Raw genomic sequence first — 57,671 nt, 5'->3', positions numbered from 1 at the left:
TCGATCGCCTACGGCAATCCACTGGTGGATGTTCTGGTCGCCGTGCTGCCGTGCGCGTGGGTGTACGCCGACTACGGCCAGCGCCTCGCCCGCGAGTTCGCCGACACGCTGGAGGGCAACCCGTACAAGAGCTGGGTCGACATGTACAAGACCGACTCATTCTGGGAGGGCTCCGCGTGGCTGATCGAGCACATCGAGCGCTTCGCCGCGGAGTTGAGCGAGGAGCGCAAGGCCGAGCTGGTCGACATTTTCGTCACCGGCGTGGAGAACGAGTACATGTTCTGGGCCAGCGCCTACGACATGCAGTACACGTGGAAGCCCGAATGGCCCGCCCACGACGCGCTTGAGGCCTGATTCGGAGTTGATGCCGGCCTATCTCCGTTTGCTGTGGTACTTTTCCGGGCATGCGGACATCTATCTTCGTTGAGTGCGGTATCTCTTTGCGAATCTATGAATCAGTAATGGCGGAATGCCGGCGTTGATACTCGTGATGACGCCGAGAGCCTACCACACTCAACGCAGATAGATGTCGGAACATCCGGGAAACTGCCACACTCGACAGAGATAGCTCGCTGGGAATCAGAAAAACATCGCCATTAGTCACCTATATATCCCCGCTCCGCTCGCCGGATGCGGGGATTTTCTGAAGGTCCGTATTGATACGTATTTATGATACGTATCATATAATGTATGACGAAGGGGGATCATTATGGCAATGACTACGCGGCATGCCGCAACGACGGTTCGCGACAACGAGAAGAACGGCGAAGTCCACGACGGCACGGCCTACTGCAACATGGTTCGCAACAGCAATAATGGGACGCAAGGCGACATGTCCTGCGGCAACGGGACTTGCGATAGCAAGAAGCGCAACAACGGCTGGCTGCTCCCCGACCCGTTCATGGGTCCGGACGGCGAACGCATCACTTCGCCCGACCAGTGGCCGGCGCAGCGCGCGTATCTGGCGGACATGCTGCAGCATCGGCTGTACGGCACCATGCCGCCGGCACCTGCCGAGCTGCAGTCCGAAACCGTGACCGCGAACCTGATGTGGAACGGCGAGGGCATCTATGAGCTGATGCAGCTCACCATTCCCGCAACAGCTACACCCGGCGGCGTGGCGATACGGTTCACCGTGCGCGTGTGCCGTCCGAACCGCTCGGGCCAATCAGCGCCGGCGATCGCGTTGGTGATGCCGAACTACACGTCGCCGGACCGGTTCTGCGGATTCTGCATTGGCGAGGAGATGTTGCATACGGCGGTGTCGCGCGGATACGCGATCGTCGGATTCGAGATCGACGAGGCCGCGCCGGACGATGCCGCCAAGTTCTTTGACAGCCCGTGCATCCGCGCGTATCCGGGATACACGTGGCGCGCGCTGGCCGTGTGGGCGTGGATGCAGAGCCGTGTGATCGACTGGCTGGAAACCTGCGATTGGGCCGATTGGAATCGAATCGTCGCCACCGGCCACTCCCGGTTCGGCAAAACCGCGTTGTGCTGCGGCCTGACCGACACCCGCGTCGCGGTGACCGCGCCCGCCGGCTCGGGCTGCGGCGGCATGGGATCGCTGCGATTGCAGGGCAACCGGTTTGGCGAGGGCATCGGTCATTTCGAGCGCATCGGGCGCATGGCGAACTGGTTCCCGCATTGGATACTGCCCGAGGCGGGCGCGTACGGCACGCCCGACGGCGAACGGCCGTACCGGGAGAACGAGCTGCCGTTCGACGCGAACATCCTCGCCGCATGCACCGCCCCGCGCGGGCTGATCGTGGTCGAAGGACTTGACGACGGCGTCGCGAACCAGTTCGGCACGCAAGTGTCTTGGTTGGCGGCGAGTGAAGTGTACCGTTTCCTCGGCGCGCCGGAGCGTTGCGGCATCCACTACCGCGAGGGCGGGCACGCGTACACGCCGGAGGACTGGAACGTGGTGATGGACTTCTGCGACGCGACGCTGCGCGGCAGGAACGTCAACGCGACCTACAAGATCCGCAAGGACGACGACGCTCCGGTCGGCTACGACTGGTCGATGCCGTGCCAATGACGGATGACGACTGACAATGACTGACGATGACTGACGACCGGCCGATTCGTGCTCGCCGGACCATGTTCCCGACATGGCGTTGCGGCCCTGTCGCGTCATCGGAACGGCTATCCCGGCTACGCCAGCACCCCGAGCGCGACCAACGCCGCAATATAGAGGAGCACCGCCGCGCAGAACGCCCAGTCGCGCGCCCGCACGCGCAGCTCGCGCCAGTGCGTGCGGCGGATGCCTTCCTCGTAGCAGCGCGCGTCGAGCGCGAGGCTGAGATTGTCCGCGTGCCGGATCGCGCCGGCGAACATGGGCACGCACAGTGCGGTCATCGCGCGCAGTCGTGCGGGCAGTGGGCCGGTTTCGATCGTGCCGCCGCGCGCCGCCTGCGCGTCCGCGATCGCCTTCGCCTCGGAGCCGAGCGTGGGCAGGAACCGCAGTGCGAGGCTCATTACGAGCGCCAGTTCCTGTGTGTGCAGGCCGAATCGGTTGAGCGGGGCGAGCAGCGAGCCGAATCCGTCGGTCAGTTCGGTCGGCGTGGTCGTTTCCAGCAGAATCGCGCCGAGGATGATCACAAGCGCGAAGCGCAGCGCGTACAGCACGGCGATCGTCACGCCGTCGTCGGTGATCGGAATCGGGCCGAGTCGGGCGAGCACGTCGCCCGAACGCACGAAGAACACGTTGAGCAGTCCCATGACGACGAACATCGCCAAAAACATGTGCACGGAACGCAGCAGCCGCAACGGTCCGACGCCGGACGCCGCGACGATTCCAGCGACCACGACCGCGCCCAAAGCCAACTGCGCCGGCGTGCCGATCGCGAACGCGGTGAACATCATCGCCAGAAACGCGACCATCTTCACGCGCGGATCCAGCCGCGCGATCAGCGACCGCTCGTCACGGGTCGCATCGCCGGCGGAACCGAGAACGGAACCGTGATTGGAACCGTGAACCGGTGCGGTGTCGGTGTGATCGGAGGAAGTCGTCGCAATGATCGCGGATGCAGTGTTTCCGTCGATGTGCGTATCGTCGGCGGAACCGACCGGACAATGTGCCGAGACGGATACTGTTTCGCCGGATTTGGTTTCTGTGGTTTCCGCGGAAAACGCAGGACAGTGATGGTCAATCGCAGCGGTTGCGGTAGCGTTTGCCGTTTCCGCGGAGATCGTGCCGACGCCCAGCGTTACCGTGCGATCGGCGACCGCACGCGCTTCCGCGAACGAATGCGTGATGATGAGCACGGTCACGCCTTGCGCATTGAGCGCGCGAATCAGCTCGTGAATACGCGCGGTTGCATCGGCGTCCAGACTGGCCGTCGGCTCGTCCATGACGAGCACGTGCGGCCGGCATGCGATCACGCCGGCGATCGCCACGAGCCGTTGCTGTCCGCCCGACAGGCTGAACGGCGAACGGTCGGCCAGATGGTCGATGTGCAGCAGGTGCAATGCGTCCGTCACCCGTTTCGCCACTTCCGATTCGGCAAGTCGCTGGTTGCGCGGGCCGTACGCCACGTCGTCGGCCACCGTGTCCGCGAACAGCTGACGTTCGGGATGCTGCATGACGAACCCAACCACACTGCGCAACCGTTCGCGCTGACGGCGGTTCAACGTGCGCACGCGAGATGTGCGATGACGACGTTCGCCGGATGTCGTGTCGGCCGCGGCCACCTGCGTGTCGGCGGCGTCGCCGATCGCGCGGTCGAACGCGACCGGCACTCCCGCGACGCTGATCGACCCGGCGGTCGGCTTTTCGAGCGCGCACAGGAGCCGAGCAAGCGTCGACTTGCCCGCGCCGTTCTCGCCCATGATCGCCACGGTTTCGCCCGCATTGACGGTAAGCGACAGGTCATCGATCGCCGGCTTGTCCGTGCCCGGATACCGGTACGAAACGTGGCTGACCGCGATCGCCGGCGAGGAAGACGCGGCGTGCGACGATATGCCCGATGCGGTGAGCGGCTGGAATGCGGGAGCGTCGGCATCGGCGGAATATCCCACTTCGTTCCGACGGTCATCGACAATATGTCCATGCTCGAGCCGGACCACACGCCCGGCGCGCGCCGCCTCGTCCGTGTGATGCGTGACGTGTACGATCGTGGTGCCTCGCGCGTGCAGCTCGTCGAGAATGCGCAGCACGTCGGCTCGCGCGGCCGGATCAAGCATCGCGGTCGGCTCGTCGAGCACCAGCATGGCCGGGTTCATCGCGAGCATGCCGGCGATCGCGACGCGCTGCTGCTGGCCGCCGCTCATGCGCGTCGGATCGTCTCGGCGATGCGCGGCCATGTCCACCGCGTCCAGCGAACCGGCGATGCGCTCGCCGATCGTCGCGCGCGCCAGTCCGAGGTTCTCCGGACCGAACGCGACGTCGTCCTCGGTGATCGTGGTGACGATCTGGTCCTCCGGATTCTGGAACACCGCGCCGATGCCGCGTCGGGCGGCTCGATATGCCGCCGGATTTGCGCCGATGAGCGGTTTGTCGCCGTTGTCCGCACCCGCATGTGACATACCGGCGTTGGCGGTGCCGGCGGTGTTTGCGGTGTTGCCGTTGCCGGTGACTTCCGCCGTCGAGGCTGTCTCCGCCGCGAGAGCAAACACATGATGCCCGAGCAGCGTGATGTCGCCCGCGTCCGGTGCGGTAAGCCCGGCGATCAGGCGTGCGAGCGTGGACTTGCCGGACCCGTTCGCACCGGTCAGGCACACGTATTCGCCGGCGCGCACGGTCAGGCTGATTCCGTCCAGCGCCCAGCTTGCGCCACCGTCGTAGCTGAAGCGGATGCCGGTGAGCGCGGCCGCGGTTGCTGTGGTGTTCATGGTGTTCCTTGCGCGAAAAACGGCCCTCCGACAGGGGAGGGCCGGTATTGGTCGATGTGGCCGGTTGATGACGACGGGGATCTGGTACTTTGTTGGACTTAACGCACTGGGTTTCGACTACCCCTCAGTCACTTCGTGACAGCTCCCCTGACAAGGGGAGCCGAGAGAAAGGAATGCAGCAGTTTAAGCCCAGCAAGATATCGGTTGAAACCTACTTGTCGAGCAGCGTGGTGATCGGCTTGTAGATGGCGAACGTGACCACGCCGTGAATCGCGAACTTGAGCAGGTTGAACGGCAGCAGGGCCGGCACGATGAGCGCGGCGACCTGCGCGACGGTCATGTGCGCGTAGATCGGCGTGACGATCAGGTTGCCGACGATCGCGATGACGAGCGCGCACACGGCGCCGGCGATCAGGCCGATGAGCGCGTTCTTGCGCGTGCGGTTCGCGCGGTAGATGAACGCGGCCGGCAGGGAGAGGGAGAGCGCGACGAGCACGGCCATGAGCGTGCCCCACGGGTCCATGAACAGGTGCGGCACGAAGCCGAGCACGCTCACGATCGCGGCTGCGGCCGGGCCGAACGCGAAGCCGGCGATGAGCACGACGATGCCGGACGGATCGTACTTGAGCCACTGGATGCCCGGAATGATGGGGAATTCGATGAAGCTGGTGGCCATGGCGAGCGCGACGAATAGCGCGTACATGGCGATGCGGCGCGTGGACCAGCGGCCCGAATCGGCCACGCCGGTGGAGTGCGCGGTGTCGGGGCGCGACGAGGTTGCGCTGACGGTGCTGGCGGAATTGGTGGTATGCGAAGAGACACTCATGTTGAGCTCCGTTTCTTCCATCCGGACTGTAACCGTTGGCCCCGGATTCCCACCGGATCAGCCGCTTGCGCGGGTCGCGGGCTTGCGCGTGGGGCCGTTATGAGGTCGGCCGCGCGTTTACCGCCAGTAAGGATTTTCACCTTCCCTGAAACTTACGTCCCCAACGTATACCCTCACCCGCGGATTTCGCGTCCGCCGTACGCTAATCCTGTCCGTATGGTGGAGGGGCCCTTACCGCTTCATCTGTGAAGCGGCAAGAAACAATTTGCGGAATACCTGCATAAAGCCGCAGGGACTCGCGGAAATTGGCGGGCATTGTCCTGGATCACCGTTCGTTGCCCAATCTTCGCACGGCTTCCTTATATACGGTGTTATCGTCGCGAATGGACACGATAACAACGATCATGGCGTGTTCGGTTCGTTCGAGGCGGTACACGGCACGCAGGCCGTCGCCTTTGAGTTTGACTTTGAGATATCCCGTGAGATTGCCGTCGCGTTTATGCCCGAGTGGTTTGCCGTATCCGCCTTCGGTGAAGGGCAGCGGGTTTTCCGCCACCTTGTTGAGCATGGCGTATACGTGGCTTTTTGCCGGTTCTTTCAGCCGCGCCACGTCCTTTTGCGCGGCCTTGGTGAACGTGATCTCCCATGCCATTTATTCGAACTCCGGTTCAAAGCCGTCATCCACGGGCTTGTAGTCTTTGCCGAATACCTCGCTCATGTTGAGCCGTTCGCCGTTGTCGTTCTTCATGCGGTCGACCGCTTCGAGATAGAGGGCGAAATCTTCTTCCGCCTCTGTGTAGCGCTTGTAGTCATCGGGGGTGATGACTACCGCCGCCGGCTTGTTGTTGCGCATGATCACAACCGGATTGTCGTCCGTCACGCGTGCCAAGGTGCGGCTGACGCCGCCATGGCTCAACTCTGATACCGATACCAGATTGTCTATGGAAATGGTTCCGGCCATGATGGTTGCCTCTTTCATGTTCTATTATGTGATCATAAATAATATGATTACTATTATGATCATATTTATGATGAGACATGCCGATAGCGTTTACGTTTGTGCCGCGTGCGCGTTGTGACGTTGGATGATGCACAATGCGTACATACGAAGATTCGTTGTTTTTGCTGGAATGGTCGGCAGTGTTGGTAGGATGACAACCATTGCAGTGAGGCTGGTCGCGCGATTGGTCGGGTCGGCGGACTGCAACGATAGAGTCGTGGAGCGTCGTGAAAGTCAGGGAGGCAAGTTGGCGGACTCGCAGGATGTTGCGCGGGATGCGTCGGGACGTCGTCTCCGGTTTACCGACGAGCAGCGGGCGTATCTGGAGTCGCTGCCCGCGGTGGTGAGCGTGAGCGGTAACCGCATTGCGTTCCATCAGTGGTTCCGTGAGGATTTTCTGCGTCGCGTGGATGCCGGCGAGGGGCCGGTGGCGATTTTCCGAGCCGCCGGCTTGGATCCGTCGATTGTCGGATACAAGCGGATCGAACGCTGCACGTCGCGTTGGCGGCACGAGCGTGAGAAAGCCGTGCAGGATGGTGTTGTTGACGAAGGGCTGGTACAGGCGCCGTCGGGTTCCGTGTCCGATGCGCCGGTGTCGGTGCCGGGTTCGGCGGCGAATCTGCTGCCGTTGGACGTGTGCAATCGGATGCTGGTGCAGCAGGCGAATTATATCGATCGTCTGGAGGCGGAGAACGCCGATCTGAAACGTCAGATTCAGGAACTGCAGGTGATGCTGGTCTCGAAGGTTACGGTGTCGTAGCCTCGGCGTGTCGCATTGTTGGACTGTTCGGGGGTACAACGGGGTTTGCTGTGAACGTTAACTGGCAAAGGTGCCTAGTTTCTCATTTGTGCTTGATTTCATTGTGATTTTGCCATTTTTTGACGTAATGTCAATCGTTATATGCGTGTCGAATTTGACGGTTTGCCTTGATGCTGTTACCCAACATTCGAATACAATTTGTCCATATTTGTCACGGGGGGGGGGTTAAGTTGTTGACAGATTTCGCAGTGAGGAGAACCGTTCGCAAGAACGAAAGGTGAGAAATGCGATTTGGTTTGAACAGGAGCAAGGACAGGAACGAACTCGGCGCAAAGCCGCGATATTCCCGTACCTCCAGCCGTATCAAAGCCATCGCTTCCGTTGTCGCCGCGGCCCTGTCCCTCACTTGCGCCATTCCCTCGCACGCGCAGAACGTCAACGTCGAATCCGTGCTGAATTCGACAGTAAATTCGACACTTGATTCGACAGTCGGCTCCAATGTCACTGTCATCTCCAACGGCAAAGTCGTCACCGACAACACCATCGTCTCCGCCGCGAACGAAATCGCCAAGGGGGTCAAAGAGGGTACGACCGCCAATTCCGGCAACGTGTCCAACGGTACGTCCGGCACTTCCGGCACGACGTTCAAGCAGCACTCCACATTCCAGTCCGATTCCGCGTTCTCCAACGATTCGTCCGCGCTGAACGGCACCGCCGGCACGGCGGGGGAGGGGAGCGCCCAGTCCGGCACGACCAACGATTCCGCCGCAACGACCGGCAACGGCAGCGGTGCGACGGCGGATGCGTCCGGTAAGTCCGACGCGACGAACGACAAGACCGGCAGCGCCGATACGTCCGTGTCCGATACGACCGACGGCAAGAAGGATACGGCCGACGCCGATTCCGCGACGGACGCCGACAAGTCCGACAAGACCGACGCCGACGCGACCGATAAGAAAGATTCGGACGACACCGACGGCAAGTCCGATGACGCCGTCGACGACAAGAACGCCGACGATGCCACCGCGGACGATGCCTCTTCCGACGCTTCCGCCGATTCCTCCACTGACACCCAAGCCGCCGCCTCCTCCACCCTCGGCGGCCGCGACTTCGCGGGCCAGGTCACCAAGGAAATCAACGGCAAAACCTACATCCTCATCGGCAACGAACAGCAGCTGAGAGCGATCGGCACTAAGACGAAGGTGATGCGTCCGATCTGGAAGATTGAGACGGAACAGTGCCAAAAGACCGGTGAAACAGAGGTGGCTCACCTTCCCATCTACGGTTGGGTGTCGATCAATACGAAGACCCAGATCTATTCGGGAGACGCCGATCTTGATCCGGATGCGACATTGAGGAATCAAGTTGCTGACAATGATCATGATTCGTCGTTGATCGCATGCACGGGTCTGAATACGGGTGAGTATAAGTACAAATACGTCACGCTCGGTGAAGATGGTAGCGAGGTTTCCGCGTCGAAAGCGGATACCGGTTTGACGTATTCTTCCACGGAGAATTACATCATCTTCCGCGACATCAATCTGAACTCCAACGCCGTCGATACGGTCAACACCAACTGGGCTCCGTTGCGGTTCCTTGGCGTGATGATCGGCGCGGTGAGCCCTGATACCGCCACCGCAGGCTCCTTGTGGAGCACGCTCGGTACCGACGGCGTGAGTGTGAATGATACGGCGTTGCGCCCAGTGATCTCGCATGTGACGGTCGAGCAGACTGGTCCGAAGCTGAACGTCAACGAGCAGCAGGGCATTGGTTTCTTCTCGTCCCTTACGTCGGATACAAATTTGTCCGGCAGCAATCTGGGCAGTTCCGGCACGGTGTCGGTGACGAATATCAAGCTGAGCGATGTGTCGGTGACGAATAACGCCTCCGAGGCGTATGTTCCGGAAACGTTACTCGATCTGCTGACCAAGACCGTTGGTACGCTGCTGGACGCGCTGCTGGCACTGCTGAAATTGTTGACGGTCGGCATCGTCAACATCGATCTGAATCTCAAGGACCTGCTGTCCCTGCATAAGGACAATCCCTCGAATTTGGCGACCGGTGCATTCGCCGGGCGCATCTATGGCGACGTAAAAGTCACGAACTGCGCCGTCGAGGATGTTACGGTCTCCAGCGTCAGCAATATGACCGGCGGCTTCGCCGGATATGTCGAAGGTGCCACCCGATATGACGTTGTCTCGAAGATCGTGGGCGCGCTTACTGACCTGCTTGACAAGATTCTCAGTGTTATTCCTTTTCTGGGCCTTGGCGATCTGGTCACATGGCTGCTCAACGGCACGCTTGGCCTGAACGCGCTGATTCCGGTCGGCTACTACAACCCGGTCATCTCGAACAGCACGGTCACGAACTTCAAGGAAGGCACGGTCCTCGGCAGCGCCGACAAGCCGCAGGCCGGTGGTTTCGTCGGCGCGCAAATCGGCACGATCATCGAAAATTCTTCCGTGACCAGCGAGAACGCATTCACCGTGCTCGCCTCGGATTACGCGGGCGGATTCGCAGGCGTGTCCCGCAACGGCAACGTCGGCGGCCTGCTCAACTCGCTCGGTGTTGATCTCATGTCCGCACTGCGCCCGCAAAGTCTGATCGAAAACAGCACGCTCAAGGCCGACGGCGGTGTAACCGTGACTGCTGCGAACTATGCAGGTGGATTCTCCGGTGCGATGGCCAATTCCTATGCGGTCAACGATGCGATGACCGGCAAAACGACCGTCACAGCCACCACGTCGTATGCCGGAGGGTTCACCGGCTGTGCATCCGTGGGCTGGGGACTGGAACTCGGCAGCGGTGACGCCACGAACGGTTCTCTGTTGAAGCAGCTCGTCAAGGCCGTTACTGAACTGTTGGGCGATGGCAGCGGCGCAAGCGCTGGCGAGCTCCTGTCTGTCGCCGGAGTGAAGCCGTCGGATATTCTAGGCCTGTCGATGAACGGTACGATCACCGTCGAATCGCAGGGTGATTACGCGGGCGGTATCGCCGGCCTCGGTTCGGGCGTCACGATCGGCGACTCCAGCGAAACCAACCTCAACAAGCTGTCGTATTGGAAATACAACACGACTCTGCACCCGCGTCGTGCATATCCGGCCGTCAACCGCGCGACCTCGGTTGATGGACTTACCAAGGTGAGCGCCGCGAAATCGTATGCGGGTGGCATCGCCGGCAGTATGCAGCCGGTTATGGTGGCCGGTCTGCTCAACAACGTGTTGAAGATCGGCGACGTGAGCACGCTGAAAAAACTCGACGAGTTTGCCACGTTCCTTGTTGAAAACGTTGAAGTCACCGGCCCTGCCGACGGCTTGACCGTCACCGCGGGCGACTACTACGCGGGCGGCGCGATCGGCTGCGCCACCGGCGGCGACGTGACGAACGTGAACGTCACGAATCTTGCCGATCTGTCCGCCACAGGCGAAGTCGGTGGATTCATTGGTTTTTCTGGCCCTGGTTCCGCGGTCGGCGCCACCGGATTGAACGTGCTCGGCCTGATCAAACTCTCCGGTCTGTTGTCTGTCGCGCAATATTCCTCGGTTGAGGTGATCAAGTCGAACGTGACCGGCATTACCAGCGGATTCACGGTCAAGGCGACTGGTGTGACCGACGGCGAGAAGAACCGCTTCGCGGCCGGTGGCTTTTACGGTCAGGCGAACAGCACCAAAACGCGTGAAAGCCACGTGAAGAGCCTCAAGTCGGTTACCGCTGACAAAACCAAGTCGGACGGTATGGCCGGCGGCTTCGCCGGATATTCAACCACCGGCGGCCTCGCCGACGTGGCTGATGATGCGGCTAACTCCAGCGTCATGCAGGAATGGATCAAGGGCGGTCTGCTCTCCGTCGACGACCTACTCGGCGCAGTGCCGTACCTGATTCCGAACTATAAGGACACGACCGTGTCCTATGTCAACGGTGGTTACGTCGAGGGTGATATTGCAGGCGGTTTCGCCGGCAACTTCCAGTCCGGAAAAGTCAACCAGTTCAGCGACAAGGAGCTGAACGACGACGTGACGCTCGCCGACGTGCAGAATACTGTCACTGCGGAGGGTTATGCGGCGGTTGTCAACATCGATCATGTGACCGGTGGCGCCTACGCCGGCGGTTTCGGTGGCAAGGTCGTCTCCGGTGCGCTCGCTTCCGCGGGCAACGGCGGCATCAGCCTGCTCGGCAAGCTCGGCACAGTCAACATTGGCGACCTGCTGCAGGTCGTGCAGGGCTACGTGCCGCTTGTCTCCTACGCTTCCGTACATTCGGACGCGTCTACGGTCGAGACCACCAGTGGCAAAGAACCGACCGACCCGAAGAACCCCGGATTGGTTGTCTCCACCGATCGCATCGATTCGACAGACTCCACATCCGGTTCCGCTGGCGGATACATCGGCTATGGTTCCGGCGTACAGGTTTCGCATTCTAATGTGACCCAGCTGCGTTACACCAAGGTCACTGAGCCGAAGAAACTCGAAGACGCCGATGGCAGCACTTATTTCGACACGAAGAAAAGTTCCTACGCAGTAACGGCCAAGCGCTACGCGGGCGGCTACATCGGCTTTATGGATATCGGCTCTGCCGCATCCGTTGGCAAGGGTATCCAGTTGCTCGGCAAGGGTGTCACGCTTACTGACGTGACCAGCGTGCTTTCCGTCGTCGTCTCCACCATCGAACACTCCGATGTCACTGGTGCTGCCGCCGGCTACGCGGTGATCGCCAGTGATACCAGCGAAAAGAACACGGAACTCGGTAGCGGCATCCCCACCGCGGGTAGCGCTGATAATCCTCTTGGCGAGGCCGGCGGCTTCGCTGGACGCATCATGGGCGGGCACATTCAGGACTCGAACGCGCACAACTTCGCCTATATCATCGGTCAGCTCACTGCCGGCGGCTATGCAGGCGGTATCGCGCCCGGTGACGTAGCCAACGTGCTCGGCAACGAGGATTCCACGTTCACGGTGTTAAAGGGACTGGTTGGCGCCGGCGGCACGTTCGCATCCCTGCTGCAGGATTTCGTGCCGACGATCCGCAACTCGTCCACCGACGCCGTGCCCTGCGGCGGTGCTGTCCGCGCCCAGGCGGCCTCCGACAAGAACGCCTTGCGAGGCATGGCCGGCGGCTATGTGGGCCATGATGAGGGCGGCCATATCTGGGGTAACAACAACGCGCCTTGGAAGAACGAGAAAGACGCCGACAACCATTACACGGGAGAGAAGCGCACCGCGTTCGCCGCGCGCATCCGCAGCGTCTACGGAGCCGAATTCGCCGGTGGCTTCACCGGTTTCATGGAACCCGCCGACACCGCGAAAACCGGCAGCCTGAGTCTGCTGTTTGGTCTGATCGAGGTCGGCAATCTGCTCGGCGCGCTCGGCGTTGCCTACCCGACCGATGAGAACACGCATGTCACCGGCCCGCTGCGCAACCTCGACTATGACACATGGCAGGCATGGGCCGAGGCCGTCGGCACGCGCGGCGGATACGGCAAGGAATTCGCCGAACTGATCAAGCACGCCGGCGAAATCAATGATCAGAAAGCGCTGAACAAGGCCATCGACACGTATATCTATGGCACGAACGTCGTGGCCGGCCGTGCCGATTACGACCAGAACGCCAACGCCTCCCAAGGCGGCGTGGCGGGCGGCTACGTTGGTCTGATGCGCGCCGGCACCGTCACCAACGGGCAGGCGCAGGACACCAAGCAGGTCAAGGCCATGCGCGCCGCCGGCGGATTCGCCGGATCGATGGAATCCGGCGGAGCCGTGGAATTCGGCACGGTCAACGTGCTGGGCATCATCAAGGCGAATCTCAGCAAGCTCGTCAGCGCGCTGAATGTATTCGTACCGGTGATCAAGAGTTCGTCCGTCGTCGGCTACCGCCGCGGAATGACCGTCGAGGCCACTGGTACTGATTTGACGCATACGAACGGTTTCGCCGGCGGCTACGTCGGCTACGCGTCCGGCGCGCAGATCTGGGGTGATGCGACATTCTCCGACGCCGACAAGTCCGACGACCGCTGGACCATCGGTTCCACGCACGAGGGCTATAAGGCCACCGGCTGCAACGTGAGTAACCTGCGCCGCGTCAAGGGCACGAACGCAATCGGCGGCTACGCGGGCCTGATCACCGCAGCCGGTGTGGCCGAAGTGAACACGAACGCGTCCGAAGGTATCCTGCAGAAGCTGCTGGATCTGGTCATCTCCACGCCGAACGATCTGGCTCAGGTGGTTCAGGCCACCGTGTCCACCGTGCGCGGAGCCAGTGTTTCCTCTGTGAAGGACGAACAGTCCGCGGCCGCATGGGGCTTCACTGTCGAGGGTGCATACAGCGTCACCACTAAGAACGCCGACGGCACGACCACCACCTCCACCAAGTATGCTCGCGCGGCTGGCGGCTTCGCCGGATCGATGAAGGCCGTTGTGGCCGGCACCAAGAAGGGCGGCACGTCTGCAACTGATACGTTGACGGTCGACGGCCTGCGTGGTGTGGAAGGCGGTCAGTATGCCGGCGGTTTCTTTGGCCAGGCCGATACCACCGCCGTCGCATCTGTGGCCGGTACAAACGGTTCCAACGGTTCTGACCAGAGTACGAATCTGTTGCTTGGCTTGATCAAGGCTGGCAATATCAGCGCGCTTGAAGCGTTCCGCCCGTACGTCTACCACGCGAACGTGACCGGCGTTGCGGACGGCATTCAGATCAGGGCGCATGATTCGAGCACGCAGGGCATTCTCGACTCGAAGCGTTTCACCGGTGCTGCCGGTGGCTTCGGCGGCGGACTCATTAACGGTACCGTCGACTACGGCACGGTCACGAACCTCAACAGCGTGAGCGGCGTCAACTATGCCGGTGGCTTTATCGGCTATCTCGGCAAGGCCGGTACGGTCAATGCCGATAACATCGAAGTGAAAAAATTGCTTGGCGCGACGGCCGGCGTGCTCGACATCTGGGGTTCGCACGTCGATGATTCGTCTGTCACAGGCATCGCCGACGGATTTACCGTCGCTGTATCGCATGATGGTGCTGACTATCAGGCCGGTACCGACGCGGCGACTGGACGTGAAGTGGCCGGTGGTTTCGCCGGCTACGCCGACCTGGCGCGCATCAGCCGTTCCACTGTCACAGGACTCAAAAAGGTCTCCAGCGGCGAACTCGCCGGTGGCTTCGTCGGTGAAACGACGATGGCGTATCTGGTCGATGCCGAGATCAGCTCCGTGCTGCTTGACTTCATCCTCAAGGTCGTCAACGCGCTGTTGAAGCTGCTGTACCTCAACAAGGCTCAGGACCTCGGCGTCATCGATCTGGGCAAATGGTTCCCGGCGCTGGGCAAGGTCATCGATCTCAAAGTCCTTGCCGAAGGCGAACTGCTGTACGTCAACCTGTTCGGCTTGAAGATCGGCGTCGCATTGTCCAGAGCCGACGCGGAGAACCAGCAGCAGGCCGATGTGGCGATCATCACCATCGGCGACTCGACCATCAAACTGCCGTGCACGGAAGGCAACGGTGTCGATGAGGATCAGTTGCGCTCGAACCTGACCGTCGAACTCATCAAGGCCAACCGTACAAAGGTCACGTATTCCTCGGTGCAGGGCATCGCGGATGGCTACGACGTGTTCGGCGGGGGAGCGACGCAGGATTCGGATGGCGACGCGAATCTCGCGACCGGTTACGCGGGCGGATTCATCGCGTTCAACCATGAAGGTCTGCTCGAGCATGATGACATGACGTATGCCGATACGATCCGCGGCACCGAAGGACTGGTCGGACCGTTCACCGGTAAAACCAAGCTGAAGTCCGTCTACGACTTCAACAGCGTGCAGAAGATCGAAGGCACCGGCAACACGTACCACATCTACCGTGACGTGCCGGAGGCATGGTCGTATGCGCTGACCGCTGACAAACAGCAGTTCACATACGGGTCGCATATGGACAATGCGAAGAAGGCCGATGGTACCGCAAGTGATACGGCAGGCGTACTCAAGCTCGACCTCAACCGGTATGACGTGGCGCACATGACCGAAAAGACGGTCATCAAGGAGTTCGCCGACTACAAGGATGCGCTGGTGTCTAACAATGTGGGCGGCGTGAACGATCCTGACGAGAACGGCACGAACAAGTCCAAGTTCATGAACGTGTATGTGTCGGCGGCGGAGGCGGTGCTCATGCTGAACGTGGAGGTCACGGACAATACGAGCGGGTTGACGCCGGAACCGGACGACGGTCAGGATCCGTGCGGTTTGGACGGATGCCAGTCGATCGATCTGACGCTGCGCAAGGTGTGGGACGACAACGGCGGCCGGGCGGCTGAACGACCCAAGTCGATCACTCTGCGCATCACCGCGACCTACACGGACGCGAACGGCAAGATCGTGACGCCGGCCAACATCCACTGCCCGAAGGACGACTGCGTGACCGGCAGCAACCCGAAGGACAACCCGGCTTCCTATGTCGAGCAGGGCAACCCGTGGAACGTGACGCTGAGCGCGGACGACGCTTCCGCCGCGAACGGCAACACGTGGCGCAAGGTCGTCAAGAACCTGCCCATCGCGGTTCAGGACGATGGCGGCAAGATTCACCCGTACACGTACACCGTGCAGGAGATCGCCGTCACGTATCAGGGCAAGGACCCGGTGCGCGACTACGACAAGACGCCGACCGACGCGGGATACCACGTGACCGTTACGTACGACACCAAGGAGTACGTGGCGACCGTGACGAACGCGCCGTGGAAAATGCCCGACACGGGTGACCACGGAGCCCTATGGCTCGCCGTGTTCGCCGTGACGCTGCTCGGACTCGGCACCGCATGGTACGTGCGTGACGGTTCGCGTTCGAGAAAGCGGGGACGTCATGTCATGTAGATCGCGTAATGCCGCCGCGTGCGGTCCGTAATCGCGTGCGATGGACGTGTTCGGCAAGGATGACGACGAGCACGACGAACGCCCGATACGGCACGATAACAGATTTTCCGTCGCTTCGGCGGCGGGCAACAGGAATGTCCAAACTGTGGCAAACCGGTTCGACCGGAATGCCAAAGGCAATCAAGGAGAAAGGATACAGTGATGAAGTCACTGATCAAGAAACTCGCAGCGGTGCTCATCGCCGTTGCGACCACGCTCGGCCTCGCCGGGCTCGGCGCCCTCACCGCAACCGCGGACGATGCGGTCGTCACCACGAATGGCACCATCACCGTGAACACCGTGCAGGGTTTTGCGACCAACGATCAGGGCAATCCGAAGCCGCTGACGTACTACACGATGTTCACTGCGGACGTTACGGCTCAGAACGGTGCTACCAACGCCAGCGTGACCTACACGCTGACCGACGAATGGAAGTCGTTCTTCACCAGCACCGATGACACGGCCGCCGGCACGAAGTTCACTGAGACCGACACCGACGACAGCAAGGCGCTGTCCCAGAAGGCTGTGGAATACATTCAGGGTCTGAGCGACACCGCTCTTGCGGACTTTGCTCGGAAGGCCACGACTTGGGCTGAAGCGAACATCACCGGCGATGCGGTGAAGACCGTCATTCCCACGAAGGACTCTAAGACCGTGGACATCACTGGTCTCGACTACGGCTACTACCTGATCGCCCCGGATAAGGCTCAGGTGACCGTTGACGGCACCTACAACCCGCTGCTCGTGGATCTTACCGACATCACCAACCACGTGTCCATTCAGCTCAAGCACGAGTTCCCGACCATCGACAAGACCGTCGATTCCAAGCCGGCCGAGGACAAGAACGTCGGCGACACCGTGTCCTACACGCTGAAGTCTACTGTCGCCTCCAACATGGCGGACTACACCGAAGGCTACATCTTCACGTTCCACGATACCTTGTCCAAGGGCCTCGACCTCGTGCAGCCTAACGGTGTCTTCACACCAACGGTTACGATCATCGGCGCGGGTGCGAACGATGCTGAAGGTAAGCCGACTGATGTCGTTCTGAAGAATACTGATTTCAAGGTGCGCGTCAAGGAAAATAAAGACGACAAGAACGTCAAGACCTCCACGGAGATCACCGTTGAACTGACCGATCTTAAGAACAAGCACCCGGAAGCCGCCGGCAAGGAGATCACCGTCACGTACTCCGCCAAGATCAACGCCAACGCTACCACCGGTACTGCCGGCAACGCCAACTCCGCACAGATCGAGTACAGTAACGATCCGTCCAGCAACCAGACCGGTACCTCCGTGCCGACCGAAGTCAAGGTGCACACCTTCGAGTTCACCATCGACAAGTACAAGTTCACCAGCGACAACGTCTACAACGAGTCCTCCGAGCGACTCGGCGGCGCCAAGTTCAAGGTGTACAAGTCTGACGATAAGCCGACCATCACTGGCGCGAACGCTGCCACTGCGTTGCAGTTCACCGTTACTCCTGGTAGTGGCAGCAAGGCTGTGACCGCTAAGTACGATAAGACGGTGACGACCGGTACTCAGGCTGAGCTCGTCACCCCTGCTTACGGTCGTATCGTGGTCTCCGGTCTGGAATCCGGTACCTACTGGCTTGAGGAAACTGAGGCTCCGCAGGGCTACAACAAACTCACAGATCTGATTAAGGTTGTTATCTCTGCCACCTATGACACTGCGAATGGAAAGATTGATGGCGCTCTTGCTGCTAATGGCAAGACCTACACCGGCAAGCTGGTTTCGTGGAGCGTTGACCGCTACATGGCCGACGAGAACGGTAACTACAAGACTGATGCGACCGGCACCAGCACCGGCGAGCACCCGGTTGTCCCGGTCGCCAACAAGAACGGCCTGACCCTCCCGTCCACCGGTGGCTGGGGTACCATGCTGTTCACCGTTATTGGTGTGCTGGTTGTGGCGTTCGGCACGGTTTGGTATGTGAAGTCGGGTCGTAAGGATTCGGGTAAGTAAGTGCCGCATCTCGGTTCTCCTTGCTGGGGGAGCTGTTGAATGAAGTGAGACTGAGGGATAGCTAGAGGCTTTGGGACGTTCCATAGCTTCTGACGCTCCCCCAGTCACGCTTCGCGTGACAGCCCCCTCAGCCGAGGGGGCCGAGGCTACCGCCAGCTTCTGTAGGCGCTGTTTGGGTGTGAAGGGCTAACGACTGTTGTAATTAAGGAGAGGCATGAAGGGGAGAGTGCGGCGGATTGTGCCGTTGGTGGTGATCGCGGTGGGACTGCTGGTGCTGTTCTATCCGACGATCAGCAACTTTCTCATCATGAAAAACGCCTCCCGCGTCGTCGGCAACTACGATGCGCAAGTCAACTCGCTGACCGACGAACAGTATCAGCAGATGATCGACGCGGCCCACGAATACAACAAGCGTCTCGCCGAACAGAACGCTGGCGCGACCGACGCACTGTCCGGCGCCGTCAACACGCCGTCCAACGACAAGGAATACAACAGTCTCCTCAACCTCAACGGCGACGGCATGATGGGCTACCTGACCGTCCCGCGGCTCAAGGAAACCATGCCGATCTACCACGGCACGAGCGAAGAAGTCCTCCAATCCGGCATCGGACACCTCGAACAAACATCGCTGCCGGTCGGCGGCGCCACCACGCACGCCGCCCTCTCCGGGCATCGCGGCCTGCCCACGGCCAAACTCTTCACGGACTTGAACCTGATGAAAACAGGCGACAAGTTCTACATCAAAATTTTGAAAGACACGTACGCGTACCAGGTCGACAAGATCACCACCGTCCTGCCCACCGACACGAAGGAACTCGTGATCGAAAAAGGCAAGGACCAGGTCACGCTCATCACCTGCACGCCGTACGCCGTCAACACGCACCGACTGCTCGTGCGCGCGCACCGCATCCCGTACACGCCCGCCGAACACAAGGACGCGCAGCCCACATTCCACGTGGACATCCCGCTCCAATACGCGCTCCCGTCGATCGCGCTCATCCTTTTCCTGATCGGCTGGCGCATCTGGCGGAACCGCGACGAGAAACGGCGCCGCGTCGACACGGCCGAACAGGTCGTCAACAGCGTCCTCGGCGTGCGCGGCGGCGCGACATCAGCAACCAATGATTCCGATGGATCATCGCAGCAGTCAGCAGCATCATCGGTGAATACAACGCGGAAAGGAACGGCACGGCATGGCAAACATTCGTAGTAGTCGAACCATTGTCGCTTTCATGACAATGATCATTGTCTTTGCCGGACTCTTCGCGTCAACTGCAGTCAGCGCGGCGGCGAACGTGACCGGCAGTCTGACCGTGAGCGCGGTGTGGAACCGGGACACGAGCAACGCCGTGCCGCTGGCCGGAGACACGTACTCCATCGTGCGCGTCGCCTCCGCGGATCTCGACGACAACGGGACCATCAAGGCGTTCCACACGCTGAAGACGTTCGCCGACTTCGACTACAACTGGGGGCACATGGACCCGTCCGTGTACAACGCGGCGGCCAAGAAACTCGCTGACTACGCGACCGCGCACAAGCTGTACGAACATTCCGGCGTGACCGACGCGAAAGGCACCGTCGTCTTCCGCAATCTGCCGATCGGACTGTATCTCGTCGTGCGCACCGGCATCGCCACGGCGAACCAGCAGTACACGTGCGATCCGTTCCTCGTGGCTGTGCCCGGCAACGGGGACGACGGCAACGGGCAGCTCGACGTGACCGTCGAACCGAAATTCTCCGACAACGGGGGCGGAACCCCGGGCGAGCCGGGGGAACCGGGGGAGCCCGGTGAACCCGGAAAACCGGGGGAGCCGAACAATCCCGGCGACAACCCGGGCGGCGACAATCCGGGAAACAAGCCGGGCGAAACGCCGGGCAACACCCCCGGTGGCACCGGCACGAGCACCAATACCAACACCGGAACCGGCACCACCGGCAAGCCCGCCGACACCGGTGCCGCCGTGAGTGCCGCGGCCGTCGCCGCCATCGCCTTCGCCGTGGCCGGCATCATCATCCGCGACTTGCGCCGCGACCGCGAACCAGCCCAAACCGACGAATAATCGCCTAAGGCGGTGTGTTTACCGCGGTATGCAGGTTTCGCCGACACCGCCTGAACGATCCCCTGCGTCAGGGACGAAGTGTGGTCAGCGGGGCTACTATGACATTATCGGGTCTCGTATAGCTGTAGGCACCCGTGCCGGTGAGCACCATGAGGAATGAAGGTCGTTCCATGCGGCCGGTATCGATGCGATCGGCCAATTTCAGCAGATTTGTCGCACCTTCATCGATCAGGCGATCGCCGCCAAGCTTGACTTCAATCAAGCCGTAACGGCCGTCACGCAAATGAACCACCGCATCGCATTCCAATCCGGTCTTGTCACGGTAATGGAACACCTGACCGTCCAGCGCGTCCGCATATACGCGCAAATCGCGCACGCACATACCCTCAAACAGCAGTCCGAACGTCTCCAGATCACGCAAAATTCCTCGGGGATTCACACCGAGAGCCGCCGTGGCGATGGAGGGATCGACAAAATGTCGCGTATCCGTCGCGCGTATGGCGGTTTTTGAGCGCAGATTCGGATTCCACGCCGGCATGTCTTCGATGACGAAGATTTTTTCAAGCGCACGAAGGTACGACTGGATGGTTTTCACGCTGGGGCCGGATTCGTTGCCCGCCACGTCGGCTGCGATCTGCGCCGCGGATGTCTGCGACGATTCCATGCGGGCGTATGAGCGCAACAGTCGACGGGTCAGATGCGGATCGCGTTCCACATCATCCACGCGGGAAATATCGGCTTCCACCACCGCATCGACATAGTCGATCGCCTGCTGGAGCGCTGCGTCATCATCTTCAAGATCAACGGCTCCCGGCCATCCGCCGCGGCACATCAGAAACGCCAGCCGCTCAATGGTCGTTCCGGCATGGGCAGGGGATAATGGCTCCCCGTCAAACAACGATCCCAATGATGTCGTGCCCGAAGACTCCTTCGACTCGTACAGGCTCATCGGACGCATGCGCAAGCGGGCGATCCTACCGGTGCCGGTATGAGTGATCCGATCAAGACTTGGCGGAACACTGGACCCGGTAAAAATAAATTGCCCTTGCAATCCTCGCTGATCGACCTCGAAACGCACGGCATCCCAGAGCTGCGGCGCTACCTGCCACTCGTCGATCAGGCGGGGAGTGGCGCCTTCCAGGAGGAATGATGGTTGCGTTTCCGCGAACAGCAGATTCTGCGAACGCGAGGACGGATCGGCCATATACAGCACGCTGTTCGACTGCCTTGCGCAGGTTGTGGTCTTTCCGCACCATTTTGGTCCTTCAACAAGCACGGCTCCCTTGGCGGCGAGCCGTTTCTTGAGGATCTGGTCATAGACGCGCGGAAGATACGGTTTTGCGTTCAGGGCTGTCATCGCGGACCTCGTTTCCTCATTTGGACCGTTTTCGTTTCCTCATTTGGACCGATTTTACTTCCTCATTTGGACCATTTTCGTTTCCTCATTTGGACCGATTTGGGTTCCTGGTTTGGACCGATTTGGGTTCCTGATTTGGACTGTTTGGCGTGTGGAGGGGATGCGACGGTAGAATCGGGGGGAAGCGTCGGAACGACGGGTCACATCAAGCATCAAAGGCGAGGGGGAGCGCATGGGCGGGCTGCTGGACGGGTTCACGGAGATTCGCCTCGCCAAGCCGCCGCGCCTGACCATACGCGACCGCAACATCAGCTTCAACGCGGACACCGGCATCCTGCTCGGTCACCCGAGCGCCGTCATCACCTACGTCAACGCGGAAACCCGGCAGATCGCGCTCAAACCGGCACGGTCCACGGATCGCAACGCGGTGCCGATCATCGACCGCCGCACATATCTCAGCCTCGCGGACGGCACCGCAGAACAGGCGATCCTGCGGTTGTTCGACCTGCCCGCATCCCGACCCGGCCACACCGTCGTCTCCTACATCGACGGACACCACTACGACGACCTCGGCATCATCATCTTCGATGCCAAATACGCGATCACGCGCGTCCGTCCCGACGCTCCCTCCCGTTCCCGCGTTGCTGCTTAATGGGCTTTTCGGGCTCTTCGTATTGTGGTGTGTATGGCGCGTATGCCTGTTGTATCGGAATCGCGCTATCGCGCGATGCTGTGCTGTCGGCGGCAGCGGCAGCTTGCCGCCGACAGCATGGTTCCAACACGTCCTGTGATGCTGGCGGCATCTCTTGTCTTCCTCGACTGAATGTGGGCATGAACCGTCCATTCGTCCGCCCGTCCACAGGATCGTGGGCATACACCGACCACGTACGGGCTCACAACCGGCTCTTCATGGCCGGCCTATGCCCACGATCGTCTGCGTATACCGGTTATGCCCACGAATCGGGTCGCATCATGTACCGGTTATGCCCACGATCGTTTTCCGACGGGATGAGCGATATTCATTCCTTTGCCAATCACCGTCGCAAACATCCCGCCCATACCCACAATCATTACGGGGCCAAGCAACAGCAAGGAAGGACCGCCCCGCGAGAAGCCGCCGCGACACCCCAAACCAAACCACACAACCCATACACACCAAAACACAAAAAGCCGTCAACCCTCGCGCACACCGCGTCGAACCGGTGATCCACTCGATTATTCGCAAACCGCAGCACCAAAAGACCCTCCAGCTCCAACTCCCGGGTGCGTTCGGCGTCTTTCACCTGTTGTTCTGGAATGTAGTGGCCGCTGCCGTCGAGTTCGACCACGAGTTTGGCTTTCGCACAATGGAAGTCGACAATATACCGGCCGACCGGTGTCTGCCGCTGCCAGCGCAAGACGTGAGTACGGAGGAATCGGTACCAGAGTTTTCTTTCCCATGGGGTCATGTTCCTGCGCAGTTGTCGGGCGAGAGGCGTGTTGGCCTGCTGGTATTCCCTCATGAGTTTCAGGATAGTGGACGTATGCTGGTATTGGAATCGCGCTTGCGCGCGATGCTGTGCTTGTTGGCGGCACTAGCGTGCCGCGACGCTCCCCCACCCGGCTTCGCCGGGAGCATTCAGCAATTAAGGACGGCCTGACGGCCGCGTTTTGCTGGCTCGCTGTCGCTCGCTCCTCGCCTAAAAACGCCTCCGGCGTTTTCTTCACGGCTCGGCCTAGCCGAGCCGAGAGCTGCCGCCAGCATTCGGGAGCGTTGCGACCGTTCGGGCGCGGCCGCGTTGGATGCCGCCGGGGAATACTGTATTGCGCGAGAGCGCAATGCTATTTTCATCGTGCTGCGCGCGTTGCTGGGATTGCGCTGTCGCGCAATCCCGCGACAATACAGCATCGGAACGTACGAACAGTGCGGACGATACCGATACCACAGAGCCACGCCTCACCGGACACACCCATATACACCAAAATACGAAGAGTCCCAAAAGGTGAAGAGCCACATATAGCGGCATCACCCGTGCCTGTGTCGCGACGGTTCGACCAAGACTGCCAATCCGAATATCCTTGCGGTCGACGGTCGGCGGGCGGCGGCTGTGCCTACAATGGTGGGCATGAGTGAAAAGCATGCCGCGAAGAAGACCATCGAGAAACTGGCGATCGTCGTCGTCACGTACAAGCGCCAGCAACTGCTGGCCAAACTGTTCGACTCGATCGAACGGCTCACCGTCGCGCCGTGGCGCATCGTCATCGTCGACAACGAGCATTCCGACGAGACGCACGGCATGGTCGACGACTTCGCCGCACGCATCACCAAGCAATGGGGCGCCACCGTCGCCGACGCCAGCGGCAACGAGCAGCGCGTCGTCTACGCGCCGCAAACCGCGAACCTCGGCGGCGCGGGCGGCTTCTCCGCCGGCGTGAAAAAGGCGTACGAACTCGGTGCCGAATGGTTCTGGGTCATGGACGACGACGTGGCCGTCGAACCCGAAGGCATCGAAAAGCTCGCCAAATGGACCGCCCGTCACGACGTCATCCAAGGCAGCCGCTACGACTACGACGGCGGCCCGTTCTACTGGCAGTACGATTTCATCGTCCCGCTCGGCATTCCGAACCCGATCGCGCCGGCCGCGTTCGGCCGCGCCGGATACCGCGTCATGGACACGCTGTGCTTCGAAGGCGGCCTGTTCCGCCGCCGCGTCGTCGAGAAAATCGGCTTCCCCGACCCGCGCTTCTTCATCTACTGGGACGACACGATCTACGGCTACCTCGCCAGCAAGGTCACCAATCCGATCGTCGTGCCCGACGTCGTGCTGCGCCGCACGCGCGAAATCGGCAACTGGGACATCGCGGGCCTGCGCCAGCTCAACTCCACATCCGACATGAACCGCTATCACATCATGCGCAACCGCGGCTACATGGCCCGCTACTTCATGGTGCACGGCGACTTCCGCCCGTTCCTGTTCGCGCTCGGCACGGTGGCGACCGCCGCGAAGGAAGTGATTCGACTGGTGATGGTCGATCGCGAGCACGTGCGCACCGGCTTGGTGCAGATCGCGAAGGGCTGGTGGGATTCGCGCAAGCTCATGCATGATCCGAACTGGAAGCCGATGCCGGCGCTCAAATAAGTCCGGACCATCGAATACGCCAAGTAGACAATGGAATAAGCGCAAGTAAGCGGCTCGCCGGATTCATTGCAATGGGTCCGACTACCCCTCAGTCACTTCGTGACAGCTCCCCTGACAAGGGGAGCCAAGAAGGGGGTACAGTGCTTGGCACAGTTTGTTCCGCAAAATTTCACGCCATTACGCAACGCCAAGGAAGGGGCAATTATGGCAGAACACACGCAGCTCATCGACGCGATCAACATCCGCACGTCGGTGCGCGCCTACGACAAGGATCCGATCGACGAGGACACAGCCCGCCAGTTGAGCATGACGCTCGACGCGGTCAACATGCTCGGCGGGCTCAACATGCAGCTCATCCTCAACCAGCCGGCCGTGTTCGCGGCCGCCAACGAGTCCGGGCACCTGACCAACGCGGCGAACCTCATCGCCGTCGTCGGCCCGAAGGACGATCCCGAGGCGCGCGAACGCGCCGGATTCTACGGCGAGCGCGCCGTGCTCGCCGCCACGCTGCGCGGGCTCGGCACCCTGTGGGTCGGCGGCAGCTGGGATCGCGAGGAGGCGGCCAAGCACTGCCGCATCACCAAGTCCGAGGAACTGTATCTGGGCATCGTGATCGGACATCCGGAGCATCATCTCACGTACACGTCCACCAGCTATGCGGATCTGGTCGAACGCCAGCGCACGCATCGGCCGACCAAGTCGTACGAGCAGTTCACCGCCGGCATGACCGACGAGGAGCGCGCCGCCGCGCCCGACTGGTTCCGCGCGGGCGTCGAGGCGGCCATGAAGGCGCCGAGCGGCATGAACCGCCAGCCGATCACCTTTACGTACAACGCCGCCGACGGTACGGCCGCGGCGCACATCGATCCGGCGTCCGACAACGGCGAAACGTTCAACGACCTCGGCATCGCCAAGCTCCACTTCCAGATCGGCGCCGGCGCCGGCGACTGGGCCTGGGGCGACGGCGGCCTGTTCCTGCACAAGTAAGGTCTCTTTCACGCGGAATCGCGCTGTGCGCGATGCAGTGCTGTCAGCGGCGCACAGCGCCGCGACGCTCCCTCAGTCTCGCTACGCTCGACAGCTCCCTCAGCCGAGGGAGCCGAGGCTCCGCCAGCTTCATATCGTTTCTACGGTTATGAAGCTAGTGACTGTAACACGCCTTGCAGGCTCCCTCGGCTGAGGGAGCTGGCCGCCGCAGGCGGACTGAGGGAGCGTCAGGCGACGCCGAAGCGTCGCCAATCAACACGGCATCGTGCGTAGTGCGATTCCGATACTGCGGGCTGTATCGGCGATCCGTATTGATTTATAGGTTCGTGACGGCGCCCACGAACAGCGGGATTCCCTCGGGTGTGGCGTACTGGTAGAGGAACGGGCGGTCGACGGTGAAGTCGACGTGCCGCCGTTCCATGGGCGCGGCCGAGGTGGCCATGCCGATGTCGGTGTAGGCCGCCGCCTTGGCGCCACGCTCGTTCACGTCGATGCGCGTGCCCTGCACCACGGAATCAATGTGCAGCGCCGCGTCCTTGACCGCGGAGCGATTGGCGTCGAGCATCTTCGCAAAATCGGCCCGCTCCGGATCGAACGCGTCCTTGACACCGATCCCGCGCAGCACGTCGATCAGCTCGTCCGATGCAAACGTATTCGTGATCGAGAACCGCGGCATCGTCACCGTCACCTGCGCGGCGTACGCCGTCGTGTCGAACCCCAGCACGTCCGGAATCGGGCCCTGCCGTTCCGTCTCGTCGGGCCAGATCGCGTTTCCGTCCGACGCGTCCGACGTGCCCGCGCGGAACGCCGTGCTCGCCATGGAACTTCCCGCCTGCGTGAGCGCGTCGAACCGGCCCTTATCCGGCAGCAGCAGCGTGAACGTGCCGCCGTCGTCGAACGTGAGCGTCGCGGTCTGCCATCCTTCGCTCTTGCTGAACACCCACGTCGTGTTCTCGAACGTGCGCGTCATCATCGGCACGGTCGTCTCTCCGTTCGTGCCGTGGAACGTGCCGTCCTTGGTATCGTTCGCATCGAACGGCTCGGCCCATCGTCCGTCCGCGTACACGGTGTCGACGATCGACAGCAGCCGGTTGTCGTCCAGCCGCACGTCCGGGTCAAGCTCGCCGCGCGTGCCCTCCTTGATCCACTCGCGCAGCCGTCGCGTCGCATCGTCGCCGAACGGCAGCGAAACCACGTTCGCGTCGAACGCGTCGCGCACACTCGACGAGAATTCGTCGGACAGCGTGAGCGTATCGTCCGCCCACACCGCATTGCGCACGAGCATTTCGGACGCCGCGCCTTCGCGTCGGCCGTTGATCGACGAGATCAGCGAACGATAGTCGCCGGCGCTCAATGAATGCGTTTGCAGCACGCGGTCCAGCTGCGCGCGCGTCTCGCCGTCCGCGCCCTGCGCCGCCATCGCCAACGCCATCCACAGCGAGGCGGGGGAGAAGTTCACGTTGCCGTGCCTGAGCCCGGCGGCGAGAAAGTAGCTGGAATACTGTTCGGCGAAATAGCTTGCGCCGTTTGCCGCCGACGTGCTCGGCTTGTCGGCGAGCGGACGGGCCGCGACGATCGTGGCGCGAATGCCGTCCATCGCGGCCGTCGCCGTATACGCCGCGCATGTTGCGGCGACGGCGAATGCGATCGTGAGCAGTGCCGCGGTCAGCCGGCGCATGGCCGCTGACCGATGATCGCGGCGTGCGGTGCGAACGTTGCCGCGCATGTCGTCGGTATGAGTCGTATTCGGCGTGGTCATGACCGTTCCTTTCCCTGAGAAGCCATACGATTGCGGAAATTGCGAAGAGCGCGGGCGATGAGCCGTGCGGACAGCACCGCGATGTAGCCGAGATAGCCGGCGACGAGATACATCACCAGAAACTGCGGCACCATGTCGACCAGCGCGGTCCAGTCGATGAACCAGCCGCCGCCGATCGGCGTGCACACGCCGTTGATTGGGCATTCGTCCTGATACGGCGCGGACAATACGAACACCGCCACGGCGCCGATCAGCGCGCCGATTGCGGGGAAGAACAGCGACCGCAGCCAATCGAGCCGTACGTCGGCGGACCGTCGTGCACGGCGTCGTCCAGCCGGCATCACCGCGTCGCGACTCGCGTATGCGCCGCACGTTACCAGCAGCACCGGAGGTACGGCGAAATTGATCGTCAGCGCGCCGACCATCACCCATTCGCCGCGAATGAGCGTGAACGCGAGGATCAGACCATACATGACTACCAGCGTCAGCCAGCAGCCGAACCGCACCGCGTCACGCCGCGCCCATGCGAGCATCCGGCCGCTCGCGCTTGTCGGCGGCGGGGCGAGAAACAGCCTGCGCAACCCGTAGCGGCCGATCGCATAGCCGGAGAACGCCACGACTGCATACGCAAGCAGCAGCACCGCACTGCCGTACAACGTTTGCACCAGCAGTTCGCCGCCGTGCGCGCGCATCAACGTCAGCCAATCAGGCCACCGGCGGTATTCGACGTAGCCGACCATGCGCAAGTGCGACCAACCGAAGCCGAGCGGGCCCATCAGGGCACTTGCCAGCGGAAACGAGAGTGAACCGGAACGGATCGAGCCGAGAATCAAATTCGCCAACGCCAGTCCGGCCGGCCAGAGGATCGCCATCATCGGCAGCCAGATGAAGCCGTCGGGAACCTGCCGGTCGCCGAGTTCCGGCAGAAACGCGGCATAACGGTAATAGTATGCGGTCAGCCACAGCAGCCCGCCCAGCGCGATGACGCCGATCCAATGCGCGCGGTTCCACGAGCATTGCTGCGCGAACCATTGCGTGAAACCATGCGTGAAACGCGCCGTGCGCGGGTCTCTGGTGGCGGGATCGATATGTACCGAGGTCATGAGGGCCTCCTTTCCGGCCGCCGGATGACTACGGTCGGCCGTCCAAGCCGGTGCGGGGAAGCGGTCGCGGTCGTCGGACCGGACGCCGCGGCGCCACTACCGCCACGCGCACCGGCGTGTTGCGGTAATTCCAGTATGGAACACGCGCGATCGGTGGAATGATGGATGTCATAGCCCGCATGACGCGGCGCGACGACGCGGCCGCGCGGGTGTGCATGATGGACGAAGGGGAGGTGCATATGGACGAGGCTGGTGCAAACGCGCGTATTCGCATTGGCATCGTCGACAACGATCCGTACGCGGTCGCCGTGCTGTCGACGATGATCGCGCGCATGGACGCACGGTTCGACGTGGCCTGGACGTGCGAGCTCGGCGCGGTCGCGATCAGCCGGTGTCTCAGCAGAACGCAACGGCCGGACGTGCTCGTCACCGACATGTCGATGAACGACGTGCCCGGCACCGAGGTCTGCCGGGCGATCCGCGTCAAGCGAGCCGACGTGGGCGTCGTCGGCGTGACATCGTATGCGGTCGCGTCGTTCCATGACGAGGCCGTGCGCTGCGGCATGCAGGCGCTCGTCGGCAAAACCGACCTCGCCGGCATGGCCGCGGCGATCCGGCGCGCGGCCCGCGGACTGGCAACGAACAACGATTCCGAGCCGCAGCCGTTGTTCCTTGACGCGGCCGAAGCGCACACGCTGCTCGAAGACGCGTCATACGACACTGGCGGCGGCCGCGGCGCGCTCTCGCCCAAGGAGCGCGACGTGCTGCGCCTCTACGCGGACGGACTGACCACGCGCGAGATCGCGGACCGGCTCGGCGTCGGCACGCCCACCGTCGCCACGTTCGAACGGCGTGCGCTCGCCAAGCTCGGCGCTCGCAGCCGCGCCCATGCGATCTCGATCTGCGTGCGGCGGCATGTTTTCTGATGATGCGGACGATACGAACGCTACTGACGACACGAACGATGCTGACGATACGGAAAGCGGGGTGACGGAATGATGACGGCATGGTGCAGGCGGCTGGCCGACGCCGACCGGCGTGTGACCAACGCATGGCTGCTGATCGCGGTGCTGATCGTAGCGTTAGCGTGCACGATGGAAACGCTGGTCGCGCTGACGTTTGACGGCATGGCGATTGTGAGTGCGGCGTGCGCGTTCGTGTTCGCCGCGGCCGTGATCGGCATGGCGTTCCGGCCGGTCAGCGGCGGGCTCGCGGTCGTCTTGCTGTGGACAGTGCTGTGCTTTGCTCCGGTGACCATGCCGTCCGCCGCGCTGGTTGCGGTACTCATCGCGGTCGCCGTGTTCGGATACGTCAACCGGCGGGCGGCGGTGGCGATCGCGGTTATCGCGCTGGCGGCGTGGCTGTTCACGGCCGGCGGCGTGGCCGTGCCGCAGTGGGGGAGCGGGAGCGGTGGTAGCCGCAGCGCGAACAGCCTCACGGACAGCGGCGGTTCCTCCGATTCCAGCACCGCCGATTCATCCGATGCCGATGCTGACGGTTCCGCCGATTCCGGCAACGACGATGCTCCGACCAACGATTCGATCGGTGGCGCGAACGGTGGCGCGAGTGACGAGTCGGCCGGCGGCGAGTCGTCTGGCTCCGGCAGTGACCGCCACGTGCTGCTCGGCACGGTCGCCATGTCCGGCGTGGCACCGGTCATCATCCTGTTCGCCGGATTCCTGCTCGGCGGCATGGCCGCACGCTGGAACCACGAACGTCACGCGGCACAAATGGAGCTTGCGTACCGCCGCCAACGCGCCCGCGCCGCGCAGGACATCCACGACTACGTGTCGAACGATCTCGCTTATCTCATCCTGCGATTCGACAAGGATATCGCGGACGGCAAGTCGCCCAGCATCGAGGAGCTGCACGAACTGCGCGACGTCGCCTCCGGCGCGCTCGACCGCACGCATCAGGTCATCGGCGTCATCGAAGGACGCGACGGCGACGATCCGCACGCATCGACGGCGACGGACGACGTGCGGTCGGGCGATATTGGCGACATTGCAACGGAACCGTCGACGTCGACGACATCACCATCAGCAGCATCACCATCATCGATCGGCGGCCGGAACTCCGGACGTCAGCGGTCGACTTTTGCTGGTCCAAGTCCAGCGTCGTCGCATCCGTCCGTCATCAATCCGAGCATTGACCGTGCCGACTGTCCGCTCGCCGCGCAACTGCGCGCGATCGCGCGAGCCGGCGATCATCGGCTCGCCGAACTCGGCTTCGACGGGCAGACGATCGTCTCCAACGCGAACGACACGGCGCAACCGGACGATCTGTTCGCCGGACTGCTTGAGGAACTCTACGGCAACATCGCCAAACACGCCGACCCGGCCGGCGGCTACGTGCTCACGATCGGCATCGGCCGCGACGCCGTGCAGATCGCGCTCGTGGACACGGCGCTGGACCGCGATTCGTCGTCCGAAGCGGGTCTGTCGCTCGGCACTGGGCTCAACCGGTATCGGTCACGGGTCGTCACGCGCGGCGGCATGCTCGACATCGATGCGCAGACCGGCGAGTGGACGCTGTCCGTAGTGATTCCATTGCGGTAGATGGTGTATCCGTGGGTTGCACCCCGCCGGTATCTTGGGTTATACACGCCGGCTAGTGGCTCAGCGTGTATAACCCAAGGTTTGCCCCACCACCAGTGGCAGAAAGGGCTCGCTGACGCACCCGTCAGCGAGCCCTTTCTGCCACGAGGAACCGGCGATCAGCCGACGGAGCGCTGCGAGGTCTCCGCGCCGAAGAAGCCGACGATGAGCATCGAGAAGATCGCGATCACGCTGATCGACACGAAGATCGACGTCGCGCCGAGCGCGGTGAGCATCCAGCCCACCACCATAGGCATCAGCACGTTGAGCAGCTTGGCGATCGCGTTTGCAAGGCCCACGCAGCGGAAGCGGACCTTGGTGGCGAACAGTTCAGGTGCATACACGGCCACGACCGATGCCATGAGCGTGTAGAGGCACATCATGAGCAGGAAGCCGACGATGATCGCGCCGGCGGTCGAAGTCTGGAACGCGTACGCCATGCCGAACACGCCGGTGAACAGGAACGCGGGCACGATCGTGCGCTTGCGGCCGATGCGGTCGATGAGCAGCGAGCCGATCAGGCAGCCGACCGGGGCGCCGAGCATCATGAGCGTGGACGTGGTCAGCGACGAGGACAGGTTGATGCCGCGCTTGACGAGGATCGTCGGCACCCACGAGGTGAACGCGTACGAGCACACGTTGGTCGCGCCCACGGCCACGATCGCCACGAGCAGGCAGATGCCCAGCGAACGGCCGCCCGCGTTGCGGCTCTGCGCGGCCGCGTCGGCGGCGGTGGCCGCGGCGTTGGCGGCGGCCGGTTCGGAACCGTTGGCCTCCATTTCCTTCACGATCTTGTCCGCTTCGTCATAGCGGCCGTGCACGGCGAGCCAACGCGGGGATTCGGGGATGTCGCGGCGCAGCCACCAGATCACGGCGGCCACCACGCCGATGCCGACGAACAGCGGGCGCCAGGTGAAATGCGGGATGATGGCCGCGCACAGCAGCATGGCGATCGGCACGCCGCAGTTGGCGACGAGCGAGACGATCGCGCACCAGTGGCCGCGGCGGTTCATCGGGGCGAACTCGTTGACCATGGCGAATCCGGTCACGATCTCGGCGCCAAGGCCGAGGCCCGCGCCCAAGCGGCACAGGGAGAGCACGGCCATGTTCGGGGCGAACGCGCCGAGGAACGTGAAGCCGCCGAACAGCAGCAGGTTGATCTGGTAGGCGACGCGGCGGCCCTTGAGATCGCCGACGAAGCCGGCCAGCAGGGAGCCGATGAGCAGGCCGAGGAAGCCGGCCGACATGAACGTCGAATTCTGCTTGACGGTGGACCAGCCGGTGGCCAGCGCGCTGGACGCGACGGCGGAACCGATGTACACGTCAATGCTGTCCATGAGCATGCCGGCCGCGACGAGCGCGACGATGCGATGGAACATCGGGGTTTCGTGGGCGCGGTCCACGCGCGAGATGATGTCTTGGATGTGCGCCTGATCGGCGGCGCCGGTCTCGCCGGCCTGAGCGCTTGCGGCGGCGGCCGTGGCGGGGATCTGCTGGGAAGCAGCAGTCATGATTGCAAACCTCTTATATGTCGACTCTTGGCTGCGACTGCGCTCCCATTGTGTGGTCGCGCGACGTTGCCTTGAATCCGTTCGCCGGCCATTGTGTGGCTGGGAAAACCTGACAGATACCTTAGGTTTGTCTCTTGGAAATATGTGATGGCGGTCACATAGTGGACGTCTGGAGAGTGTGCTGGTGTGTGCCGGCGTGTGCCGGTTCCCGGGATTGTTGCTGCGAATCCCGGGAACCCAAAAACCGGCAGACGTCACTTATCGCCCAGAATCTTGTCGACCAGCGCCGGCTTCTCGGTCAGCTGGCCCGTGAAACCAGGGCGGATGTCCATGTGCAGCACGAGGCTCGTGCGGTAGCCCTGCATGGCAAGCTTCTTGGCCGCGTCCCCGGCCACCTTCAGCACATCATCCAGATCGCCCTCCACGTCGGTGAACAGCGCGTTGGTCTCCTGCGGCAGTCCCGACTCGCGGATCACCGCAATGGCCTGCGCCACGTACGGCGACACCTCGGAACCGGTGCCGTGCGCCGACACCTGGATCGCGGCCACCGTGTTGAGATACGGCTTGCCGGTCTCCGGGTCGATCGGGACTTCCTGCTTGACTGCGTTGCGGTCGAATGTCATGTGGTTCACTCCTTGTATATATGCCTTAACGCCACGGTCCTGCAATTATGGACGCGCTTCGGGCGCGACTGATGTCTGCCTTCGCTCAGCTTTCGCCTCGCTCAGGGCTCGCCTACGTGAAGCCCACTGGGCTTCACGCTTAACGCCACGCCCACGCGTGGTCCATCGGGCCGGAGCCGTGGCCCAGATCGAGCTGGGCGTTGAGCGCGCCGGTCAGATAGTCCTTCGCGTGGCGGATCGCCTGTTCCAGCGTATCGCCTTTTGCCAGATTCGACGCGATTGCCGACGAGAGCGTGCAGCCGGTGCCGTGTGTGTTCGGATTGTCCACGCGCACGCCGTCGATCCACGTGACCGTGCCGTCCGGCTCGGCCAAGAGGTCGTTCGCGTCGGCCACGCCGTGACCGCCCTTGACGAGCGCCGCGCAGCCGAAATGGCCGGCGATCGCGCGTCCGGCCGACTCCATCGCGGCCTCGTCGGCGATGGTGGCCGACTGTTCCGCGGTTTCGGCCCACTTGTCGGTGTCCAGCGTCGCGTCGCGGTGCGCGAGCAGTTCGAGCAGCACTTCCGTTTCGGGAATGTTCGGCGTGATGACCGTGGCCAACGGGAACAGCCGCGTGGTGAGCGCGGCGATCGCGTCGTCGTCGATGAGCTTCGCACCGGACGTGGCGACCATGACCGGGTCGAGCACGACGTTGGTCGCGTGATGCGCCTCAAGCCGGTCGGCGATCGCGTTGATGAGGTCGGCGGAGGAGACCATGCCGATTTTGATGGCCTGCGGCGGAATGTCCGCGTACACGGCGTCGATCTGCGCGGCGACCATGTCGGGCGTGATGTTCTGCACGCCGGTCACGCCGAGCGTGTTCTGCGCGGTGATCGCGGTGATCGCGCTCATGCCGAACACGCCGTTGGCGAGCATGGTCTTGAGATCGGCCTGCGCGCCCGCGCCGCCCGACGAATCCGAACCGGAGATCGCCAGCACGGGGATGAGGGTTGTGGTCATGTGAGGTTCCTTTCCTACGACGTGCGGCGGCCGCGTCGTCGTGGACCGCGGCCGCCGCACACGCGTTGTGCCTTACGCTACTCGCTATTCGGCGGTGGTGTAGAGCTTGCCGCCCTGCGCCTTGAACTTTTCGCTCATTTCGGCCATGCCGCGAGCCACGTTCTCGGCGGATTCGGCGACGATACGCTCCTGCAACGCCTCGCCACCGAACTGCTTGCGAATGTTCTGCGAAATGGCCATCGAGCAGAACTTCGGTCCGCACATCGAGCAGAAGTGCGCCATCTTCGCCGGTTCGGCCGGCAACGTGTCGTCGTGGAACGCGATCGCCGTGTCCGGATCGTAGCTCAGGTTGAACTGGTCGAGCCAGCGGAACTCGAAGCGGGCCTTCGAGATCGCGTCGTCACGGTCCTGCGCGTGCGGGTGGTGCTTGGCGATGTCGGCCGCATGGCAGGCGATCTTGTACGCGATCACGCCCTGCTTGACGTCGTCCTTGTTCGGCAGGCCGAGGTGCTCCTTCGGCGTCACGTAGCACAGCATGGCCGTGCCGTAACGGGCGATCTCCACGCCGCCGATCGCGGACGTGATGTGGTCGTAGCCCGGCGCGGTGTCGGTTGTGAGCGGTCCGAGCGTGTAGAACGGCGCGTCGTTGCAGATCGCCTTCTCCATCTCGATGTTCATGCGCACCGTGTCGAACGGGATGTGGCCCGGGCCCTCGATCATCACCTGCACGTCCTTCGCCCATGCGCGCTTGGTGAGCTCGCCCAGCGTCATGAGCTCGGCCAGCTGCGCCGGATCGTTCGCATCCGCCAAGCACCCGGGACGCAGACCGTCGCCCAGCGAGAACGCGACGTCGTACTTGGCGAAGATGTCGCACAGCTCGTCGAAGTGCGTGTACAGGAAGCTTTCCTGATGATGCTGCAGGCACCATTCGGCCATGATCGAACCGCCACGCGAGACGATGCCGGTCACGCGGTTCGCGGTCAGCGGTACGAAGCGCAGCAGCACGCCCGCGTGGATGGTCATGTAGTCGACGCCCTGCTCGCACTGTTCGATCACGGTGTCGCGGAACAGCTCCCAGCTGAGCTTCGACGCGTCGTCCTCGACCTTCTCCAGCGCCTGGTACATCGGCACGGTGCCGATCGGCACGGGGGAGTTGCGCAGGATCCACTCGCGCGTGGTGTGGATGTCGTTGCCGGTGGACAGGTCCATGACGGTGTCCGCGCCCCACTTGGTGGCCCAGGTCAGCTTCTCGACCTCCTCGTCGATGGACGAGGTGACGGCCGAGTTGCCCATGTTCGCGTTGAGTTTGGTGAGGAAGGCGGTTCCGATGATCATCGGCTCGGCCTCAGGGTGGTTGATGTTGCACGGCATGACCGCGCGGCCCGCGGCGAGTTCGGAACGCACCAGCTCGACGCTGCAGTTCTCGCGCTCGGCCACGTACTTCATCTCCGGGGTGATGATGCCGTGGCGCGCGTACCACATCTGCGTGATCGGGTGGTCCTTGGCCTTGAGCGGGTTGTGCTTGCGGCCGCGCCACTCCTTGGTGGCCTTGCCGCGCTTGATGGCGCGCTTGCCGTCGTCGGCGAGGTTGCGCTCGCGGCCCTCGTACTCCACCACGTCGCCGCGGTCGAGGATCCAGTCGAGACGCAGGGGCTTCAAGCCTTCCTTCGGGTCGCACTTGGGGCCTTCGGTGTTGTAGTCGTGGAACGGCGGGTTCGGGCCGACGCCGGGCGTGTCGGACAGCTTGATCTCGGTGTACGGCACCTCGAGATCATAGGAGCCGAACTGGTTCTCGAAATGCACCGGCTTGGTTTTGCGGATATGCGCCTTGTCGCGCTGCTTGGAGCCGCGGGCGGCGATGTCGACGCGCTGTTGCTTGGCGAGCTTCTGCGCCTCCTTGGCCTCCTTCGCGTTGGTGAACTTCGGCTCGGCGGCCGCGGCGGTGCCGGTGTTCGCATCATCGCCGGCGGTCGGCGCGACGATCGTGCGCTTGGCGTAGCCGTGCTTCGTCTCGCCGCGCACGGCCTTCCACGCGTCGGTCATCGCGTGCGTCGCGGCCTGCGGATCGTCCGCGCCGGCGATCGCCGAAACGGCGAACCAGCCGGCGGCCTTCGTGCGCGCAAGCATGTCCATGTCGGCGAGCGTCACGCCGCCGCCGACCACGACCGGGAAGTCGCAGGCCGAGCAGATCGTGTTGATCTGATCCGCGTCGAGCGTCTTGCCCGAGCCGTCGTTGCCGCCGACCGACGCCTCCGGCTTGGTCGTGGAAACGTGCAGCGGGCCGGCGCCGATGTAGTCGATGCAGCCGTCGGGCAGTTCGTTGATGAGCTTGACGAGCGCCTCGGTTTCGGCCGACAGACCGACGATCGCGTCGTCGCCGAGCAGCGCACGGGCCTCGCGCGGCTCCATGTCGGTCTGGCCGATGTGCACGCCGTCGACCTTGATGCCCTTGTTGCGGCACTGCCAGACGACGTCCACGCGGTCGTCGATCACGAACGCGACCGTGTCGGACTTGTCGTTGTCCTCGATGATCTGCGCGATGTCCTGCGCAAGCGATGTGATCTCCTTGGCGTCGGCGTCCTTGGCGCGCAGCTGGATGAACGTGGCGCCGCCGCGCAGCGCCTCCTCGATCACGTCGGTGACCGGTCGGCCGTGTGTGTCCTGCGGGCCGACGACGAAATACGCGGACAGGTCGAACGAGTCGCGCATCGATGCGAATGGATAGTTATCCATGATGATTCCTCTGTTCTCTATGTATAAAAGGAATTGGTAAGGTACTGAGATTTGTTTGCGATTTACCGGATGGGAGAATCGGCGATCTGCTCGGGCGTGAGGTTCCACAGCGCGTCAAGCAGATGCACCTGGAACGAACCCGGGCCGTGCGACTGCGCTTCGGCGATCTCGCCCGCGCGGTTGTACAGCAGCGTCGCGGCCAGCGCGGCCACGAGCGGTTCGGCGACGGCCAGATACGTCGCGGTCACGCCGCCCAACGAGCAGCCGGCGCCGGTGATCTTCGCCATCATCGCGCTGCCGCCCGGCAGACGGTAGACCCGCTCTCCGTCAGTCACCAGATCAACCGCGCCGGACACGGCCACAGCGGCCTGCCCGTTCGGCGCGAACTTCGCGAGGAACGCGGCCAGCGTCTTCGCTGCGTCGGCGGCCGCATCCACCTCGTCCACCGACTCCACGCCGGCGGGGCGGCTCGCCTCGTCGGGGGAGATCAGCCCCCACATGGTGGCCAGCGCGATGATCTCGGACGCGTTGCCGCGCACGATCGTCGGGGGAGCGGCACGGAACGCGCGCAGGATTTCGGTGCGCGTCTTGCCGATGCCGGCCGCCACCGGGTCGAGCACCCACTTGTGCCCGGTCTTGCGGAACGCGCGGGCGATCTGCGGCAGCGCGTCCTTGTAGAACGGCAGCAGCGTGCCGACGTTGATGTAGTCCGCGCCGGAGATCGACGCGGTGTCGATCACGTCGTCCGGCAGGAAGCTCATCGCCGCCGTGCCGCCGGCCGCAAGCTGCGCGTTCGCGACGAGGTTGATCGTCACGAAATTGGTGAACGACTGCGCCAGCGGGGTCCGCGCCTTCACGTCGCGCACCGCCTGCGCGATACGCTCGCGCAGTGCGGTCAGATCGGCTGAGCCGACGTTGTTGCTGTCATTGCTGTTGTCTGCATCATTGCAACAGTGCATATGCGAATCATCGCTCATATCGCTGCTCCCTACGATGGTCTCAACCAACAGGTTCCAAGGGTCAGGCTCACGCCACTCTCAACCCGGCCGTTGATTACCGGGTTCCCCTGCATTACGTTTTTGACGCTATGCCGTTACATGGACATTGTCGTAACGAAATCGCACAGAAACGGCGAATCGGCCCGGTTTTGGTCTGGCGCGTCGCGGATCGGCGTGGTATGAACCGATGATTTCCCTGACGACGGACGGCTCCCGGACCATTGCCCGGCTCGATTCCCGGGCGGTGGTTCCGCGCCGCGATGGATAGGATCGCGGCCATGATTGCGATACCATCCCGATGCTACGATGAAGACGTTCATACACGATGGGCGACGAACGACGATGGCGTCATACGGCCGGCGCAGGGACGCCCGGCACGGGAAAGGAACACGCACATGCCCGCTTTCGACATCAGGATCGTAGGCTCGTTGGAAAAGGTCTTTCTACGGACGTTCGCAGACGACGCCGTTGCCGTGACACCGGACGATATGCCGCCGATCCGCGAGCTCGAAGGACTCGGCGGCGAGACGGTGTCGTTTCAGATCGCATACCGTTATATAGGTGCCGACGTGCGCAAGGACGTGCCGGACGGGGCGGCGAATCCGTCCAATCCCGCGATGCGCGTGACAGTATCCGGCCCGCTTGCCGGACGCGCGCGCATCCGTCGCGTCGAGAACGTGCCGGTCACCTTCCCCGCCTACCAGCAGGTCGACGACGCCTATATCTCCACAGAGCCCGGCCTGTACCCCGATCTGCTGCGCGATGTCGAACCTTGCGTGAACGCCGCGGCCGCCGCTGCGGGCCCGGCCGTCGAGGTCATTGCGATGCCGGGGCAGTGGCGCTCGCTGTGGGTGGACGTCGAACTGCCGTCGGTGGATGAACCGCCGACGGCAGACGCGCAAGCCGCCGTTCCCGCGGCGTCGCCGGTCCGTACGCTTCCGCTGCGCATCGACGTCGCCGACGCGCGAGGCAATGTCGTCGAATCGCAAACCCTTGACGTGCGCGTTATCGCCCGCGACCTGCCCGAACAGGGTCTGGTTTTCACCGAATGGCTCTATGCCGACTGCCTGGCCGATTATTATGGCGTTCCCGTATTCTCCGAAGAGCATTGGCGCATTCTCGAACGCTTCGTGCGCACGGCGGTCCGTCGCGGAGTGACGATGATCCTTACTCCGCTGTTCACTCCGCCGCTGGACACGGTGCCGGGCGGTGAGCGTACGACCACGCAGCTGATCGGCGTGACGAGATTGCCCGGCGGCAACGGCGGCAAAGGCAACGAAGGCGACGAACCGGTTTGGGGCTTCGACTTCACGCTGTTTGACCGCTGGGTGGCGACGTGCCGGCGTTGCGGCGTGAAGCAGTTCGAGATGAGCCACCTATTCACGCAGTGGGGCGCCGCGCACCCGCCGAAGATCGTCGCGAACGTTGACGGCGAAATTCGCCGCGTATTCGGCTGGGAACACTCCGCCACCGACGAGCGCGACGGCTACCCGGCGTTCCTGCGCGCGTTCCTGCCGAAGCTGGACGAGCATCTGCACGCGCTCGGCATCGCGCAGGACACCTATTTTCACATCTCCGACGAGCCTCGCGCCGAGCATCTCGACAGCTACCTCGCCGCAAAACGCCTGGTGGCGCCGCTGCTCGAAGGGTATCCGATCATCGACGCCCTCAGCGACATCGCCTATTGGAGGCAAGGCGTGTGCGAGCGGCCGGTACCCTGCGAGGACACGGTCGACGACTTCATCGACGCGAACGTGCCCGACCTGTGGACGTATTACTGCTGCGCGCAGAACATCGACGTGCCGAATCGCTTCATGTCGATGCCCTCGTACCGCAACCGAATCCTTGGTTTCCTGCTGTTCAAATACGATATGGCCGGCTTCCTGCACTGGGGATACAACTTCTACAACACCGCGAATTCGACGCGTGCGATCGACCCCTATCAGGAGACCGGCGCCGGCGACGCGTTCCCCGCGGGCGACTCGTTCGCCGTATATCCGGGCCGTGACGGCGAGCCGGAGGAGTCGATTCGCCTGATGGTGATGCAGGAGGCGTTGGATGATCTGCGCGCCTGCCGCCTGCTCGAATCGATGATCGGGCATCAGGCGGTGGTCGACCTGCTGGAACAGGGGCTTGAACGGCCGCTTGCCTTCCGCGACTGGCCGCATGGCATGCGGTGGCTGCTCGAGGCGCGCCGCCGAGTGAACGAGGCGATCGCGGCGTCGCTGTAGACGGATCGCAGACAAATGACGGGCGATTGCCGTCAGGCTCCGGTTGGGAAGCGGAAGGCCGCGGCCTGCGTGACGCCGGTTTGTTCGTGGCCGGGCGTGTCAGACTGTGCCTATAGACTCGGGAACGTTAACTAGTCCCCAAACCGTTCAAACCAGAAGGTGCATTGTGGCTGTATCCAAACTCGATGAAGTCGTGTCCCTCGCGAAGCGTCGCGGGTTCGTGTTCCCCGCCGGAGAAATCTACGGCGGCACCCGCTCCGCGTGGGATTACGGTCCGCTCGGCGTCGCGCTGAAGGACAACATCAAGCGCGAATGGTGGCGTTCCATGGTCGTCACCCGCGGCGACGTGGTGGGCGTGGATACGTCCATCATCCTGCCGACCCCGGTGTGGGTCGCCTCCGGCCACGTTGCCGTGTTCAACGACCCGCTGGTCGAGTGCCTCAACTGCCACAAGCGCAACCGCGCCGACAAGCTGCAGGAGTCCTATGCCGAGAAGCACGGCGACAAGCTGCCGGAGAACGGCATGGCCGACATCGTCTGCCCCGACTGCGGCACCCGCGGCAAGTGGACCGAGCCGCGCGACTTCAACATGATGCTGCGCACGCACCTTGGGCCCGTCGAGGACGAGAACAGCCTGCACTATCTGCGCCCGGAGACCGCGCAGGGCATCTTCGTGGACTTCAAGAACGTGATGACCTCGTCGCGTTCCAAGCCGCCGTTCGGCATCGCCAACATGGGCAAGTCGTTCCGCAACGAGATCACGCCGGGCAACTTCATCTTCCGCACCCGCGAGTTCGAGCAGATGGAGATGGAGTTCTTCGTCGAGCCGGGCACCGACGAGGACTGGCACCAGTACTGGATCGACGCGCGCACCCAGTGGTACCTCGACCTCGGCGTCAAGCCGGAGAACCTGCGCCACTACGAGCATCCGAAGGACAAGCTCGCCCACTACTCGAAGCGCACCGTCGACATCGAATACAAGTTCGGCTTCCAGGGCTCCGACTGGGGCGAGCTCGAGGGCGTCGCGAACCGCACCGACTTCGACCTGTCCGCGCACGCGAAGCACTCCGGCGAGGATCTGAGCTACTTCAACCAGGCCACCGGCGAGAAGTACGTGCCGTACGTCATCGAGCCGGCCGCCGGCCTGACCCGCTCGCTCATGTGCTTCCTCGTGGACGCGTACGACGTGGACGAGGCCCCGAACACCAAGGGCGGCGTCGACAAGCGCACCGTGCTGCGTCTCGACCCGCGTCTGGCCCCGATCAAGGCCGCCGTGCTGCCGCTGAGCAAGAAGCCCGAGCTGCAGACCGTCGCGCAGAACCTCGCGTCCGACCTGCGCCAGCACGAGTGGATGATCGACTACGACGAGGCCGGTGCGATCGGCCGCCGCTACCGTCGCGAGGACGAGATCGGCACTCCGCTGTGCATCACCGTCGACTTCGACACGCTCGACGATCAGGCCGTGACGATCCGTGACCGCGACACCATGAACCAGGAGCGCGTCTCGCTCGACCACGTCGCCGAGTACGTCGACTCCCGCATCGGCGAGAAGCGCACGCATGTGCCGCAGAAGCCGGTGTCCATGGGCGGCGACCCGTGGCCGGATTCCGTGAAGATCAACGAGGCCGGCGGCCTGTACTGACCGTTCGGCAGACGGCGCACGGCGGGCTCCGCGTTGCGGAAGCCTCCGCCGCGAATGGCTTGAGTGCTTGAGGGGAGCAAGGGCGACGAACCTTCTGCTCCCCTCAGTCATGCCTTGTATGACCTCTTTGTATGAGACCTCTCCCTGCAGGCGGAGAGCCGAACGTAGGGAACACGTAGGGGAAGACTGTTCGTGACGAAAACCAATGATGACGAAACCGTGATCAGCGCACGGCACGAGACCGACAATCTCGACCCGCGCACGGACGCTCCGGCGCCCGGCGCGTCGGCCGAACCGGTGACGATCGCGCCGGTGCAGCTCGGCCCGATCACCGTGCCCACGCCGGTCGTGCTCTCGCCGATGGCCGGCGTGACCAACTGGCCGTTCCGCGTGATCTGCGAGGAATACGGTCCGGACGGCCTGTACGTGGCCGAAATGATCACCGCCCGCGCGCTCGTGGCCCGCAATCCGAAGGCGCTGCGCCTGTGCCGGTTCGCGCCGAGCGAGAAGATCCGCTCGCTGCAGCTGTACGGCGTCAACCCGGCCATCGTCGAACAGGCCGCGCACATCGTCGTCGACGAGCACATGGCCGACCACGTCGATCTCAACTTCGGCTGTCCGGTGCCCAAGGTGACCCGTCGCGGCGGCGGCTCGGCGCTGCCGTGGAAAACCGACCTGTTCCGCGAGATCATCCAGCGCGTCGTGCGCGTGTGCGGCGAGTCGAACATCCCCGTCACCGCGAAGATCCGCGTCGGCATCGACCATGAGCACGAGACGTTCATGGAAGCCGGCCGCATCGCGCAGGAGGAAGGCTGCGCGGCGGTGACGCTGCATGCGCGCACGACCGCCGAATACTACGGCGGCCACTCCGACTGGAGCCGCATCGGCGAGCTCACGGAGGCGCTCGACATTCCCGTGTTCGGCAACGGCGACATCTGGGGCGCGGACGACGCGCTCGCAATGGTGCGCGAGACCGGCTGCGCGGGCGTCGCGATCGGTCGCGGCTGCCAGGGACGCCCGTGGCTGTTCGCCGACATCAAGCATGCGTTCGCGGGGGATCCGACGCGCGTCAACCCGACGCTCGGCGACGTGTGCCGCGTGATCGAACGCCATGCCGAGCTGTTGGTCGAATTCTATGACGGCGACGAGCGCATGGCCGTGCACGACCTGCGCAAGCACGTCGCGTGGTATCTCAAGGGCTTCCCCGTGGGCGGATCGACGCGCAAGGCCTTTATGGAATGTGAAAGTCTTGAGGATGTTCGCCGCGAGATCGGCAAACTCGACCCGGCGATGACTTTCCCGGAGCGGGTCAAGGACAAGCCCCGGGGCCGTGTGCGCTTCGCCAAAAAAGTGCATCTGCCCTACGGTTGGCTGGATTCGCGTGAAACAACGCACGAGCAGCGTGAAACGCTGTTCGGCGACGATCCGATGGACGCCAGCTACTAGGCGGAGGAAAAAGCTTGGGCCCGGCGCGAAACGCCGGGGCAAACCGTGGAACATGCCCTGAAATATCAGGGGTTCTGCGATAGAGTTATGCGTAACCGTGTGAGTGACAGGAGACAATGGTGAGCGAAATCGCCCAGACTGAGCAGTTCAACGACAAAACCAACATCAAGGTCGTTGGCGTCGGCGGCGCAGGCGGCAACGCCGTCAACCGCATGATCGCCGAAGGACTGCAGAACGTTGAGTTCGTCGCGGTGAACACCGACGCAAAGGATTTGCTGCGTTCGGACGCCGACGTGAAGATTTCCCTTTCCGACAACACCAGCCGTGGCCTCGGCGCGGGCGCCGACCCGGAGAAGGGCGCAAAGGCCGCGCAGGACCACCAGTCCGACATCGAGGAGGCGCTCAAGGGCGCCGACATGGTGTTCGTGACCTGCGGCGAGGGCGGCGGCACCGGCACCGGCGCCAGCCCGATCGTCGCCAAGGCGGCCCACCAGCAGGGCGCGCTCACCATCGCCGTCGTCACGCGTCCGTTCTCTTTTGAAGGACCGCAGCGCTCCTCGTCCGCCGCGCTCGGCATCGAGAACCTGCGCAAGGAAGTCGACGCGCTCATCGTCATTCCGAACGACCGTCTGCTCGAACTGTCCGACCGCACCATCGGCATCGTCGACGCGTTCAAGACCGCCGACACCGCGCTGCTTGCGGGCGTGCAGGGCATCACCGACCTGATCACGATGCAGTCCTACATCCACGTCGACTTCTCCGACGTCACCGCCATCCTGCGCGGCGCCGGCACCGCGTTGTTCGGCATCGGTTCGGCGCGGGGGGAGGATCGCGCCACCCAGGCCGCCGAGATCGCCATCAGCTCGCCGCTGCTCGAGGAAAGCATCGAGGGCGCGCACGGCGCGCTGGTCAACATCGCCGGCCCGACCGACCTCGGCCTGCAGGAGGCGGCGTCCGCCGTCGAGCTCGTGCGCAAGGCCATCCACCCCGAAGCGCAGATCATCTGGGGTCTCGCGCTCAACGACGCCTACGGCGACGAAGTGCGCGTCACCGTCATCGCCGCCGGCTTCGACCCGAAGTCCAAAGCCCCGGTGGCCGAGGAACCGGCCAAGTCCAAGGGCCCGACCATCCTGACCTCGCCGAACCCGTCCGTCAAGCCGGCCCAGCAGCACTCCGCCCCGGCGGCGTCCCGCCCGTTCTTCGCTGCGCAGCCGGCACAGCAGCCCGCTGCGCAGCAGACGCCGACCCAGCCGTCGAATCCGCAGCCGGTGCAGACCGCGCCCGTCCAGCAGCCGATTTCGCAGCCGACGCCGATCATCCCGTCGGTGCAGCCGGTCCAGCCGGTGCAGCAGCCCGTCCAGCAGCAGCCGCAGCAGGCCCAGCCGTTCCAGTACGTGCCGCAGCAGGCCCAGCCGCGCTACGACGACACGTACGAGCATCAGATCGTCTCCCCGAACGATCCGGGCGATCTCGACATCCCGGACTTCCTGCGCTGAGCCGGCACTGACCGAAAGGAACTGTCATGGCAGGGTTTATGAAGAACGCCATGTCCTATCTGGGCATGACCGACGTGGCCGACGACGAGGACCAGTACGACGACGAGCCGGACACCGACTCTTCGTCCTTCGACTCCGACCATTCCGTGACGCCGATGGGCTCGGCCCCGGCCTCCACGCCCGCTCCGGTCAGCACGCCGTCCACGTCGACGCGTGAATCGAATCCGTTCCAGAGCCGCGTCAGCCGCATCACCACCATCCATCCGAAGACCTACGACGACGCCCAGCTCGTCGGCCGTGCGCTGCGCGACGGCGTGCCGGTGGTGCTCAACCTGACCGGCGTGGCCGAACCGATCGCCTACCGCATCGTGGACTTCTCCGCCGGCGTCGTCTTCGGCGTGCGCGGCTCCATCGAACGCGTCACCCCGCGCGTGTTCCTGCTCAGCCCGGCGCAGGTCAACATCAAGGTCGAGGAACCGCAGGCGCCGAGCGCGGCGCACGACCTGTTCGCCGACTGACCGCGATACATACGCGCATACGCGCATCGATGGCGGTTTCGTCGCACGTCGTCGACGATCGGCGTTCGGCCCGTGGCGCACATTCGGCATTTGCACGGCATGCCCCCAGTCCTGTTGATAGGCTGGGGGCATGCTGTTTCTTATTCTCGCGCGCATCGTCGATTGGCTCATCGGCACGTACATCACCATTCTGTTCATCCGCATGATCCTCGACTGGGCCGCCATGCTCGCCCCCCGCTGGTATCCGACCGGCGTGGTCGCCTCGCTGATCGGCGTGGTCTACCAGCTCACCGAACCGCCGCTGCGCTGGCTGCGCCGCTACATCAGGCCGATCCCGATGGGCCCCATCTCCTTCGACGTGAGCTTCATCGTGCTGTATTTCGCGCTCGTCGTGCTGCAGGTGCTCATCTGAACCGCATTCCGTCCGTCGCCCCATGCGGCGTCGCCTCGTCCCGTGGCGCCGCGCTCCGAGTGTCCGCCAAACCTCGCAAAACGCGCGTATTGACACGGGGTCCGTGCTAGCATCATGTCTTGATACCAACACAGCGAGGCATTGCCCCAAAGCGAGGTGTAGAGATTTATGGCTTTGTTGACTCCGAAGGACATCAGGGAGCATACCTTCCAGACGGTTCGATTCAAGGAAGGCTATGACGTCGACGAGGTCGACGACTTTCTTGATCAGGTGACCGAGACCGTCGAGGCGCTCGGCAAGCAGGCTGTCGCCGCGGGCGCCGCGACCCAGTCGCTCGGCCCGGACGTGACCAACCTGAACAAGAAGATCTCCGAGCTGACCGCACAGGTGCAGCAGCTCCAGGACGAGAACGCGAAGCTGAAGTCGGCCGCCGGCAACGCCGCGGGCCAGAGCGAGCAGAACGCCAAGGTCGCCGAATCCAAGCTCGCCGAAGCCGAGGAGAGCAACCACGCCCTCGCCGCCCAGAACGAGCAGCTCAAGGGTCAGGTCGACCAGCTCAACAAGCAGATCGACCAGCTCACCGCGCAGGCCGCCAAGGCGTCCGACAACGACGCGCTGGCCGACCAGCTCACCGCCATCCAGCGCGAGCGCGACACGTTCCGCGCCAACAGCGAGGACCTGTCCCGTCAGCTGGCCTCCGCCCAGCAGCAGGTCGTGCAGGCCCAGCAGGCCGCGGCCCAGGTCAAGGAGCTCACCCGCCAGCTCGAGGAGTCCAAGCAGCGCGAAAACCAGCTGCGCGAGCAGGTCTCCAAGGTCGAGCCGAGCACCGAAACCGGCAGCCTGCAGAAGATCGCCGGCGCCGCCGCGTCCGCCAGCTCCGAGCCGGAGCGCGCCACCGCCATGCTCGCCCTCGCCATGCAGCTGCACGACCAGTACGTCGACAAGGGCAAGGCGCAGGCCAAGCAGATCACCGAGGCCAGCCAGAACAAGTACAACGAGCTGGTCACCAAGGCCAACGACTACTCCACCCGCACCCGTTCCGAGGCCGACGAATACGGCAAGCGCGTGCATCAGGACGCCGACGCGTACTCCGAGCGCGTGCGCGGCGACGCCGACGGCTATTCCGTCAAGACCCGTCAGGACGCCGACACCTACCTGACCAACAAGCATCAGGAGGCCGACGCCTACGAGGCCGAGGTCCAGCGCCGCGCCGCCGAGCACGAGCAGAAGGTCCACGCCGCCGCCGACGAGTACGACAAGAAGACCCGCACGGCCGCCGAGGAGTACGACAAGAACACCCGCAACACGGCCGACAGCTACGCCCAGCAGGTGCGCGACACGCTCACCGAGCAGACCAAGGTCATCGAGGGCAACATCCAGGGTCTCAAGCAGTTCGAGAGCGCCTACCGCGCCCGTCTGACCGAGTTCCTGTCCGGCCTGATCGGCCAGGTGTCCGACACGAACAACTACAGCAAGATCGAGCGCTCCGGCGAGTGATCTGAGGCGGATAATCGATTATGACTATTCGACAGGGACGGCCGCGCGCCCGCGTGGCCGTCTTTGCATGTGTGGCGGCCGTGGCGCTGGTGCTTGACCAGCTGACCAAGCTGTGGGCGCAGTCCGCGCTGGCCGACGGCCGCACGGTTCCGGTCATTCCGCGACTGCTGTCGCTCACGCTCGTGCACAATCCCGGCGCGTCGCTCGGATTCGGCTCGTCGATGACGTGGGTGATCTCGCTGCTCGCCGTCGTGGCATGCGTCGCGATCGTCGTGCTGGCGGCGCGGACCGTGTCGATGCGGTGGAACGCCGTGCTCGCCCTTGCGTTCGCGGGCGCGCTCGGCAACCTCATCGACCGTGTCGCGTACGCGGACGGATTCCTGAACGGCAAGGTCGTCGACTTTCTCAACTACGGCTGGTCGGTCGGCAACGTCGCCGACATCTGGCTGATGGTCGCCGGCATCGGCATCGTCGCGCTGATCGTGACCGGAGAGCCGTTCTCGAAGGCCGATCTGGCGCGTCTCGACGAGATGCGGGCCGGTTCCGATACGCGACAGGACGGGGGGAAGGACGCGTCGAAAGGCGGAGACACGCTATGAGCCGTCTCGTACCCGCCCCCGACGCTCTGGTCGGCAAGCGCTTTGACGTGGCCGTCGCCAAAATGCTCGGCATTTCGCGAGCCAAGGCCGCCGACGTGATCGAAACCGGACAGGCCCGCGTGCTCGGCCGCGACATCGCCAAGTCCGGCGCGCTGATGTCCGGCGACACGGTCGAGTTCGACTTGGTCGAAGAGCAGGCCGAACCCGAACCGATCGCCACGGACATGGCCATCGTGTACGAGGACGACGACGTGGTCGTCGTCGACAAGCCCGTCGGCGTCGCCGCGCACGCGTCCGTCGGCTGGACCGGACCGACCGTGCTCGGCAGCCTGCTCGACCGCGGCGTGTCGATCACGTCGTACGGCGCGCCCGGCCGTCAGGGCATCGTCTCCCGGCTCGACGTGGGCACGTCCGGACTCATGCTCGTCTGCAAGTCCGATCTCGCGTACGTGGAGATGCGCCGGCAGTTCGCCGAACACGAGGTGCGCAAAACCTACCACGCGCTTGTGCAGGGCAGCCTCAAGGAGGACAAGGCCACCATCGAGGCGCCGATCGGCCGCGCGAAGGTGTCCGACTTCCGCTTCTGCGTCACGCCGTCCGGCAAGCCCGCCGTCACGCACTGGGACGTGATGGAGCGTTTCGGGGGAGAGGCCACGCTCGTGTCCGTGAACCTCGAAACCGGGCGCACCCACCAGATCCGCGTGCATTTCTCCTCCATAGGGCACCCGCTCGTCGGCGACCCGATGTACGGGGCGAATCCGGTGCTCTCCTCTGAGCTCGGATTGGAACGCCAGTGGCTGCATGCCATGAAGCTCGAATTCCGCCACCCGCGCACCCGCGTGTGGACCACGGTCACGTCGCGGTATCCCGCCGATCTGGCCCATGCGCTCGAGGCCATCCGCGAGAGGCATGCGCTCCGGGACGCGAGCTGACAGCATGAGCGTCCTGCCGCGTCGGAGGACGGCGGAACGCCGTCGTGCCCGTACCGCTACGACGCGAGGAGACCGGCCGGCCGGAACATACCGTTGCTAGGCACATGGCCGGCCTCGCCGTACGGCGCGTTCGTCGGGCGGGGCCGCCGTTCCGGACGAGTCCGGCATTGGGGGCGGATCCGCCATCGGGGGCGGCGAACCAGCCGCCGCCATGATCCCTGCCGCCGTTGCCGCCGTCTCCGCCTCGTCGGAGGAGACGGCCGGTCCGCATGGGCGTTGCGCGGCCTTACGGGCTTCCCGGTGCCCCTGAATACCGGCGGCGACGGACAGCACCGCGCCGACAAGCAGGGACGGTATGCAGCAGGCTCCGGCCGCGCATGCCACAAGCAGGATCAGCACGTCTTCCGGCCGGTATTCGCCCCGAGCAAGATACAGCATGCCGGCGAACGCGACCATGCCCAGCACCGCGCCCAGCACAAGGGAGGAAATCCCGATCGATCGCAGGATGCGCGCGCCGGATTCATCATCGTCGGGCCGCGGCCTCCTGCCGTCCGCCGAGTACGGCGGCGGAGGCCATGGCCGTCGGTTCGGGGGCATTGAGTCGTCTTCCTGCTGTGGCGGATAGGGCGAGGGCAACATCGTCGTTTCCTTTCTCGTGCGTCACGGGCCTCTCACGCTACGGGACCTCCGCCATGCCTGTCAATGCAAACCGGCCCCTGTGGTCGAATGGTCGGAGGTTATCCACAACGGGTTATCCACCGTGGTCGATGTTCGCCGCGGGGGAGCGGCCGTGGGGATGGGGTATGGTGGAACGCATGGCCGAAACGGGAACAAGCTTTGTACATCTGCACAATCACACGCACTATTCGCTGCTGGACGGCGCGTCGAAGATCCCGAATCTGGTGAGCCGGGTCAAGGAGCTCGGCATGCCGGCCGTCGGCATCACCGACCACGGCAACATGCACGGCGCGTACGAAATGTGGAGCACGGCCGTCAAGGCCGGCGTCAAGCCGATCATCGGCATCGAAGCCTACGTGACGCCGGAAACCGCGCGTCAGGACCCCACCCGAGTCAGCTGGGACACGAACTGGGACCCGAACCTCGACGAAAAGCACCGCCGGCGCAACCCCGACGACGTTTCCGGCGGCGGCGTGATCACCCACCTGACCATGTGGGCCGAAAACGACGAGGGTCTCGTCAACCTCATGAAGGCGAGCTCCGTGGCGAACCTCGAAGGCCGCGTCATGCGCTACCCGCGTATGGACAAGGAGGTACTCGCCACCTACTCCAAGGGCGTGATCGCCTCCTCCGGCTGCCCGTCGGGCATCATCCAGACCCGCCTGCGCCTCGGCCAGTTCGACGAGGCCCTGCGCGCCGCCGGCGAGCTGCAGGACATCTTCGGCCGCGACAACTTCTTCATCGAACTCATGGACCACGGCCTCAAGATCGAAACGCAGGTCACCAACGACCTGCTCACCATCGCGAAGAAGCTCAATGCGCCGCTGCTCGCCACGAACGACTCGCACTACGTGCACGAGGCCGACCGCGACGCGCAGGACGCGATGCTGTGCATCAACTCCGGCGACACGCTCGACAATCCCGACCGCTTCAAGTTCGACGGCTCCGGCTACTACATCAAGTCCGCCGAGGAGATGCGCGAACTGTTCAAGGACCTGCCCGAAGCGTGCGACAACACGCTCGAGATCGCCGAACGCTGCAACGTCATGTTTGACGACAACGAGGACGGCGCGTTCATGCCGCAGTTCGCCTGCCCCGAAGGCTGGGACGAGACGTCGCTGTTCCTCAAGAAGGTCGAGGAGGGCCTCGAGCAGCGCTACGACGGCAACCCGCCGATCGAAGTGCTCAAGCAGGCCGACTACGAATGCGGCGTGATCTGCCAGATGCAGTTCTGCGGCTACTTCCTCGTCGTCGCCGACTACATCAACTGGGCCAAGTCCCACGGCGTGATGGTCGGCCCCGGCCGAGGCTCCGCGGCAGGCGCGATGGTCGCCTACGCGATGGGCATCACCGAACTCGACCCGCTGAAGCACGGCCTGATCTTCGAACGCTTCCTCAACCCGGAACGCGTCTCCCTGCCGGATATCGACGTGGACTTCGACCCGGACGGCCGCGCGCGCGTGCTCGAATACGTGGCCGACAAGTACGGCCACGACAAGGTCGCCCAGTGCGTGATCTACGGCACGATCAAGACCAAGCAGGCGCTCAAGGACTCCGCGCGCATCATGGGCTACGACTTCTCCATGGGCGACACCGTCACCAAGGCGCTCCCCCCGGCCGAAACCGGCGGCAAGGACATCAGCCTGCACGACATCTTCGACCCGAACGCGAAACGCTACGCCGAGGCGCGCGAATACCGCGAACTGTATGACTCCAATCCGGACGTCAAGCGCATCACCGAGGAGGCCAAGGGCATCGAGGGCCTGATCCGCCAGACCGGCGTGCACGCGTGCGCCACGATCATGGGTTCCGAGCCGATCACCGACACGTCGCCGCTGCTCGAACGCGTCGACGGCACGGTGACGACCACGTTCGAATACCATACGTGCGAAACGCTGGGACTGGTCAAGATGGACTTCCTCGGCCTGTCCAACCTGACGATCATCCGCGACACGATACGCAACATCGAGCAGAACGGCAAGGGCAAAATCGACCACACGAAGATCCCGCTCGACGACAAGCCGACGTACGACCTGCTTTCGCGCGGCGACACGCTCGGCGTCTTCCAGCTCGATGGTGACGGCATGCGCGCGCTGCTGCGCACGCTCAAGCCGACCAACTTCAACGACATCTCCGCACTCATCGCCCTGTACCGACCGGGCCCGATGTCGATGGAATCGCACACCAACTACGCCAAGCGCAAGAACGGTTTGCAGAAGATCACGCCGATCCACCCCGAGCTCGACGAGCCGCTCAAGCAGGTGCTCGACGAGACGTACGGCCTGATCATCTACCAGGAGCAGGTGCAGTCCGCCGCGCGAATCCTCGCCGGTTACTCGCTCGGCAAGGCAGACGTGCTGCGACGCGCCATGGGCAAGAAGAAGCCCGAAGTGCTGGCCAAGGAGAAGGTGCCGTTCTTCGCCGGCATGAAGGAACACGGCTACTCCGAGGAGGCCGCCGAGGCGATCTGGGAGATTCTGGTCCCGTTCTCCGGCTACGCGTTCAACAAGGCGCATTCGGCCGCGTACGGCCTGATCTCGTACTGGACCGCGTACCTGAAGACCCACTATCCGGTCGAGTTCATGGCCGCCCTGCTGCAGGGCGCGTCGACCAACAAGGACAAGACCGCGCTCTACCTCGGCGAGGCGAGGCGCATGGGCATCCAGGTGCTGTCCCCGGACGTCAACGAGTCGGTGTTCGAATACTCGGCAGTCGGCGACGTTGTGCGCTTCGGCCTCGGCGCGATCCGCAACGTCGGCGAGGCTCCCGTCAAGGACATCATCGCCGAACGCAACGGCCCGCGCGGCAAGTACGTCAACTTCATGGACTTCGTGCGCCGCGTGCCGCTCACCGCGCTCAACCGGCGCATGATCGAATCGCTCATCAAGGCCGGCGCGTTCGACTCGATCGACCCGAACCGCCGTGCCCTGTTCACCATCCACGAGGCGGCCATCGACTCGGTCGTCGGTATCAAGCGTAAGCAGGCGGAAGGCCAGTTCGACCTGTTCTCCGACGACGAGGACGGCGGCATGGAGGCGATGGGCGACGCCGCCGTATCCGTGCCCGACATCGAGGAGTGGGACAAGAAGACCAAGCTCAACTTCGAACGCGAGATGCTCGGCCTGTACGTGTCCGACCACCCGCTGTCCGGCATGCAGGCCGTGCTGGCGGGTCTGCGCGAAATGTCCATCGCGCACCTGATCGACCGGGCCAAGACCATGGGCGACGGCCAGCAGGTCACCATCGCGGGCCTCATCACCGGCGTGGACCGGCGCGTGTCCAAGAAGGGCAACCCGTGGGCGATCGTCACCGTGGAGGACATGGAAAGCTCCATCCAGTGCATGTTCTTCGGCAAGGTGTACGAGGCGGCCATGGCCGATCTGGCCGTCGACCAGATTGTGCAGATCCGCGGCACGGCCGAGGTTCGCGACGAAACCGTGTCCATGCGCGCCACCGAAATGCAGGTGCCCACGCTCGAGGCGGCCGACGAGCGCCCGCTGCTCATCACCCTGCCGCAGATGGCGCTCGGCCGCGGCAACGTGAGCCGGCTCGCGCAGGTGCTGCACGCGCACCCCGGCACGTGCGAGGTGCGGCTCGCGGTGATGGACGACGACGGCAACGCGCAGGTGCTCACGTTCGGCGACCGGTTCCGCGTGCGGCGCGACACGGCGCTGTTCGCCGAGATCAAGATCCTGTTCGGCCCCAGCTGCCTGCCGGCCGCGTGACGTGGGATCGCCGCGCGGCAAGCCAAGACGTATCGTGACGGGCATCACACGGCCCGCCGCGATACGCCGCGCCATGCCCGGACGGAAGCGGTATAGCATGGAACCGCATGGCGAATCGGCCATCCAGTGAAGTCCCATGCCGATGACACGGCATGGACCGATGACACAGCACGGAAAGGCATGATGATGGGCGAACAGAGTGGTGAAACGAACACGTCGGGCGCGCAACTGCGCGCGCCGGAACTGACCCTGAACGACAAGGCGCATTCGGTGATCCCGCAGATCGGCTTCGGCACGTTCCAGATCCCTCCGGAGGACACGCAGCGCGCGGTCGAGGAGGCGCTCGAAATCGGCTACCGGCACATCGACACGGCGGCCGCCTACTACAACGAGGAGCAGGTCGGCGACGCGCTCAAGGCCACTGGCATGGCCGGCAAGGTGTGGGTCACCACCAAGTTGCGCAACTGCGACCAGGGCTACGATTCCGCAATGGTCGCGTTCGAGGAGTCGCGCCGCAAGCTCAAGGTCGACGTGGTCGACATGTACCTGATCCACTGGCCGTTCCCCGCCGCCGGCTTCTACAAGGAAACGTGGCGCGCGCTGCTCAAGCTGCGCGACGAAGGCGCGATCCGCGTGCCGGCCGTCAGCAACTTCCTGCCCGAGCATCTGCGCGGCGTCATCGACGACTCCGGCGAAACCCCGGCCGTCAACCAGATCGAGGCGCACCCGCGGTTCAGCCAGCCGGGCAATCTCGCGTTCTGCGCGTCGCACGGCATCGTCGCCGAAGCGTACAGCCCGCTCGGCCACGGCAGGGACATCGAATCCGAGCCGGTCGTCGCCGCGGCCAAGGCGCACGGCGTCACCCCGGCGCAGGTCGTGCTGCGCTGGCACACGCAGGAGGGCCGCATCGTCATTCCCAAGTCCAAGCACGTCGAACGCATGAAGGCGAACCTCGCCAGCGCCGGCTTCGACCTGACCCCGGCCGAACTCGCCGCCATCGACGCGCTCGACGACCCGCACGCGAACGTGAGCGCCGATCCGGCGACCTTCGCGCACTCGCAGTCGTGGGCCGACCAGCACGTGCGCGGCAACATCTGAGCCGGCACGGTCTCTGAACCGGCGTCGATCGCATCATCGCGATCGCATCATCGCACAAACGGCTGTATTCCGCGTTCGCGTTGCCGGACGCAGGATACAGCCGTTTGTCGTCTTGGCGAGAAGCCTATTCGTTGAACGCGCCGTCGAGCAGATCGTCGATGTCGTCGAAACGGCGCACCTTCGGATCGTCGATCACGTGCCCGGCCGTGACCACCATCGCCGGCTGCCGCAGCGCGCGCAGATCGAGCAGCGGATCGGTGTCGAGCACCAGCAGGTCCGCGGTCTTGCCGACCTCGATCGAACCGGTCACGCCGTCCACGCCCAGAATCTCGGCGTTCATGCGCGTGGCCGCGTGAATCGCCTCCGCGGCCGAGAATCCGGCGCGCTTGACCAGCAGGTCGAGTTCGCGCCACGTGTTGTACTGTGTGACGAACGTCATCGCCGTGTCCGTGCCGACGCCCACGCGAATGCCCTCCTCGTGCGCCTCGTCCGCGCCGGCGATCATGCCGGAGACCACGTTGCGCGAGTTCGACAGCTGGATGTCGGTGATGCCGGTGACCGACTGGTCGATTTCCGTGAGCGGCAGACCGGCCGACAGCGTCGGGATCAGCGCCGACCAGCCGCGCAGCGAATGCGGGTTGTGCCGGAACAGTTCGATCATCTCCGCGTCGAGCGCACTGCCGTGTTCGATCGTGTCCACGCCGGCAAGCAGCGCGCGTTTGACGCCTTCGGGGCTTTGCGCATGCGCGGCGACGATCACGCCGGCCTCGTGCGCCGTGTCGCAGATCGCGCGCATCTGGTCGACGCCCATTTGCGGACTGCCCGCCTCGCCGGCCCGCTGCGCGTCCGTGACGCCGCCGGTCGCCGCGATCTTGATCGCGTTCACGCCATGCTCGAGATTGAGCCGCGCATTGTTCGCCATGTCGTCCGGCGTGCTGCCGGTCAGCGCGATGAGCGGCGCGCCGTGGCCGTTTGGAATCGCCAGCAGCGGCCCGGAGGCGAGGATGCGCGGGCCGACGATCCTGCCCTCGCCGATCCGGTCGCGCAGGTCGACGGCCTCGTATTCGACGTCGCCGAGCGTGCGTATGGTCGTCACGCCGGAGTTGAGCAGCGTTGTCACGCTGGCCTTGGCCCGTGCCTTGAGATACGGCCGGCCGAACGGCGAGTGCATGATCGCCGCGGTGACGCGCTGTCCGCGCGGGGTCGCCATCTTCGGATTGAGCGGCTTGCCGTCGGAGAACAGGTGCGTGTGCGCGTTGATCAGGCCCGGCATGACGACCTTGTCGGTCGCGTCGATGATGCGGCGGCCGTCGCGTACCGGCGCCTGCGCGCTGGGGGCGACCTGCTCGATGCGCCCGTCCGCGCCGACGAGGATGGTCATGTCCTCGAGCGTGGTGCCGACCGCGTCCGCGGTGACGACGGTGGCGTGGGTGATGGCGAACGGTTCGCGCGGTGCGATGGCGACCATGTGCGATGCTTCCTTAGGTGTGCTTGCGGGGGCGTGCTGTGGTGATGCGGTGCGATGATGCGCGCGGACGAGGGCGATGCCGCCCGGCTGGATTGATTATCCGCGCCGGGCTGGTGTCATCGCGTGGATTGCGGATTATTCGCGCACGAGCTGGATGTGCTCGACATCGTCGCGCTTGGAGCGACGGAAGAGCACGAAGCGGTTGCCGATGACCTGCACCACTTCGGCGCCGATCTGCCCGGCGAGCTTGTCCGCGGCCTCCTTGGCGGTCAGGCCGGAGCCGTCCTGCACCGCGATCTTGAGCAGCTCGTGGCTGTCCAGCGTCTCGGACGCCTGCTTGACGGCCGCGTCGGTCAGATCGTTCTTGCCGATGTACAGCAGCGGCTTGAGCTGGTTCGCCATCGCGCGCAGCTGCTTGGTCTGCTTCTTGGTCAGTGCCATTGCGTTCCTTACTGGTCTGTGTTGTGTCGTACCACGCATGCGGGGCTCGCCCGCGACGGGCCGGCGGCGTGCATGCGAATGCCTCATACGAGCATACCGGCGCGGGCCGATGATGTGCGCCGCGCCATGATCCGCGCCATGATCCCGCTCCGTTGGTCGTGGCGGTTTTCGCTCGCTGAGACCCCTCCAGGCGAGCGTTTTCCTCCACGACTCTGGTGTTTCGACACAACACGGTCTAGTGTCTATAGCGGGAGCCGCATAAATGCGACATCATGTCTATCAAGACAAAGTTGACAGCATGTCAACTCCACCGTCAAGGAGGCGGAACATGTACTATTCCAACGGCAACTACGAGGCGTTCGCCCGTCCGAAGAAGCCCGCCGGCGTCGACGGCAAGTCGGCGTACATCATCGGCACCGGACTCGCGGCACTGTCCGCCGCGTGCTATCTCGTGCGTGACGCGCAGATGCCCGGCGAGCACATCCACATCTTCGAAAAGGACGCCGTGGCGGGCGGCGCGTGCGACGGCGCCGAAATCCCCGGCCTCGGCTACGTGATGCGCGGCGGTCGCGAAATGGACAACCACTTCGAGGTCATGTGGGATCTGTTCCGCTCCATCCCGTCCATCGAAACGCCCGGCGTCTCCGTGCTCGACGAGTACTACTGGCTCAACAAGGAGGATCCGAACTACTCGTTGTGCCGCGCCACCAAGGACCTCGGCAAGGACGCCGAAACGAACGGCAAGTTCGGGCTCTCCGACAAGGCGTCGATGGAGATCATGAAGCTGTTCTTCACGCCCGACGAAGACCTGTACGACAAGCCGATCACCGACTTCTTCGACGACGAGGTGCTGAACTCCAACTTCTGGATGTACTGGCGCACCATGTTCGCCTTCGAAAACTGGCATTCCGCGCTCGAAATGAAGCTGTACATCAAGCGCTACATCCACCACATCGGGGGGCTCCCGGACTTCTCCGCGCTGCGCTTCACCCGCTACAACCAGTACGAGTCCATGATCCTGCCCATGGTCAAGTACCTCGAATCGCACGGCGTGCAGTTCCACTACAACACCAAGGTCGACAACGTCGAATTCGCGATCGGCGGGGGAGACGGCCCCAAGCACGAGCGCACCGGCGTCGGCCAGGACACGATCCTCAAGATCCAGGCCACGTCCGGCGTGTTCAAGCGCAACCCGTACAGCACCGACACCAAGAAAATCGCCGTGCGCATCGACATCGACCATGAAGGCGACAAGTCCTCGATCGACCTGACGCCCGACGACTACGTGTTCATCACCAACGGCGGCTGCGTCGAAAACTCCACCATGGGCTCGCAGCATGCGCCC

At 63.7% G+C, this 57,671-nt stretch carries 40 protein-coding genes and 1 riboswitch (1 of these 41 running past the window's edge); of the genes, 24 read left to right on the top strand and 16 right to left on the bottom strand.

Annotation, left to right across the window (positions count from 1 at the left end; translation table 11 throughout):
- Positions 1-354: the 3' end of a thiaminase II gene (gene tenA, locus KIH79_RS06045; protein ID WP_219058589.1), read on the top strand. The gene continues 456 nt to the left of window position 1, outside the view; 354 of the gene's 810 nt are visible here — the last part of the coding sequence; the start codon falls outside the window, past its left edge; it ends in the stop codon at positions 352-354.
- A 355-nt stretch (positions 355-709) separates the two neighbouring features.
- Positions 710-2,041, top strand: a complete 1,332-nt coding sequence (locus KIH79_RS06040) for a glucuronyl esterase domain-containing protein (protein ID WP_219058588.1) — start codon at positions 710-712, stop codon at positions 2,039-2,041.
- A gap of 116 nt (positions 2,042-2,157) precedes the next feature.
- Here KIH79_RS06040 and KIH79_RS06035 read toward each other — a convergent pair whose 3' ends face one another.
- The 4 genes from KIH79_RS06035 to KIH79_RS06020 form a co-directional block, all read right to left on the bottom strand.
- On the bottom strand, positions 2,158-4,836 hold the full coding sequence (locus tag KIH79_RS06035; RefSeq protein WP_219058587.1) for an energy-coupling factor transporter ATPase: 2,679 nt from the start codon (positions 4,834-4,836) through the stop codon (positions 2,158-2,160).
- Between the two features lie 211 nt (positions 4,837-5,047).
- The gene (locus tag KIH79_RS06030; protein ID WP_219058586.1) at positions 5,048-5,662 is read right to left on the bottom strand and encodes an ECF transporter S component; all 615 of its coding nucleotides are present in this window, start codon (positions 5,660-5,662) and stop codon (positions 5,048-5,050) included.
- A gap of 5 nt (positions 5,663-5,667) precedes the next feature.
- A riboswitch (FMN riboswitch) is annotated at positions 5,668-5,819 on the bottom strand.
- Positions 5,820-5,987: 168 nt separating this feature from the next.
- On the bottom strand, positions 5,988-6,272 hold the full coding sequence (locus KIH79_RS06025) for a type II toxin-antitoxin system RelE/ParE family toxin (RefSeq protein ID WP_338023121.1): 285 nt from the start codon (positions 6,270-6,272) through the stop codon (positions 5,988-5,990).
- A 42-nt stretch (positions 6,273-6,314) separates the two neighbouring features.
- The gene (locus KIH79_RS06020; RefSeq protein ID WP_219058584.1) at positions 6,315-6,623 is read right to left on the bottom strand and encodes a type II toxin-antitoxin system Phd/YefM family antitoxin; all 309 of its coding nucleotides are present in this window, start codon (positions 6,621-6,623) and stop codon (positions 6,315-6,317) included.
- 286 nt (positions 6,624-6,909) lie between these two features.
- On the opposite strand from KIH79_RS06020, the gene KIH79_RS06015 reads away from it, so the two are divergent.
- The 5 genes from KIH79_RS06015 to KIH79_RS05995 all read left to right on the top strand — a co-directional run bounded on the left by KIH79_RS06015 (position 6,910) and on the right by KIH79_RS05995 (position 20,356).
- A complete protein-coding gene (locus KIH79_RS06015; protein ID WP_219058583.1) occupies positions 6,910-7,422 on the top strand; it encodes an HTH domain-containing protein in 513 nt (170 codons plus the stop codon).
- Between the two features lie 1,133 nt (positions 7,423-8,555).
- Positions 8,556-16,271, top strand: a complete 7,716-nt coding sequence (locus KIH79_RS06010) for a cell surface protein (protein ID WP_338023122.1) — start codon at positions 8,556-8,558, stop codon at positions 16,269-16,271.
- Positions 16,272-16,472: 201 nt separating this feature from the next.
- Positions 16,473-18,296 carry an isopeptide-forming domain-containing fimbrial protein gene (locus tag KIH79_RS06005; protein WP_219058581.1) on the top strand — a complete coding sequence of 608 codons (1,824 nt, stop codon included), beginning with the start codon at positions 16,473-16,475 and terminating at the stop codon, positions 18,294-18,296.
- A 214-nt stretch (positions 18,297-18,510) separates the two neighbouring features.
- Positions 18,511-19,506 carry a class C sortase gene (locus tag KIH79_RS06000; protein WP_219058580.1) on the top strand — a complete coding sequence of 332 codons (996 nt, stop codon included), beginning with the start codon at positions 18,511-18,513 and terminating at the stop codon, positions 19,504-19,506.
- A 22-nt stretch (positions 19,507-19,528) separates the two neighbouring features.
- Complete coding sequence (locus KIH79_RS05995) at positions 19,529-20,356, top strand: isopeptide-forming domain-containing protein (protein WP_219058579.1); 828 nt, start codon at positions 19,529-19,531, stop codon at positions 20,354-20,356.
- Positions 20,357-20,423: 67 nt separating this feature from the next.
- On the opposite strand, the gene KIH79_RS05990 is transcribed toward KIH79_RS05995, so the two are convergent.
- Positions 20,424-21,713: an ATP-binding protein gene (locus KIH79_RS05990; protein WP_219058578.1), complete on the bottom strand. Its 1,290-nt coding sequence runs from the start codon at positions 21,711-21,713 to the stop codon at positions 20,424-20,426.
- A gap of 232 nt (positions 21,714-21,945) precedes the next feature.
- Here KIH79_RS05990 and KIH79_RS05985 point away from each other — a divergent pair, with 232 nt between their 5' ends.
- Positions 21,946-22,365, top strand: coding sequence for a hypothetical protein (locus tag KIH79_RS05985; RefSeq protein ID WP_219058577.1), 420 nt, complete (start codon positions 21,946-21,948; stop codon positions 22,363-22,365).
- Positions 22,366-22,783: 418 nt separating this feature from the next.
- Here KIH79_RS05985 and KIH79_RS05980 read toward each other — a convergent pair whose 3' ends face one another.
- Positions 22,784-23,215 (bottom strand): endonuclease domain-containing protein, encoded by a 432-nt coding sequence (locus tag KIH79_RS05980; protein ID WP_219058576.1) that lies wholly within the window; start codon positions 23,213-23,215, stop codon positions 22,784-22,786.
- Positions 23,216-23,818: 603 nt separating this feature from the next.
- Between KIH79_RS05980 and KIH79_RS05975 the strand changes: the two genes are divergently transcribed.
- The gene (locus KIH79_RS05975) at positions 23,819-24,832 is read left to right on the top strand and encodes a glycosyltransferase family 2 protein (protein ID WP_219058575.1); all 1,014 of its coding nucleotides are present in this window, start codon (positions 23,819-23,821) and stop codon (positions 24,830-24,832) included.
- A 204-nt stretch (positions 24,833-25,036) separates the two neighbouring features.
- Complete coding sequence (locus KIH79_RS05970; RefSeq protein WP_219058574.1) at positions 25,037-25,819, top strand: nitroreductase family protein; 783 nt, start codon at positions 25,037-25,039, stop codon at positions 25,817-25,819.
- A gap of 316 nt (positions 25,820-26,135) precedes the next feature.
- Here KIH79_RS05970 and KIH79_RS05965 read toward each other — a convergent pair whose 3' ends face one another.
- Together KIH79_RS05965 and KIH79_RS05960 are read right to left on the bottom strand one after the other, a co-directional pair.
- On the bottom strand, positions 26,136-27,578 hold the full coding sequence (locus tag KIH79_RS05965) for a serpin family protein (RefSeq protein ID WP_219058573.1): 1,443 nt from the start codon (positions 27,576-27,578) through the stop codon (positions 26,136-26,138).
- Positions 27,575-28,681 (bottom strand): 6TM ABC transporter family protein, encoded by a 1,107-nt coding sequence (locus KIH79_RS05960; RefSeq protein WP_219058572.1) that lies wholly within the window; start codon positions 28,679-28,681, stop codon positions 27,575-27,577. The genes KIH79_RS05965 and KIH79_RS05960 overlap by 4 nt, the downstream gene beginning before the upstream one ends.
- Positions 28,682-28,860: 179 nt before the next feature.
- Between KIH79_RS05960 and KIH79_RS05955 the strand changes: the two genes are divergently transcribed.
- Positions 28,861-29,607, top strand: a complete 747-nt coding sequence (locus KIH79_RS05955; RefSeq protein ID WP_236023654.1) for a response regulator transcription factor — start codon at positions 28,861-28,863, stop codon at positions 29,605-29,607.
- Positions 29,608-29,676: 69 nt separating this feature from the next.
- Complete coding sequence (locus KIH79_RS12850) at positions 29,677-31,239, top strand: 2CS histidine protein kinase (RefSeq protein ID WP_236023653.1); 1,563 nt, start codon at positions 29,677-29,679, stop codon at positions 31,237-31,239.
- Positions 31,240-31,397: 158 nt separating this feature from the next.
- Here KIH79_RS12850 and KIH79_RS05945 read toward each other — a convergent pair whose 3' ends face one another.
- From KIH79_RS05945 to thiM, 5 genes are all read right to left on the bottom strand, one after another.
- Positions 31,398-32,789: an MFS transporter gene (locus KIH79_RS05945; RefSeq protein WP_219058571.1), complete on the bottom strand. Its 1,392-nt coding sequence runs from the start codon at positions 32,787-32,789 to the stop codon at positions 31,398-31,400.
- Positions 32,790-33,043: 254 nt separating this feature from the next.
- Entirely contained in the window at positions 33,044-33,412 is a 369-nt protein-coding gene (locus KIH79_RS05940) for a thiamine-binding protein (RefSeq protein ID WP_033495168.1), read from the bottom strand.
- A gap of 139 nt (positions 33,413-33,551) precedes the next feature.
- Positions 33,552-34,412 (bottom strand): bifunctional hydroxymethylpyrimidine kinase/phosphomethylpyrimidine kinase, encoded by an 861-nt coding sequence (thiD, locus tag KIH79_RS05935; RefSeq protein ID WP_219058570.1) that lies wholly within the window; start codon positions 34,410-34,412, stop codon positions 33,552-33,554.
- A gap of 84 nt (positions 34,413-34,496) precedes the next feature.
- A complete protein-coding gene (gene thiC, locus KIH79_RS05930; RefSeq protein WP_420829360.1) occupies positions 34,497-37,121 on the bottom strand; it encodes a phosphomethylpyrimidine synthase ThiC in 2,625 nt (874 codons plus the stop codon).
- Between the two features lie 86 nt (positions 37,122-37,207).
- Positions 37,208-38,104 (bottom strand): hydroxyethylthiazole kinase, encoded by an 897-nt coding sequence (gene thiM / locus KIH79_RS05925; RefSeq protein ID WP_420829359.1) that lies wholly within the window; start codon positions 38,102-38,104, stop codon positions 37,208-37,210.
- Positions 38,105-38,538: 434 nt separating this feature from the next.
- On the opposite strand from thiM, the gene KIH79_RS05920 reads away from it, so the two are divergent.
- The 9 genes from KIH79_RS05920 (at position 38,539) to KIH79_RS05880 (ending at position 48,916) form a co-directional block, all read left to right on the top strand.
- The gene (locus KIH79_RS05920; RefSeq protein WP_219058568.1) at positions 38,539-40,374 is read left to right on the top strand and encodes a DUF4091 domain-containing protein; all 1,836 of its coding nucleotides are present in this window, start codon (positions 38,539-38,541) and stop codon (positions 40,372-40,374) included.
- Positions 40,375-40,540: 166 nt separating this feature from the next.
- Entirely contained in the window at positions 40,541-42,016 is a 1,476-nt protein-coding gene (locus KIH79_RS05915) for a glycine--tRNA ligase (protein ID WP_219058567.1), read from the top strand.
- A 192-nt stretch (positions 42,017-42,208) separates the two neighbouring features.
- Positions 42,209-43,462, top strand: a complete 1,254-nt coding sequence (gene dusB, locus KIH79_RS05910; protein ID WP_219058566.1) for a tRNA dihydrouridine synthase DusB — start codon at positions 42,209-42,211, stop codon at positions 43,460-43,462.
- Positions 43,463-43,578: 116 nt separating this feature from the next.
- Positions 43,579-44,958, top strand: a complete 1,380-nt coding sequence (gene ftsZ, locus KIH79_RS05905) for a cell division protein FtsZ (protein ID WP_219058565.1) — start codon at positions 43,579-43,581, stop codon at positions 44,956-44,958.
- A gap of 26 nt (positions 44,959-44,984) precedes the next feature.
- Positions 44,985-45,476, top strand: a complete 492-nt coding sequence (locus KIH79_RS05900) for a cell division protein SepF (protein WP_219058564.1) — start codon at positions 44,985-44,987, stop codon at positions 45,474-45,476.
- 130 nt (positions 45,477-45,606) lie between these two features.
- The gene (locus tag KIH79_RS05895) at positions 45,607-45,888 is read left to right on the top strand and encodes a YggT family protein (protein WP_219058563.1); all 282 of its coding nucleotides are present in this window, start codon (positions 45,607-45,609) and stop codon (positions 45,886-45,888) included.
- 168 nt (positions 45,889-46,056) lie between these two features.
- Positions 46,057-47,385 (top strand): DivIVA domain-containing protein, encoded by a 1,329-nt coding sequence (locus KIH79_RS05890; protein WP_219058562.1) that lies wholly within the window; start codon positions 46,057-46,059, stop codon positions 47,383-47,385.
- A 20-nt stretch (positions 47,386-47,405) separates the two neighbouring features.
- Positions 47,406-47,984: a signal peptidase II gene (locus tag KIH79_RS05885; RefSeq protein ID WP_219058561.1), complete on the top strand. Its 579-nt coding sequence runs from the start codon at positions 47,406-47,408 to the stop codon at positions 47,982-47,984.
- Positions 47,981-48,916, top strand: a complete 936-nt coding sequence (locus tag KIH79_RS05880; RefSeq protein WP_219058560.1) for an RluA family pseudouridine synthase — start codon at positions 47,981-47,983, stop codon at positions 48,914-48,916. Before KIH79_RS05885 ends, KIH79_RS05880 begins: the two co-directional genes overlap by 4 nt.
- A gap of 96 nt (positions 48,917-49,012) precedes the next feature.
- On the opposite strand, the gene KIH79_RS05875 is transcribed toward KIH79_RS05880, so the two are convergent.
- Positions 49,013-49,513 (bottom strand): hypothetical protein, encoded by a 501-nt coding sequence (locus KIH79_RS05875; protein WP_219058559.1) that lies wholly within the window; start codon positions 49,511-49,513, stop codon positions 49,013-49,015.
- A gap of 218 nt (positions 49,514-49,731) precedes the next feature.
- Here KIH79_RS05875 and dnaE point away from each other — a divergent pair, with 218 nt between their 5' ends.
- Both dnaE and KIH79_RS05865 read left to right on the top strand, forming a co-directional pair.
- Positions 49,732-53,319 (top strand): DNA polymerase III subunit alpha, encoded by a 3,588-nt coding sequence (gene dnaE, locus KIH79_RS05870; RefSeq protein ID WP_219058558.1) that lies wholly within the window; start codon positions 49,732-49,734, stop codon positions 53,317-53,319.
- Between the two features lie 186 nt (positions 53,320-53,505).
- On the top strand, positions 53,506-54,417 hold the full coding sequence (locus tag KIH79_RS05865; protein WP_420829358.1) for an aldo/keto reductase: 912 nt from the start codon (positions 53,506-53,508) through the stop codon (positions 54,415-54,417).
- A 124-nt stretch (positions 54,418-54,541) separates the two neighbouring features.
- Here the strand turns inward: KIH79_RS05865 and KIH79_RS05860 are convergent, their stop codons facing one another.
- Both KIH79_RS05860 and KIH79_RS05855 read right to left on the bottom strand, forming a co-directional pair.
- Positions 54,542-55,885: a metal-dependent hydrolase family protein gene (locus KIH79_RS05860; protein ID WP_219058557.1), complete on the bottom strand. Its 1,344-nt coding sequence runs from the start codon at positions 55,883-55,885 to the stop codon at positions 54,542-54,544.
- A gap of 135 nt (positions 55,886-56,020) precedes the next feature.
- The gene (locus tag KIH79_RS05855; RefSeq protein ID WP_219058556.1) at positions 56,021-56,326 is read right to left on the bottom strand and encodes a YhbY family RNA-binding protein; all 306 of its coding nucleotides are present in this window, start codon (positions 56,324-56,326) and stop codon (positions 56,021-56,023) included.
- A 328-nt stretch (positions 56,327-56,654) separates the two neighbouring features.
- On the opposite strand from KIH79_RS05855, the gene KIH79_RS05850 reads away from it, so the two are divergent.
- Positions 56,655-57,671, top strand: a 1,017-nt coding sequence (locus tag KIH79_RS05850; protein ID WP_219058555.1) for an oleate hydratase, incomplete at its 3' end; no start/stop codon positions are given.

Origin of the sequence: Bifidobacterium miconis (assembly GCF_019331735.1) — a bacterium.
Classification (GTDB): domain Bacteria; phylum Actinomycetota; class Actinomycetes; order Actinomycetales; family Bifidobacteriaceae; genus Bifidobacterium; species Bifidobacterium miconis.
Note: the sequence above shows the minus strand (reverse complement) of the source record. Positions and strands in the feature narration are given on the sequence as shown.

Excerpts from the sequence above, each read along its gene's own strand:
- thiC (WP_420829360.1), bottom strand. The coding sequence starts at position 37,121 with ATGCGCGACTCGTTCGACCTGTCCGCGTATTTCGTCGTCGGCCCGCAG.
- KIH79_RS06040 (WP_219058588.1), top strand. The coding sequence starts at position 710 with ATGGCAATGACTACGCGGCATGCCGCAACGACGGTTCGCGACAACGAG.
- KIH79_RS05920 (WP_219058568.1), top strand. The coding sequence starts at position 38,539 with ATGCCCGCTTTCGACATCAGGATCGTAGGCTCGTTGGAAAAGGTCTTT.
- KIH79_RS05855 (WP_219058556.1), bottom strand. The coding sequence starts at position 56,326 with ATGGCACTGACCAAGAAGCAGACCAAGCAGCTGCGCGCGATGGCGAAC.
- KIH79_RS05900 (WP_219058564.1), top strand. The coding sequence starts at position 44,985 with ATGGCAGGGTTTATGAAGAACGCCATGTCCTATCTGGGCATGACCGAC.
- KIH79_RS05970 (WP_219058574.1), top strand. The coding sequence starts at position 25,037 with ATGGCAGAACACACGCAGCTCATCGACGCGATCAACATCCGCACGTCG.
- KIH79_RS05885 (WP_219058561.1), top strand. The coding sequence starts at position 47,406 with ATGACTATTCGACAGGGACGGCCGCGCGCCCGCGTGGCCGTCTTTGCA.
- KIH79_RS05965 (WP_219058573.1), bottom strand. The coding sequence starts at position 27,578 with ATGACCACGCCGAATACGACTCATACCGACGACATGCGCGGCAACGTT.
- KIH79_RS05995 (WP_219058579.1), top strand. The coding sequence starts at position 19,529 with ATGACAATGATCATTGTCTTTGCCGGACTCTTCGCGTCAACTGCAGTC.
- KIH79_RS06030 (WP_219058586.1), bottom strand. The coding sequence starts at position 5,662 with ATGAGTGTCTCTTCGCATACCACCAATTCCGCCAGCACCGTCAGCGCA.
- KIH79_RS05945 (WP_219058571.1), bottom strand. The coding sequence starts at position 32,789 with ATGACTGCTGCTTCCCAGCAGATCCCCGCCACGGCCGCCGCCGCAAGC.
- KIH79_RS06000 (WP_219058580.1), top strand. The coding sequence starts at position 18,511 with ATGAAGGGGAGAGTGCGGCGGATTGTGCCGTTGGTGGTGATCGCGGTG.
- KIH79_RS05865 (WP_420829358.1), top strand. The coding sequence starts at position 53,506 with ATGGGCGAACAGAGTGGTGAAACGAACACGTCGGGCGCGCAACTGCGC.
- dnaE (WP_219058558.1), top strand. The coding sequence starts at position 49,732 with ATGGCCGAAACGGGAACAAGCTTTGTACATCTGCACAATCACACGCAC.
- KIH79_RS06020 (WP_219058584.1), bottom strand. The coding sequence starts at position 6,623 with ATGGCCGGAACCATTTCCATAGACAATCTGGTATCGGTATCAGAGTTG.
- KIH79_RS05985 (WP_219058577.1), top strand. The coding sequence starts at position 21,946 with ATGGGCGGGCTGCTGGACGGGTTCACGGAGATTCGCCTCGCCAAGCCG.
- KIH79_RS05895 (WP_219058563.1), top strand. The coding sequence starts at position 45,607 with ATGCTGTTTCTTATTCTCGCGCGCATCGTCGATTGGCTCATCGGCACG.
- KIH79_RS05975 (WP_219058575.1), top strand. The coding sequence starts at position 23,819 with ATGAGTGAAAAGCATGCCGCGAAGAAGACCATCGAGAAACTGGCGATC.
- KIH79_RS05940 (WP_033495168.1), bottom strand. The coding sequence starts at position 33,412 with ATGACATTCGACCGCAACGCAGTCAAGCAGGAAGTCCCGATCGACCCG.
- KIH79_RS05860 (WP_219058557.1), bottom strand. The coding sequence starts at position 55,885 with ATGGTCGCCATCGCACCGCGCGAACCGTTCGCCATCACCCACGCCACC.
- KIH79_RS05890 (WP_219058562.1), top strand. The coding sequence starts at position 46,057 with ATGGCTTTGTTGACTCCGAAGGACATCAGGGAGCATACCTTCCAGACG.
- KIH79_RS05990 (WP_219058578.1), bottom strand. The coding sequence starts at position 21,713 with ATGACAGCCCTGAACGCAAAACCGTATCTTCCGCGCGTCTATGACCAG.
- KIH79_RS05980 (WP_219058576.1), bottom strand. The coding sequence starts at position 23,215 with ATGAGGGAATACCAGCAGGCCAACACGCCTCTCGCCCGACAACTGCGC.
- KIH79_RS06035 (WP_219058587.1), bottom strand. The coding sequence starts at position 4,836 with ATGAACACCACAGCAACCGCGGCCGCGCTCACCGGCATCCGCTTCAGC.
- KIH79_RS05955 (WP_236023654.1), top strand. The coding sequence starts at position 28,861 with ATGACGCGGCGCGACGACGCGGCCGCGCGGGTGTGCATGATGGACGAA.
- KIH79_RS05960 (WP_219058572.1), bottom strand. The coding sequence starts at position 28,681 with ATGACCTCGGTACATATCGATCCCGCCACCAGAGACCCGCGCACGGCG.
- ftsZ (WP_219058565.1), top strand. The coding sequence starts at position 43,579 with ATGGTGAGCGAAATCGCCCAGACTGAGCAGTTCAACGACAAAACCAAC.
- KIH79_RS05875 (WP_219058559.1), bottom strand. The coding sequence starts at position 49,513 with ATGCCCCCGAACCGACGGCCATGGCCTCCGCCGCCGTACTCGGCGGAC.
- thiD (WP_219058570.1), bottom strand. The coding sequence starts at position 34,412 with ATGACCACAACCCTCATCCCCGTGCTGGCGATCTCCGGTTCGGATTCG.
- KIH79_RS06005 (WP_219058581.1), top strand. The coding sequence starts at position 16,473 with ATGAAGTCACTGATCAAGAAACTCGCAGCGGTGCTCATCGCCGTTGCG.
- thiM (WP_420829359.1), bottom strand. The coding sequence starts at position 38,104 with ATGCACTGTTGCAATGATGCAGACAACAGCAATGACAGCAACAACGTC.
- KIH79_RS12850 (WP_236023653.1), top strand. The coding sequence starts at position 29,677 with ATGATGACGGCATGGTGCAGGCGGCTGGCCGACGCCGACCGGCGTGTG.
- KIH79_RS05880 (WP_219058560.1), top strand. The coding sequence starts at position 47,981 with ATGAGCCGTCTCGTACCCGCCCCCGACGCTCTGGTCGGCAAGCGCTTT.